Here is a 57,671-nt window from a genome sequence, read left to right on the forward strand (position 1 = left end):
TCATCCAGAGCCAGATGCAGCAGCTTGCGGAGTTCGACGACGACGCACTCTTGGGCGGGTGTCAGTGTGGTTTGCAGATGATGCGCGGTGTGTGATTCATCGTGCACCGAGCTGCGCCGGCGTCATTGGCAATGGTGGGCTTGCTGACACCATAGCGGCGTGCAAGTTCGGCATCGGTGATGGCGGCCGGCGCGGCCTGGATTTCGGCACGAACAGCCGGAGTGGTACGGGCGCGCCCGTGCAGACGGAGATTCATTGGCCTGACCTGGAAATCGACGTGCTGAGCGCCCCCAAAACCGAACGTGCCAGATAGAGTCGCCAACTGCGGAAAGGCAAATTATGATCCGAGACCAGACATGCTCTTTCCAGGGTTTACCTGTCTGGCTCTATGACCAGCATTTGCCACAGCAGGCACTACACCTCCTTCAAGCGATAAAGCAGTGGCAGCAGCAAAGGCCTGAGTTATTCAAAAAGCGTGTAATCAATCGAGCAGGACTGGACAGGCGGCAAACCATGTCATGTCCTTGTCCAGCCGAATCAGCAGAGAGCACGCTGTCGCAGCGCATGATTGTAGGATCTCGAGTTGGTGGTGCGGTACTTTGGCGAGGCTGACTTGCTCATGCAGACAACGGATTGGACGGCGATGTGGCCAGATCAGGCAGGATGCATGCCGATTTGTGCAACAAAGCCCCCCGAACGCACTGGTTTTTACATTTCCGATTTTTGCGATAATGCTCGGCTGACCGCTCCCCGAATCCATCATGCAAACCATCCCGCTTTCCAGCATCCGCCGCAGCCAGCCCGCAGCCAGCCTGCAGCTCAGCGCCCTGCCACCGCTGGCGCTCTACATCCATTTCCCGTGGTGCGTGAAGAAATGCCCGTATTGCGATTTCAACTCGCACGCCCAGAAAGACGGCCTGCCCGAGGCCGAGTACATTGCCGCGCTGCTACGAGATCTGGAATCCTGCCTGCCGCAGATCTGGGGACGACCAGTGGTATCGATTTTCATGGGTGGCGGCACGCCCAGCCTGTTCTCTGCCGCCGCCATCAACACGCTGCTCGAAGGCATCCGCGCACGGGTCAGGCTGCTACCCGATGCCGAAGTCACGCTGGAAGCGAACCCCGGGACGTTTGAAGCCGAGAAATTCGCCGGCTACCGTGCAGCGGGGGTCAACCGCCTGTCCATCGGCATCCAGAGCTTTGACGACGCCAAACTCAAGGCACTCGGCCGTATCCACGGTCGCGACGAGGCGCTCGCAGCCATTCAGATCGCCAAACAGTATTTCGACAACTTCAATCTCGACATCATGTACGCGCTGCCGGAGCAGACACTGGAAGAAGCACTCGCCGACATCGATACGGCCATTGCCTGCGGCTCGACACACATCTCGGCCTATCACCTCACACTGGAGCCCAACACGCTGTTCCACCGCTACCCGCCGGCATTGCCCGACGACGATCTGGCCGCCGACATGCAGGACGCCATCGAGGCACGCCTTGCCATTGCCGGTTTCGAGCACTACGAAACCAGCGCCTTCGCCCGCCCGGGACGCCGCGCCTTTCACAACCTGAATTACTGGACCTTTGGTGATTATCTGGGGCTGGGTGCCGGCGCACACAGCAAGATCAGTTTTCCCGACAGAATCATCCGCCAGCTGCGCTACAAGCAGCCCGGGGAGTATCTGGCGCAAAGCCAAGCGGGCTCGACACTCCAGAGTGAAGAGGTCGTGGGTATCGAACAGCTGCCCTTCGAATTCATGCTCAACACGCTCAGGCTCACCGGCGGCTTCGACCTTGCCATTTTCGAGGAACGCACCGGCCAGCCACTGGCCTGCGTTCTGCCTGACATCGAGCGCGGCATCAAGGATGGCTTGCTGGAACGCAGCGGCAACTGGCTCAAGCCCAGCGACACCGGCCGGCGCTTTCTCAACACACTACTGGAACGCTTTCTGAAATAGCTTACAGATCAGCGGATTATGGAAATTCCCGTAGAAATTCGCCCTCCAGCCCGTATGAACGCTTGCATCCATACCAGTGTGCGGGTATAGTTCGGACCTCTTCGCCGGTGTAGCTCAGTTGGTAGAGCACCTGACTTGTAATCAGGGGGTCGCGAGTTCGATTCCTGCCGCCGGCACCAAATAAAATAAGGGCTTACGATCAAATGGTCGTGAGCCCTTGTTGCTTTTGCCCTTCAAAACACACCACGCCCCGACATACACCCCAACAGCGTTTTCTCCAAGCAAGGAGAGTGATGGCGCTGACCGGCAAAAAAACCGGCAACTCATACGGGCCTTCAAGCGACGAGGGGTCTTTCTCGACGTGCGTTAGAGTAGTCATGGTGTTTCCGGTCAATGCTGCAGCGACCGTTTACGCAAAATTCTACACACGCCCCCATCCGGCCTGATCACCAATGAAAGCCCGCCTACAGCGGACAGACTCCACTCCTTTTCGCGCGGCAGCGCGCGATCACACTCCAGATGGGCCAGATCGCCCGTGACTTTCTTGGGCACAGGGCCCCCGTTTCCGGTTTGAGTCCCTGCAGTTTAGCGGGGACTCAAGAGGGGACTCAAAAAAGGTGCTTGGATTGGACTGGTTAGAACTAGAAGGTAACAAAAAAGCCCGTAAACGCTAGGTTTGCGGGCTTCTTTAGTACCAGTGAGGACTGGTTAAAACTCTCAAGTGGTGCGTCAGTGAGACTCGAAAATCGACTTATATTACTAACAATTACAGGCATTAACCACTCATCGGATTTTAAAATACCCAACCACATACCCTTAAGATGATCATCCTTTTGCCTATGCCGCGTACAAGTCAAACAGCATCGAGTCCTGACCACCAGTTCACGGACACTGGCTCATGGTCGAGCAGTCCTTGCCCAAATCACAGCGCTGAACGGCGCAACGGCTGTTCGAGGGTTTGCAGGTCGAGGGGTATCTGGGCAGTTATGACTGCGTACGTCGCTTTATTAAACGCTGGAAGAGTGGCAACACCCGCCCGTCCGTGATGCAGGCCTTTGTGCCGCTGCGCTTTGCGCCGGGCGAGGTTTGCCAGTTTGACTGGAGCCAGGAGCAGGTCGACATCGACGGCGTCTCTCAGAAGGTCAAGGTGGCGCACTTCCGCCTGGTGTATAGCCGGCAGATGTTTGTGGTGGCCTATCCGCGCGAAACCCAGGAGATGCTGTTTGATGCGCATAACCGGGCATTTGCCTTCTTCGGCGGTGTGCCGCAACGGATGGTCTACGACAACCTCAAGGCCGTTGTGCAAACCATACTGACCGGCAAGGAGCGTCAGTTCAATCCCCGCTTTATGGCGTTAGCCAACCATTATCTGTTCGAGCCGGTGGCATGTACGCCAGCGTCAGGCTGGGAGAAGGGGCAGGTGGAGAATCAGGTGGGCAACATCCGGGAATGGCTGTTCAACCCCAGGCCGCGCTTTGCCAGTCTGGCCGAGCTCAATGACTGGCTGGCACTGTGTTGCCGGGAACTGGCCAGTCGGCAGCATCCCGCGGAGGATCGGCCGATTGCCGAGGTCTTTGCAGAAGAGCGAAGCACACTGCGCACCATTGCTGCGCCCTTTGATGGCTATCACAAAGAGATGTTGCGGGTGTCCAGCACCTGTCTGGTTCGCGTCGATTACAACCGCTACAGTGTGCCGGCCGAATTCGCGGGCAAAGCGGTCTCCGTGCGTCTGGCAGCGGATCGGCTGCGCATTGTGCACGACATGCACACCATCGCCGAACACCCCCGGCAGTTTGGCCGGAATCAACTGGTGTGCGATCCCTGGCACTATCTGCCAGTACTGACAAAGAAGCCGGGGGCGTTGCGTCATGGTGCGCCGTTTGTGGAATGGGATTTGCCCGCTCCGATCCGCCAGGTCAGAGACCGCTTGCTCACGCAGCCCAAAGGCGACCGTGCCTTTGTCGAGTTGCTGCAGCTGGCGCGGGAAGCGGGCCTGGAGCCACTGCAAGTGGCGTGCGAACTCAGTCTGGAAGCGGGTGTCATGACCGGCGCCATCGTCATGAATGAACTGCGCCGTTTGCTGGCGCCACCGCAGCCCGCCGTCATCAGCTTGCCCCAGCAATTGCGGCTACGCAGTGAACCGCTGGCCGATTGTGCGCGGTATGACGTGCTGCGCGGAGGCGCTCATGTCCTGCATTGACCGCATTGCCCAGCTCAAATCGTTGCAACTGTATGGCATGGCGGCGACCTGGGGTGAGTTGCACGCCGAGAAACCGCGACAGCCTCCGGCACCGGAAGCCTGGCTGGCGCGACTGATCGAAGCCGAACAGCAGGACCGGCAGACCCGCAGTCTGCGTTACCAGCTCAAAGCAGCGAAATTCCCGATCCATCGCGATTTGGCTGCCTTTGACTGGGCAGCCCCTTCGCCCACGCAAGCAGAAGCCACATGATCATGTGGCATACAAATCAATGACTTGAGCTTAAGTTAACGGGATTGAGATTGCCACCCAAAAGTGTAAGTGAGCCACCGGTGCAAAATTCGAGGCCAATCACCCTGAAACCAATCACTTTTGCACAGGCGGATTCAACGAGTAAGTGCAACAGACTGAAATCGGCATAGAGGGCGGGAAATGACGTACATTCCCGCGCTCTTATGACCGGCAAGTCAGGAGCACCGTAATGTCTTATCGCCATTTCACCGCCGCCGAACGATACCAGATTCAGGCCTTCATTCGCAGTGGACTCAATAATGCCGACATTGCCCGGCAGCTCGGCAAACCCGACGCCAGCAACCTCTCGCGCGAGATTCGCCGCAATGGCGGGCGTGACCGCTACGACGCCGAGCGTGCGGAGCGACGCTATCGTCGGCATCTGCAGGACAAGGGGCGCCCGCGCCAGCGCTGGCATCAGGTGTTCGATGAAGCCGCTGTCCCGTTGCTCGAAGAAGGCTGGAGCCCCGAGCAAATCAGCGGCGTGTTCCGCGACAGCGAATGCAGCGTCAGTCATGAATGGCTCTATCAGCGCATTGCCGACGACAAGCGCCGGGGCGGTCAGCTCTACCGCTTGTTGCGCTGCCAGAAGCAGCGGCGCAAACGCTATGGCTCACCCGAACGGCGCGGGCAAATCAAGAACCGGCGCAGCATCAGCGAACGGCCGGCTGAAGTGGAAACCCGCGAGGAACTCGGACACTGGGAAGCGGACACCATGATTGGGGCTGGCCAGCAAGGGGCTCTGATCACCCTGGTTGAGCGCAAAACCGGGCTGACCCGGATCGCCCACGTTCCAAGCAAAGAGGCGGTCGGCGTCACCAAAGCCATCTGCCGCATGCTTGCGCCGCTGAAGGGCCAGGTGAAGAGCATCACCTTCGACAATGGCAAGGAATTCGCCGGCCACGCGACGATCGCCCGCCGGTTGAAGGCGGATTGCTATTTCGCCGACCCGTACTCGTCGTGGCAGCGTGGGAGCAACGAAAATACCAACGGCTTGATCCGGCAATACTTCCCGAAGAAAACCAGCTTCGCCACAGTCAAGCCACGCCAGATTGCCGAGGTGGAAAGGAAGCTGAATAATCGCCCCAGGAAACGGCTCGGTTTCAAATCGCCGAACTACGCATTTGAACAGGCCAAGTCACTGAATTGAAAACCACTTAACTGTTGCACTTACTTTTTGAATCCGCGCAGTGATGAAGTATTGCACTGCATGTTTCCCTGGTATTTTCGCAATCGCAAATCGCTGGCTATCCTCTATTTCATGCATGCAGGCAATTTAAAATAACGATCTCAATTCGAAAATGTGAAATAAGGCACCGTCATGACTGCATTGGTGTACGCAATCCCATAGCGCGAAAGGAATTGCAATTTTATACGAATATCGCCAGCAAATCGTGTGTGGCCAAATATCAGAACAAGTCACCACACGATGCGGATGTGCGTGATTGCGGCAATGCAGCGCTGACCAGATTGATGCCTTCTGCAAATCCGAGCATGGCTCGGGCAATGTCTGTGTTCTGGCAATCCAGCCAGCAGTCATAGTCCGGTTCGGGAATGACCACCAGGCTTCGCTTCTCATCCCCGGGCTTGTGCATCCGGCTTAGCAACGGGAATAGCTGAGCAGCCCGCCTTCTTCTTCCCAAGTACGCCACAGCCCCGCAACGGCAAAGGGCTCGCCATCCTCACGCTGGATCAGGTGCCGCACGGCCTTGCCGGTTTCGTAGCAGGGTTCGAAAAAGCCCTGCATGGGTACGAGACACAGCTGGTTGCGTTGCCAGGCCCCCTTGTAGCTGCGCAGTTCGCCAATGGTTTCGGCACGAGCATTCATGGTGCTATAGCGAGTACCCGGCGGCAGATAGCGTTTCGGCAAAAAATCATAGTTGGCGAGCACACACTGCCGCGCCAGATCGCCACCGATCAGGATGGGGGCTGCATAATCCTGCCACACTTCTTCACGCCAGTCCTCAGCAGGGGGCACGGCGTGGAAGCGTTCCAGCACGGTTGGTTTCAGTATGGGCAGGTAGTTGACGCACATCGGCTGCAATCGACCAATAGAACATTCGTTCCATATTCGCCAGTATCAATCAGCGTCAAGGAAACGGCGATGATTGCCTTTCTGCATGGGCCGTTTGCGGTCAGTGCATCACCGGTGGCTCTGTCCTGTCCGGTGATGGGCGTGGCCGTGCCGGCCGGATTTCCCTCGCCGGCCGAGGACTGGGCCGAAGACCGGCTGGATCTGAACCGGCGCTTCATTGCACATCCGGAATCGACGTTCTTCTTCCGGGTGAGCGGCGACTCCATGGTGAGCCCTGACCCTTGTCGCACCATTGCCGATGGTGCCACGCTGGTGGTGGATTGCCGCCGCGAGGCGCGGCATGACGATATTGTGGTGGCGGTCATCGATAACGATTTCACCGTAAAGCGCCTGTATGCACGCGGACAGCGTCTGGCCTTGATTGCCGAGAATCCGGCGTTTCCGCCGATTGTGCTGTGCGAGGAGCAGGAGCTAAGCATCTGGGGTGTCGTTGTGGCCTGGTTCATGGAACCACGATGATTGCCCTCATCGACGTCAACAACCTCTACCGTCGCAGCAATACATCATCCTGCGCGGGTGTAAACCCAAATTGACAGAGGCGCGGATATCATTTGTACGAATACCAACATCATTGGTACATTCACTTTGATAAGCATACGCAAGCCATCCCATCGCACGTATCCACAAGCCGTAGCAAAACAGGGGCAGAGGGCCTCGCGATGAGCGCCCTCTTACCACACTGGGCCAGTATTCCGCTCTGGACGCAAACCCTTATCGTCCTGCTGATGATCCTGCTGCTGGTGTTTGCCGGACACATTCTGCTTTCGCTGCTGGGCAACACCTTGCTGCTGCTCCGTCCTCAGCCCGCAGTCAGCCGCCGCGCTGGGCTCTGGCTTGTCCTAGGCGGCATTGCCGGGTGGGCGCTGCTGGTGCTGGCGGTTTATCTGCAAGAGCAATTGGCCGACTGGCTAGGCAGCAATACGGTCATCTTTTCGCTCGGCTTGGCGGCACTCAGTACCTACACACTGGCCGACGGCTTGGGCCAGCTACTCTGGCGGCGCGAGCGGGTTGGCGTCGTTGCCCTGATCTGGCTGATGCTCGCCGGCATCGTCTGGCTGATCTGCACCTGAAGGAGCCTCGCACCCATGAACCCCACCCCCCAACAAGTGACGCAGCAACTGCTGGACTGGCCCGAGCCCGATTTGCGCACGCTGCTCCGGCAACTGGAACACACCACGCTGCGGGATGCGCTGTGGCTGCTGCGCAGCCTGCCGCTACTGCAAACCATCGTCGCGCAGCTCAGCCCCGCCGCCGCACGCCTTCTGCTCGACGATCTGGAACAGACCTGGTGGGGCTGCAACCCGCTGCGCACGAGTGCAGCGCAACAGCGACAAGGCGAACAGGCGCTCACTCAGCTTTACGCCGTCATGCAAAAGTTGCCCGCAGGAGCCGCCCATGACTGAACACCGCCAAGAGGATTACCTCGACACCCTCTGCCTCGCCGGCGAACTGCTCGTGTTTATGCAGCGGCGCGGCAGCATGGCGCTGGAGGGTGAACTGGACGACTGGCCGCACGGCGAACTGGCCAGCCGCTACCCGGTTGCCAGCCAGCCGCAACTCGCCGGACTAGTTTGCGATTTGCTGCGGCTGCTCGCCAGTGGCGAACGCGACCCGGCCGAGCTGCAGCATTACGCCCATGCCGCCATCCACAGCTACCGCGACGAAAACAGCGCCGCCCTGCTGTACGCCTTCTGGCTAGTACTGCGCGCCGGGCTCGCCGGACGGCCCGCCGCAGCCGCCATCGAATGGGGACGCGCCGCCATTCCACACGCCAGCAAGCCCAGCCACGCCGAATTGCAACACGCCTGGCGGCAGCGGATTTACCCCGATGGCAACCCGCTCGCCCCGGAACGGCTAGCGGCCTTTATCCATTCGCTGGAGTAAGCATGCGGCCTATTTGCTGCACCGCGGACGCATCACCATTCTGGTGTTAATGTGCACCGGGGCCAGTTAAGAAGTTTGGAAGCCCCCCCCGGAAAGCCGCAGTCAGAAATACTGACCTGCTCTTTGCTCTCCCCCGGCAGATAACTGGTGTAGCGAGTACATCCGCAATACCAGGAGCATCACCATGCAACTCTTCCGAACAATTAAAAACTGGCTCGGCAAGGATACGACCTTGCCGATGCTTAGTATCGCAAGCCTGCATGCAGACCAGCTAGCGCTGGATAACGAGTCGCGCCGTTTGCGGCTGGAAGTGGATCAGCTGGAGGCAGAAAAAAAAGCCTTGATCAATGAATATGAGCAGGCCAGTCTAAACGGCCATATCGGCCACGCCCGGTTTCTGGCTCAAGAATACGAAGCACTGAAAAGCAAAATGACGGGCTTGAATTTGCGTCACCAATTGTTGTGCAAGCAGATGCGCATGATCCAAGGCTTGATCAAACTGAAGGAAACCAGCGCTCGTCAGCATGATCGCAATAGCGTGCTGGCCATGGATTTAGCGCAATTGCTACAGCGGGTTGAGTGTGAAATCAGCCGTGGCGAGCTGAATCTAGAACAAGTGGACAATTTGCTGAATACCATGGCCGACGCCGATGCACGTGCCTGCCTGGTTCGTGATGCGTCTTTGCTGGACGCCGTAGAAGAGCTGGATGCAGCAGTACAGGCTAGAGCCGAATTGCGAGGCGAAAGCAATGAAGCCTTGGCTGGGGCGCTAGCAAAGCTGGAAGCGGAGCTAGGCTCCATCCGACAGGGACAAGTTGTGCAAGAAGGGGTACAGCCATGATGCCAGCCAACCATGGCGGGATGAGCCCAACTGAAATCGTGGTTCGCGTACAGGCCAGTACCCAGGCACTGAGTCGCGGCGATATTGAAGCGGCACGCATAAACCTGTTGCTGGCTTCGCATGGGCTTTACCAATTGGCAAGCGATTCCGACAGGGGCCTGCGCTCACGCCGAGTGGCGCTTGCACATCAACTTTACGCACAAGCGAACCAATTACCGCAGCCGGCCATTTCAGCACCTTCCCGATTACTGAACGCGGGGGAGTCACCCACTCCCAGCCCGGCCCTACCCCCGGTTGCGCGCTTGGCAGATGTTGCCGGCTGCGAAGAAGTAAAACGCATTTTCCGGTCAAAGTATATGTACCCGATGCGGAATCCGGATAAAGCGGCACTCTACAAACAGAACGGCGCAGGCGGCGTATTGCTGTATGGCCCGCCGGGAACCGGCAAGACTTTTCTCGCGCGGGCTCTGGCAGGGGAACTGGGTATACCGGTGTTTGTGCTCAAGCCATCCGATGTATTGTCCAAATGGTTGGGCGATGGTGAAAAACAACTGGCGACATTGTTTGCCGAGGCGCAACGCCACCCTGCAGCACTGATTTTTGTGGATGAGCTGGATGCACTGGCGAAATCACGCGATGACAGCGAAGGCAATTCAGCAGTACAGCGCATTCTGACTCAGCTTCTGACTGAGCTGGATGGCTTTGCCCTGCGCAAGAACAAGCTGCTCTTTATCGGAGCCACTAATCGTCCCTGGGACATTGATACGGCGCTGCTGCGTGCCGGACGCTTTGATGCACTGGCGTACGTCGGCCTCCCCGAATCATCGGTGCGCGAGCAATTGTTGCGCCATGCACTGGAAGGCATTCCGCAGGGTAAAGACCTGGACTTTGCCTATTTGGCACACTCAACAGAGGGATATTCCGGAGCAGAAATCTGCGCCATTGCCGCTCAGGCAGCACAAGATGCGTTTCTGGATGCCATTGAGCACGGCGGCAATCGCCCCGTCTGCAAAGCCGATATGTTGCATGCCATCGGGCGAATTCATCGTGCCGCAACGCCCGAGATTCTGGAACGCTATGCCCGCTTTGGCGGAAAACCGCCGAAATTCCCGGTTGAGGACAAGCGCGAATCGGAGCCACGTGCATGCCCTGACCTGGCTCGATCTATGGTTGTCTCGCCCACAATACCCGCAACGCTTCCTTGGGATGAAGGCAAAACCTTTATCCCGGCGACACCACAAAGTTACGAGCCACTACAAGTGATCTGCGCTCGCGATCTGGTGGCGGATATTGAAACTCTACCGTTCATTTGCTACGCCTTGCAGCATGTAGGCATCAACCCGGTACGCAAGCTCACCCTCCACAACAAGGGCAAGGAAGAGAGCCAGAATCTTCTGGTAGAAGTGGCGCTGGTTCCTGACGATTTTGGTGCGGCATGGACATGCAACATCCCGGAACTGAAAAATGGCAGCACTTGGGAATGCAACAACATCAGCCTGCCCCTGCGGCTGGATCGCTTGCAGCAAGTAGCTGAAAAAGAGCGGGCGCATATACGCATAACCGTTCGCGATAAAGAAGAAGTGCTGTTTGCAAAAACCGAGGAAATCCCGGTACTGGCCTATAACGAATGGCTGTTTTTACCTGAGTTCATGCAACTCACGGCCGCGTTTGTTCAGCCCAATTCACCGGCTTTGCTGCCTGTACTGGAAAAAGCCGCCACCGTGCAGGAAAAAATGTCTGGCAGTCGAGCCTTCCCCGGATACCAAAGAAACGATCCTGCTCAGGTCTGGCAGATGCTGGCGGCCATTCATGAAACGCTGTCCTCTCATTACCCGATCGATTACATCAATCCACCGCCCAGTTTTGAAAAAACCGGGCAGAAAGTACGACTGGTCGCCGACACCCTGGCTAGCCAGCGTGGAACCTGCATTGATCTGGCGATCCTGCAGGCTGCCCTTTGGGAGCATATCGGCCTGCATCCCTGCATTGTGCTGGTTCCCGGCCATGCGTTTATGGCGTGCTGGATGAGTGAAGTTGGTGAAAGTGAACCCGTTGTTCGGATTTCCGAACAAACGGCTGGCGCAAAAAAACTGCTGAAGGCATTGCAGGATGGTTCGCTGCAAGCGATCAATTCTGTCGAAATCACTTCGGGGCAATCCATCGAGATTGCTCAGAAAAATGCCCGGGATTACCTGAACCAGGCCCTGGAAAAAGGCGGAGATGTGTACATCATCGACATTCATGCCGCCCGCAACAGCATCACGCCGCTACCATGAGCGCCATGACCATGACACCGACAAAAACGATTCAGACCGCGGTATACAGCATGGCCAGCCCACTGGCCGGGCGGGAAGTTGAAAACCAGGATAACTATCTGCTGGTCAACGCCGCTGGCCAGTATGAATGTCTGCACGATGAAGTGCACACAACCGGCCAGCTAACCTGCTGGCCAACGGGGCACCACCGTCTGGCGGTGCTGGATGGCTTGGGCGGTCACGGCGGCGGGCGGCAGATTGCCGAGCGCATTGTGCAGGAGCTATTGCAAATGCCAGCTTTTTTTGATCTGGCACTCATGCGCGCCGAACTGCGCAATCTGCATGCCCGCATCTGCGCCGAACTCAAACATGCCGAGGTGTCCCCCGGCTCCACCTTGCTGATACTGGAAATCCCGGCGCACGGCCCGGCGCTACTGTTCCATGTAGGAGACTCCCGCTTATTGGCCTTGCGCCCGGAAGGGCTCGAACTGCTCACCATCGACCATTGCCCGCCAACGGCTGCAGCATTGCGCGGCGAACTGGACGAGCACGCTTGGCTAACGCAGGTGCTGGAAGAAGATCGCTGTGAAATCAGCCAGGCTTTCGGCCTGGGCAACACCCTTGGCAGCAACACCCTGCAAAGCGAACTGTATGAACTGACCCGCGACAACGTGCCTGCATTTCTTGCCGGGCTGGCCGATTGCCGCCCTATTGCGCTGGAGCCCGCAGTCACCTATTTGCTGGCTACGGATGGCTTGTGGGCCTATGAATCCCCATTGCCCATGCTGCTGGAATTGCCGGGTATCGCCACGCAGCACGCAAATAATCTGACGGAAATGCTTGATACCATCGCAGAACAGCACCGGATTAAATCCCGGCAGCAAGCACGAACCGACAACACCACCCTGCTGGCCTTCGCATTGCTCTGAAGTCTGCAGCAAATGCACTACATCCGGGACTAGATCCAGCCGCCTCTCCTGCAAAGCAGGAAGCATCTGGTAAGATTTGCGCAATTCAATGGATTTGGATCAGGCTGCACAATGGCGCGCTACGGTTTCTTTATCGGCATCAACCCTTACCAGGATCCGAACATTGGTGTACTGAAATGTGCAGAAAACGATGCGCGTGAATTAACCGGGGTATTCCAGCACAAGCTTGGATTTCAGACCACCTACATCGAAGAGCGCGATGCGCCAGGCATTCTGGAGAAACTGCAAGGCATTGAAAGAAAACTGCAGGCAGGCGATACCTTCCTGTTTTATTTTTCAGGCCACGGTATCCAGCATGCGGACGAGCAGTATTTCCTGCTGCCCAAGGCCAGACTGACCCATCTGGATGCCGGGCTGACTACCGATACCCTGCCGTGGAAAGCACTGAACCTGTACACCGAAAATGAACACTGGCGCGACGTACACCGCATATTCATATTTGATGCCTGCCGCGCCGCATTGGGCACACAAAAATCGGGCGGTGCATTACCCAGCTTCAAGGGCGAAGCCATTCTGCGCAAGCCAGTGCTGGCATCCAGCCAAACCAAAGCAGCGAACGCCCAGCACTACCCGCTGACCATCATCAACTCCTGCAGCGACGGCCAATGTGCGCTTGAACTGATTGATGCCGAAACCGGCATAGGCAAAGGCTCATTCACCGCAGCCCTGCTGGATGAAATGGAAAAGGCGATCAAAACGGGTAGGCCCTTCGAGATCAGCCCGCAAAGCATGGACCGCATCGGCTACCGTATTCGCCAGCGCACCGAAGCCTTTGGTCTGGGCGATCATGTGCAAAGCCCGATGCTTGGCGGCCAACACCCAGTTGCGCTATACGCGCCCCCTACCCAAGCGGCCACCCAACCGCAAACCGATACGATCCAGCAACTACTGCAAGAATTTGACGACCAGCTCGCCCAGGGCTTTCTGGATACCCCGCCTGGCTATAACGCCCTCGAAACATTGAATGATCTCAAGCGTATGGGGCTGTCTGGCAGCCAGCGCCTGGAGCTGGGTCAGAAACTGCACGCGGCACAGCATGCCGCGAAAGAGCAAGCCAATGCTGCGGAACAACAAGCCGAACTCGCTGCTGCGGATGCAGCACTGGCGCAAATTGCCAGAATCGATGATGAGATAACCAAGCAACAGGAAAACGTGGCAAAAGAACAAGCGCGCGAGGACACCGAAGCAGCGCAACAAAAAGCCCAAGCACTGGAACAACAGCGGGCCGCCGCCGAGGAACAGGCCGCTCGAGCAGAGGCCGCCAGGCAGAACAGCGAAGCCGATACGCAAAAAGCACAGGGGTTGTCTGAGCAGGGTAAGCCTGCAAAAGGCGCGCCATTCGCACTAAAAGCTGCAGGCCTTGTCGCGGCAGTACTGGCAACTTTTATTCTCTGGCCCAAACCGAAACCGGTACCACAGAAAGCTGCTGCGATTGTTGATTCTGGATCGAAAGCAGGCACCAGCGAAACCTTCACCGTCAACGGAGTCGGCTTCAAGATGGTCGCTATTCCGGCAGGTAACTTTTCGATGGGGTCACGCTATGACGAAGTAGGGAGTGGTAATGATGAATTGCCACGCCGGCGTGTGAGCATCCAGCCCTTTCAGTTGGGCCAAACCGAAGTCACCCAAGAGCTCTGGCAGGCGGTGATGGGCATCAATCCCAGCAACTTTGAAGACTGCGGTGCAAGCTGTCCGGTGGAAAATGTTAGCTGGGAGACGATTCAGAGCTTTATCAGAACACTGAATCGATACACTGGCCAGACCTTCCGTTTGCCGAGCGAAGAGGAATGGGAATATGCAGCCCGCGCCGGTTGCAGCACCTCCTTCAACGTTGGAGGCCAATGCCGGGATAAGATCGAGACCAGTGAAGCAAATTTCGATGGGGGTTCGTCCTATAACGGCAGTGCCAAGGGCGAATACCGTGGCAAAACCCTGCCGGTGGCCAGCTTTGCGGCCAATAGTTTTGGTTTGTATGATATGCACGGTAATGTGTACGAATGGGTGCAGGATTGCTATGCGTTTAGCTACACCAACGCCCCAGGTGATGGCAGTGCGGTAAAAACTACGCCTTGTGATTATCGAGTGTTACGCGGCGGCTCTTGGAGCGTACATCCGCAATATCTACGCGCGGCGAGTCGCAATAGCAAATCTGCCTCCGACGCGTGGATCAGTGGAGGTTTTCGCCTAGCCAGGACGCTACCATAGTGCCGCGCAGTCAACTAACCCTTTGGTTCTTTACCCGGCACAAACCCTGCATTTCTGTAATTTACACCCACGTATACCTACGCAAGCATTCCATTTAAATGGTTACCTGCACATACCCATACCGCAAGCAACAGGGCGGAGCACATTCATTCAGGGTGTGCATGGCAAGCCGTGCGAAGCAACCGTCGCGAACGGCAAGGGCCGGAATGCGGCGATCCGCATCCAGCCATGCCCTCCGAAACCACTCAAGTCAACAGCCCTGCTTCATCCCCTGCCATATTGTTTGCCCTGCTGCTGGCTTTTCTTCGGGTTGTTCTTTTTCGCCACGATCATCTTGTTTTCAGCTCGCCCCTTCTGCGGCGGCGCTGACCGTTTGGCGACGGGTTCACTGGTCTGTTCATGCTGAATGCGGGCGGCCAGCTCAGGATCAAGGTGCAGCGCCAGCAGCTGCCCTCGCGCCAGCTTCTTGCGCCCCGACAGGCCGGGGTTCCAGCGGGCAATGTCCTGCGCCGGTTTGTTGACACGGTGGGCGAAGGTAGCAAGTGTTTCACCTTTGCGGGCGGCAATCAGGATTTTGACCAGATCAGGGGTAAACGCCACCGAAGCCACGGAAACGGTGTATTCGTCCACCGATGGCTTCGGCGTGCTGACGGGGATGAACAGGGCGCTGCCCACGGTGGGCTTCATGCCCGGAGGGATATTGTTGGCGGCGCGCAGTTGCTGCGGCTGAATGCCATGCTGGGCGGCAATATGCTCCACCCGCTGCGTGGCCTTTAGCCGGATGACAGTCCAGCTGGCTGTGGCATCACGATCGCTTGCAAGCCGGCGGGCAAATTCATGGGCCTGATCGGTGGGCAGCAGCAATTTCGGCGTGGCCGCGCGCATCAACAGGGGTTTACGCACGGAAGGGTTCAGGGCAAAGAACTCCTTGGCGCTGATCCCTGCCATGCTGATGGCCTTGTCCACGTCCATATCGTGCGGCACGGGCACTTCGGCCAGATAGGGCTCATTCGGAATGGCTGGCAATTTCACGCCGTAGGCTTGCGGGTTCTTGATGATTTTCACCAACGCCAGCAGCTGTGGCACGTAGTTGCGCGTTTCCTGCGGCATTTTCAGCCCGAGGTAATCATCCGGCAAGCCAGCCGCGCGGTTTCTGGCTTGCGCCCGGGCTACCGCATTTTCGCCCCAGTTGTAGGCTGCCAGCGAGAGATGCCAGTCGCCAAATTGCTGATTGAGCCGCCCCAGATAATCCAGCGCACCCCGTGTGCTGGCAATGAGATTGTTGCGATCATCGGTCAGCAGGCTGATTTTCATGTTGAAATGCTTGCCGGTGGCGGGCATGAACTGCCAGGCCCCTGCCGCACCGACTGGCGAGCGGGCTTGCGGATTCATGCCGCTTTCCACATAGGGCAATAAGGCCAGCTCGGCGGGCATATTGCGTTTCTCCAGTGCATCGACGAAGTAATACAGATAGCACCGGGCGCGTTCGTTGCGCTCCAGATAACGGGTGGCGGCGAAATGGCGAGCGTATTGCTCGACGGCCGGGGAATCCAGCTCAGCCATGGTGAAGCTGCGCCGCATGCGCTCCCAGATGTCTTGTGCGGCAGGCTGCGGCATGGTGATGGCAGCATCAGCGAGTGGCTGCCCCACTGGCGGGGATGCCGCTGGCATGGGTGTGGCGGATTCAATCTTGGGTGCGACAGTTTGCATGGACTGGCAGCCGGTCAAAGCCAGCAGTATCAGCATCATCAGGATTCGGGGTTGCATGCTTTTGCTCCGGTTTGGTAACCGGCCCAATCAAGCCCTGGGCCGATGGGACAACTCAGTGTCATGCGTCATAGCGAAGCAGGTAATGCCCCACGACCAGATGGTGGCCGGCTGGGATTAGCGCCGGAGCAGCGTCTTCGGCATGACTCAGGGTTGCGACAAACTGCAGGTCGCCATCGAGATGAGCAAGCTGCTGATTGGGGCGCAAGGTCAGCTTCAAGCCATCCGCAGTCAACTGGTAATCGAAAGCATCGCGCGAGATGCCCATGCGATCCCCGTCTTCTTGCGTTTCATGGTCAAGAAACCCTGCGCCAGCCATGACCCGCAGATGCTTCAAGGCAGGATGGTGACGACCGAATGAATGGGTGACTTCGCCACCGATGCGACCAATCACCGGTCTGGGAATCAGACAAAATGCCAGGTGGCGATCCTGCAAGGGTGCGGGTACGGCATCCAGACGGATACCGCTCGTGCCTTGCAAGGGCAACTGCTCACCCAGATTCAGCGGTCGGCAACCGGCTGGCGTAGCCACACGCAGCTGGTCAGATTCATCCACATGGATACTCAGCACTGCAGTGGCAGCCTTGCCATACACTGGAGCAATCTGTGCTGCCGAGTCAAACCCGAACCCAAGCCCACGTATATTGGCCTCACCAAACGCGGAAACCTTTTGCAGGGCAATACCCACCAGGGTAAGCGCACTCGACTGCGTAATTTTCCCGGTGAAAACATAGGTTTTCATGTCATCTGGCTGCGGCGGGGCGGATTGCGGCATATAAGTACGGTCTGCGGAAATGGAAGCTGCCACTTTCTCGCCGGCAATCACCGGTTCCTTGCGTCCAGCCCGCAAGATGATCGGCCGCGCTGTTTGGGCTGCCGGGGTTTGTTTTTCCCCTTCGATGGCCGGGCTATCCTGTGCCACCGGATCCTGCACGATGGATTTCGATTTGGGCTGCACAAACGGAATCAGGCGAGTGGTCCGCAGAAAATAGCGGAGAGGTCCGGATTCAATCAGGTAATAGCCCAGCGCGTCATCGCGCGTGATCTTCAGGCTGCCGCATGGCTCGGCGGTAATGTCGAGCAGGGCTTTGTCCGGTGCATGGTTCATCATGATGCCGACGTGCGCCGCAAAGGGCCAATCGGCAGCCACTGCAGATGCATATTCGGCATTGCCTCCCAGCAGCATCAGGCGCTGTTCTTGCTGGATTTCGCTGACGTGTGTCCAGATCACACCGTCAGTTGAACATTCAACTTTCCATACCGCTACGTCTTCCGCTGCCGGGACATAGATGGTATGGCCAAACCGGACACGCACCGATTGTGCTGGCAGATCCTGTCCAGGCCGGACTGAAAATCGCACGGAAGCCCCCATCGGCACGTGCTTGGCAAACGAGTCTTGCAGCATGGCGACCAGTGCTTCACACAGGCTTTCGCTGCGCTGTCCACGACTAACCCGGCGATCATGTTCGACTTCGATGGCGGGCAGTTCAAGCTCGACATGGGTAAATACATGCTTGTCACGTTCTCGATAACCATGTGCCGATAGCAAGTCTTCCAGATGGGTATGCAGCGAGAATGCAATCGGGCTCTTCCAGATTTGCGAGCCATCGAATACATCATTGATGCCGTCGATACGATAAGTCTGAACATAGCCACGGCTGTCGACAGTGACATCGCTGGCAGTCAGCTTCTGGATAATGGATTTGAGCGCTTTCATGATCACTTCTCCGATTGTGAGGTGTTTGCAAGCAGACAATGCAGGGGGCATAGAAAAAGCAGAATCAGGCTGCCAGCCGAGGAGAGGAAGGGCATAGGCTGCCCCATCACGGGGAGCGCCCCGAGGTTGGTTCCCCAGCTCACGACAAAGTGAGCCAGCAGAAAACCGGCAAAGCCCCAGATCAGAAAATAGCGCAGCCGACCAGCCCAGACCACATCGTGGCTGCCTCGAGCTCGCTGCAGACACCCCCAACTCTGACCCAGCAAACTCGCCAGCAAGAGTGCTTGCAATCCGGCAAGTAATGCACCGCCGACTGCCCCAAAACGCGCGAGAAAGAAAGCCGGAGTGAAATCGTTCTGCACTTCCGGTATCCGCCAGGGTTGCACATCGCTATTTCCGAGCAAGCCCCCCGATTCGGCCAATTTGATAGCCCTGCGAAATTGCTCGCCCGTGTGCTGGTGCAATGATGGCGCAAGCCAGGTTTGAATTCGGTCTGGATACAGACTGAAAAACTGCAGGTCGGCCATGCCGGTTTGCACGGCATAGAGGCCAACGGAAGCCAGAGCCAACAGAGCGAAGGCCATCAGCAAGCTGGTTTTATTACCGCAAGCAAAATACCAGCCCAGCAGCAGTATCCATAGCCATACTGCTATCAGCACTATGGGTGAGTTATCGTGGACCAGAATCAGGGCGGTCAGCATCAGCGCTAGCATCATGGCTACGGGTGCCATAAAGCGAAGCCAAAGACTGAAAGCAGAGAGATGAGTAGCAGCATGCTGCCAGCCCAGTCGCAATGCCAGAAAATGGGCGGTGAGTAAAACCAGAGTCAATTTGGCAGCTTCGATGGGCTGAAAGCCAAATACACCCGCCTCATTACCCTTGATGACCTGCAAGATCAAGCCAGCAAGCGCCAGCAGCGCCAGCAAGCCCAATAGCCAATCGGCTTGGGAGCTGCGCAGGCGTGGCAATTGCCCCTTATCCGCCAGCCGGGCTACCGCGTATTGCAGCGAAAACCAGATCAGGCAGCATGCCGCCATGCTGCCAAAAAACCGTGCGCCCCCCCACTCGGGAGAAGCCATACCCAGCGCCAACTGGCTAGCCAGACCGCAAGCGGCCAGCACGGCAGCAAGACTCATGGTCAGCAGCCATAGGAAAGATCGGGCAGGCAGCAGCACAACCCACAGCATGCCAACGCTTGCCATGAGCAGGAACCAGCCCTCACCCAACCTTGGGCCCAGCAACCATGCCAGTAATCCCAAGCCAATTTGCAGCAGTGCCGCGGCCAGAATCAAGGCATTGGCAGGGCTGATGGCGCGGCGTAAAAAATGAACCAAGGCTGCCAGCAAAGCAATCACCAAGCCTGACAAAACCACGGCTAGCACGGGGTAAGTGAGCCCTTGCCAAAAATACCCGACAGCCAACCCCGTCAGCAGCGTCGCTGCGGGAATAAGCAGCGCTAGTACCCGCGAGCGGCTCCACAACCAGGCCACCAGGGCGATGAGCAGTACCAGCGCCAATAGGCCTAGACCTGCACACAGAAATGCGGGGGCTCTTTCGGCAATCCGCCAGATATCCAGCGGGGCCATCTGCCACTGGACACCAGACAACGACGGGGGGTGGGCTTCCTGGTAAAGCTGCATGCGCAAGTGCGGCTGCAGGCTCAGCGTGTCCTGCTGCAGATGAATACCGTAATGGGTGCGCCCCACCACCATCTGACTGACTTCCGCCAGATTGATGGATTGTTCGTAGAGCGTTTGCCCGGGCTTGCAGCTTGCGCCTTCCGACACCAGGCAGATACTGCGCGCAGGCAGCGCGATTGCTCGCAATTCATAGTGCCCCTGCGCATTCAGCCTGATGCGTGCAGCATTGCTGGGCAAGCTGGCATTCGCGACCCGGTTGCCACAACCAACCAGTCCGCCGATTTCCAAGGGCTGGCTAACACCCGACAACAGTTTGAGCTGACGTTTGGACCAACTCATCCAGGACTCGCCCGGGCAGGCCGCCTGCTGCTCATCGCCGCGCCAGAGGCGCTGGCCGTCGTAAAGCCAGCGCGTATTTGCCGCATCGCGCAGCTGCAGTATTTTCTCGGCAGATTCCACCGCAAAAGCGATTCCGGCCACCGTGAATGTTTGCCCTGCGGCCAGTGTTTTGCCCTGCAGCAAAACATCCTGCCCGGCCAGCCGGACTTCCACACCACGCGAATCACTGACATTGCCCAGCCACCACTGACCATCTGTCGAGCGGGTAATTGCAATGTGGCGGCGGTCGGCATGGCGTGCAGCCAGTTCGGCCTCCCCCAGTACAATCCGGCTGCCGGGCTGCAGAGTCACATCAATTTGCGACGGGTAGTACTTTCCGGGTTGGCTTAGTAGTTGCTGCCACATCCAGTAGCCGAGACCAGCCAGAACCGCCAGTAGCAGCAATCGCAATACCAGGCGGGAATACCAGGGGATGAGTGACAGCATGGATGGCTCCTGATTGGTGGGGGATACCTTTCAAAAGCCGGGGGAGTTGAAAAACTGCAGAACGGTTCAAAACGGGATGCCGACCAGAATTTCCCGGGCATCCTGCGGCCGGTTTTCCGGGTGTTCGGCAAGGAGTTGCTCTAGTAATTGCAGCAGGCGTCGCCCTTTCTCGGTGCAGCGATATTCGCCCAGACCAGACAGAAAAATCTCCCGATCCATATCGGTTAATGAACCGATCACACGCCCTTTGCTGTTCCATGCAGCCAGCTCCTGTCCCTCGTCATGCAGCGCCTGACACTGTTGCGAAAACCAGGTTTTTTGCCCCTGACTGATCATGAAGAACAGCAATAAGCCCAGGGCATAAAAATCGGCCCGCTGATCAGTCTGGTAAAGGTACGAGCCACGGGTCTGTTGCGCGGGAAAGAACTGCTCTGGTGCTTCCCAGCCGATAGTCCCGGCATGCTCATGCAATTCGGGCCCTGTCCTGCTTGTACCGAAATCCGCAATCTTCAGACGCTGCCCAGCTGCGGATGGTGGTGTAAGCAGAATATTCTGCGGTTTCAGATCAAGATGACGCACGCCTTCGCGATGCACGACCCGCACACCTTCGACAAGATGCCTGAACCATTCGACATGCGTTTTCAATGCAAACATTTCTTGATTGCTGGTAATGCGTCGGTACAAGCAGGAATGCAATTGTTCCAACACCATTACCGGCATCTCTTCGAAAAAACCATGCCGGTATAAGCGAATGACGTGACCAGCTCGTATCCGCTCCAGAAAACTGATTTCCTTGCTGAGTTCTTCCGGCCAGCGCTCTTGCACCCCAGGCGAGTAGCGTGCCATCTGCTGTTGATGCACCAGCTTGAGCGCCACCCTGGTATCGGTCTGCAGCCAGTGCGCTGACCATACTTCGCCGAAGGTGGATTCACCGATGATTGTCTCGAGCTTGAACGTTGCTCCTGCGCCCAGATGGATGGTTTTATCCTTGCTCGCCATGACGATTCCTTTGTTCTGCTGATGCCTTCTTGATGCCGGGGGCACGCTGTTTTTTGCATTACCCCGGCAATGCAAGAGCAGGACAGTCAGAGGAGTACCAATATGCCGCTACCCAATCAACACCGTTTTGCGAATCTCAACCTGCTGGTCTGGTGTGTGGTGCTTGGCTTGGGCGGCATGGCCGCATGGAAAATCTATCAGCGCACCCTGGATGGGATTGCACTGGAAACGCCCGATCAGGGGCTAAGCTACTTACAGCCATGGATGCCCGGAGAACAACTGGTAGTGCCGGACAAAGAGGGAATCTGGTTACTGCAGCAAAACACTGCACGGGTACTGGTCAATCTGGCCGACAAAGATGGCAAAACGGAACAGATCAAATTGTGCGATCAGAAGGATGCAGGCGCTCGCGATCCAGCACAGCTGGTGCCTATCCGCATCGGGGATGATTTCGCCAGCTTGCAAGCAGCACCGCAAGCCAAACCCGCAAAAATACGCCATCCGGTAGTGCTGACCACCGAGGCAAGCCGTGGCATGCCGGTATTAAAGATTGAAGGACGGGTTAGCGATGATTTCCGCACCGGTTTGCAGTTGCATGCTGAAGGTGCCGCTGGCGATTGGCAAATGCTTGGCGATGGCGGAGCCCGCGCGCAAGGCGTGATACTTAATCAAGCGGCATGGCTTGTGTGGAACCCTCCCGGCGCAACACATCCCAGCGGAAGTTATACGCACGCTATTCGCCTGATCCGGCGCCAAAGCACGCCCTATGAAACGGGGCGCGACGATCAGCCCTGTCGCGAAGGCGTGCTGGAGCTGGCTCTGTTCGAAGCTCGCCCACGCGATCCGATCAAGCGCATGGCCCCACTGATCATTTTCCCGCAACAAGGCGGCGCTTACCCGGCCAGAATGCGCCCCGGCACATACAACATTCCGGCATTGCCCGTATCCGCCATGGAAGATCAAGCCCTGTTCGAGTCTCTGCAAACACAGGGCTTACTACGGCTGGATAGCAATAATCTGATTGAAGTTGCCCCCGTTGATTTACCCGCAGCCCAGGATGCTGGCGTCAAACCGGAAAACTGGCGCAATACCAGGCTGGATAAAGCAGCCCGGCAACTGCTGGACAGGTTGTACTCCAAGCAGGATGGCGCCTATGTACTGAGCCAGATCCGCCACTACAACCAGGAGAGAATGTGGAGTGCCATCCGCATCAGCCAATCCCTGCAGCAAACCCAGGGCGCTGACTGGCTTGATCTGGTGAGTGCTGAAGTTGACGGTATTGCAGTGTCAGTCAACAACACCATGCCTGATGTTTCTGCACGCCTCTTTGATCACTTGCCACAGGGTTGGAGCCCCTGGATACGCGTTCAGAATTGGCCACAAACAGCCAGCGCTAACAGCACGATCCAGTTGCGTTTGCTCGTAACCGCCGGAACAGAATTTGATGTACTCAGCCTAGGAGAGGTCAAGCACGTTGAAGGTGCAACGATTCTGGAACGCGTTGCCGACTGCCGAGGTTCCGGCTGTCCTGCCAGCGATATGCTCAACCGCCTGCGACTGCTCGCACAGGCAGCAGAAGTCCGAATGACTCTGCGCCCGGAAACCCGCTTTAACACACTGAACTCGGCAACGGCAGACAACCGAAATATCCGCTTGCACCAGGGCAAGCTCATTTGGGTGCCCAATGAGGCCGCACAGGGTAAAGCGCCAACTCCGGCGGCGGTAAGCATTCAGGCCAGGGATGGCACGCCGTTGTATGAAAATGGCAAGAGCACCCAAGCCGCCATCGGAATGGGGCTGACCAGCCTGACCGGACTATCGGAGCGCCACAATAATGCCGTTGCAGGCATATTGAGCCGCTTGGGTGAGCATGGTGCTGGTCAGGCACAGGCAAAATTGACGATCGATCCACAATGGCAAAAATGGTCGCAGCAAATTCTGGCCTGCGTTGGTGATCAGGGCCATCAATGGCTGGCAGACAAACAGCAATGCAGTAATGAGCTGCTCAATCCCAAAACCGCGAAACAGGTAGGTCGCCGTACCGGGCTGGTACTGATGGATGCCGATAGCGGTGCTATTCTGGCGCTGGCAGGCAGTCCGATTCTGCCCGATGGTGTCAATCCCGATGATCTGACGGCGTTTGATCGCTACAACCCCGGCAGCAGCCCCTTGCGCATCCAGCCTTTGCAGCACGATAGCCGGTCAGATCAAACGGTGGGCTCGACCTTCAAGCTGGTTGATGCGCTGGCACTGGAAGAGCTCGCAACAACTTCAAAAACCCTGAATGCCCAACTGGATGGCGCCAGCGCAGGACAAATGGCGGCAATCGCACAACGCGGCGGGTATGCTTTTGACGCAAAAGCGCCTTGCTATCCACTGGGCTGCGGTGCCAAATCGATACGCAATGACAAAGACCATCTGCCCATCAGCTATATGCAGGATGGCAAATTCGGCCTGCGCCAGGCTTTGTCTGCTTCGATCAACACCTGGTTTGCCTGGCAGGTTGAGCAATCCGACAAAGCACTGGGAAATCGGGCGACGGGTGGCTATGAAAACATCCGGAGTCTGGGGCAAACCGCTTTGCAGCAAGAGCGCCCAGTGATCGGCATGGCACATCGTCTGGGGTTTGAGAGCGCGCTGCAGCTGGATGGTGGCCTGCTCCCGGCTGATTTTTCCTGGCAGGGATATGATGTTTTGCAGGCGATGCCATCCACTTTCGACCCGATCGATGAACGCTATCATCTGCAACGCCTGGCAACTGGTGCCCGCATGCAGGTAACCCCGCTGCAAATGGCCATGGTTGCCGCATCCATCGCCTCCGGAAAAGTCACCAGGCCTTATCTGTTGGCCGAGCTCAATGGCAAAGCAGCACAAGTCAGCCGGGGTGTACCACTGACCATGCCGCTGCATCGCATCCGGGCTGGCATGAACGATGTGGTCACTCAAGGCACCGCACAGGGCGCATTCAATACCCCGTTGCTGCAACCGCTGCGTGCTGGCCTGTTTGCCAAAACCGGCACGCCTGCGCCACAAGGGTTGCGCGATGACAAATCCAGCTTCAATAACGCATGGTTTGTCGGCTACATCAACCCCGATACGCTACCGGGTGAACACCGCCGCCTGGCCTTTGCCATCTTTATTACCCGAACGCATGCAGGTGGCGGCACCCATGCCGCCCCCGTGCTGGCCAGCCTGCTAGAAACACGGCTGCAACATGCAGCAACGCAGCACTGACAGCATGCTAGGGCCCGACATAAAATCAGCCCATATGTATTTCTGCAGATATGGGCTGAACATGCAAAGCGAATTGCGTTTGTTTCTGGATAAAGGCGCGCCACTAAGCGGTAAGCCGCATCAGCAAAACCTGCGCTGCTGGATTCTCAATAATTCGGCCAGCAGTATTGAGATCCTTAAACTGGAGCTGAAGGCGGTCAGCCCCGGCATTGACTTTAATCCTTATAACCCGCCCGCCCGCCCAATCGCCCCGGATACCCCAACCCCCCTCCTGCCCAGTTTCAGGGTGGCGGATGGTGCCGAATACAGCTTCCGTATCCATCTTACAGCCCGGATCGGCGCGAGCAAAAAAAGCTTCATGACCGATGATATTCAGCTCAACCTGCGCGAGGGCAAACTGGAAATCAATATTGGCTATCAGGGCTTGGTTGATGGCGTTGAATGCGCAGGCGATATGCACATCAAGACAGGAGGCAGCGCCAGAAACCAGCACGGTGTTGGTGGAGAAAGCATGTTTAGCGGAGGAATAAAGTCGCATGGTGGCGACGTAATCATTGATGCGGCAAGTGCTGCAGCGGTGAAAAATCTGAAAATCAGCCACCAGTGGCACAGGCCCGCCGAGTTCAAAGAGGAAAACCTGCATGAAGAAAAGCTGCATCCATGCGATAGCCTGAAAGGCATTCATCCCGTCGACTTCAAGTTGCTGGACGAAACCTGGCAAGGAAAATCCTTTATGCTGGATTTTGTGGATGAAGACGGTCACTCCTGGAATAAAAAGCCTGCCGTGGGCGACATATACCGGATACGCATCCGCTCACGCGGAGACGGTTACCTGACCCTGATTGGTCAGGGCAGCAGCAAGACGTTTTTTATCCTGGCCCCGAACAACACCAGCCCGGCCGAATCCTTCCTGCTGAAAGCCGGACAGACCTATTACTACCCCAGCCAGCACTTTCTCTCCTTTGAGGGCATGGTTGATCACAGAGGGGAGCCGATCGTCCGGTTTGATTTTGGTGATCCGGGTTTAGAGATCGTGCTGGCCACACTGACCAGCGGCCCGGTTTATGGGCAGAACAGCATCTTCTTCCAGAATGAACTGTGTGACCTGGATGAAGCAGCGGTCACCGCCTTGCTGGAGACGATCAACAAGCAAGAGGAAGCCGCTCTTGCCGTGGCCAGTATTGAAGTGCAGAAGAAGTCATTTCGTTTCTAATTGATTGCCGCATCGCATCGCTGGAATTCATTCCGGCGGCACTGGCGCGTCTGGCGGCAAGACGCGCTAATGCCTGTGTCAGGGGCGTGGATATCGGCTTGCCGTTCTTGACGAGGAGCGGCACAAGGCGATCAACCCGTCCAATCCCGCCGTGGTTTAGCGAAGTTTTGACATGCCCCCGGCATGAACAGTGTATACCGCCGCCCCGCACCCGGCAGGGCGTATTCACTGGAGGAAGCCATCATGCCCCGGTTTGTCGTTTCACTCGCCGCATTCGCCCTACTGACGGCGTGCGCCGCCCCAAAATACGAAACCTGCCCCGCCAGCGAGCCTGGCCAGCCCGCCAAGCCAACGTTGCACAAACAACCAGAGTCTTTGAACCAATTCGCCGCCTCAAGCACAGGCAGCATCGGAGCCCGACAAACCTGAAATGCACGAGAACGCGCAAGATAACTCAGCGGGTATGGCAATGCAGACCTTGAATAAAAAGGGCTAGCGAGCAATACCCACAAAAATCAGAGCATCAGATGGCTGGCGTCAACCGCGCCAGTCCGGCCCCTGAGTGGGCCTTCCCGCCTGCGCGCCGGGGTCAATCGTGAGTGCGAAACAAGGTTGCCAGTCCGGCATCCTGCAAACCCGCCCCGCAAGGGGCGGATTTGTTTTCACCGCGCGCCGACCAGCAATCAGCCCCATGGCCCTGATTGCAGTGCGCGATCACACCGGGGTAAGACGGCGGTGGGGTGGTATGCCCCCCCGCCCATTTAACAATCCTCTCCTTCTTGATTACGATGCGCTGTTTTTTACCAAGAATATAAGGGAAAAAACCAAAAGGTAAGCTGCCTGCGCTGCGCTATGGCAGCGTCCTGGCTAGGCGAAAACCGTTATAGTAGCTTCTGACGTCCGGCGTTTTGTAGTTACGATTCGCCGCACGCAGAAGCCGAGGACCGTCGCACAAAGAACCGCCGCGAATAACACGGAACTGACACGAAACCGTCTCCACCGCTCCACCATCACTGCGTGCGTCGGCATAGCTAGGCACATAGCAATCCTGCACCCATTCCCACAGATTGCCGTGCATGTCATACAAACCAAAGCCGTTGGCGGCAAAGCTCGCCACCGGCAAAACTTTGTAACGGCTTGCACCCTTGGCGCTGCCATTGTAGGTGTTACCTGTATCGAAGTTGGCTTCGCTGGCTTCGATCTTGTTACGTCCTTGGCCATCGACATTGAAAGGGGTATTGCAACCGGCGCGGGCGGCGTATTCCCATTCCGCCTCGCTGGGCAGGCGGAAGGTTTGGCCAGTAAGTTGATTCAGTTTTTTGATAAAACCTTGAGCATCATCCCAGCTGACCGAATCCACCGGGACATTCGTACCACTGTTCGTGTAATAAGAATAACTGTGGTTGTTGCCCATGACCGCCTGCCATAGCCCTTGCGTCACTTGGATTTGCCCGAGCTGGAAGGACTTGATATTCACCCGGCGCTGTGGGCCTTCATCTTTCTTGCGGCCATGCTCGCTTTCGGGTGACCCCATCATAAAGCTACCCGCCGGAATGGCGACCATCCTAAAGCTAACCCCATTGACGGTGAAGGTTTCGCATGCCCCCGGCGCTGCGGTATGCCCCGCTTTCGCTGCCGAGTTTGCCTCGGCACGCTGTTGTTCATCCCGGATTTGTCGATCCAGTGCGCTGATCTGCGCCAGCGCCTCTACGCGGTTGTTCTCCCAATGGTCAGCATAACGTTTCAATGCGGCCCGCTTATAGGTTGACGAGTTCGTTGCCGCTACCTCAGCCAGCGTCCATTGCCAGGCCTGCGCATCGGCGCTGGTTCGCGCTTGCTGCGCTTCATCAGCCTTGATCTGATCCAGCGCACTGATCTGCGCCAGCGCCTCTACGCGGTTGTTCTCCCAATGGTCAGCATAACGTTTCAATGCGGCCCGCTTATAGGTTGACGAGTTCGTTGCCGCTACCTCAGCCAGCGTCCATTGCCAGGCCTGCGCATCGGCGCTGGCTCGCGCTTGCTGCGCTTCATCAGCCTTGATCTGATCCAGCGCACTGATCTGCGCCAGCGCCTCAAGTCGATTGATCTCCCACTGCTCCGCATAACTGGCCAAGGCAGCGCGCTTTTCTGCTGGCGAACTCGCAGCCGCTACCGCAGCCAGTGTCTTTTGCCAGGCCTGCGTATCAGGGATGATTCGCGCTTGCTGTGCTTCGTATTGCTGGCGCTGCCTAGCCAGTTCATCAGCCAGTGTTTTGAGTTGCTGGGCCGCTTCGTCGAAATGCGCGCAATGCGGGTCGGCGACGTAGGCGCGTAGCAGGCGGATTTTTTCTTCCGGGTCACTTTGCAGGCCCAGATCAAGTTGCAGCAGTTTCCATTGGTGCTCGCCCGCCTGTCTGACAGCCTCCTGCTCACCGGGTGCGGAGGGCTGGTACAGCAGCACGGGCTGGCCGGTGAAACGCGGGCTTTGCTCGCGCAGGCCGTAGCCCGATTCCTGCATTCTTTGCCGGATGCGCTGCCCCACCCGCCCCAGAAAGGCAGGGTTGATTTCCAGCGCTTGCGCCTGTGTTAGCTGCTGGCGCATTTCCGCCAGCAGCGCCGTGGTAAACAGGCCACGACCGGCATCGGGATCTTCAATCGCGCATTGCCCATCACTGCAGGCGTTGATTACCGTTAACGCGCTATCGACCGGGCTGGAGCCGGCAGACGGCACGGGGCGCTTTTCTACCCAGCCGGTAGCAAAACCGGGCAAGTTGCCGCCAGATTTCAATTTCAGAACAGGCTGGCCCGGCTCGGCCCGGCAGGCATCAAAAATGAAGACGCGGGTTACCCCCTGCCAGCGCGGTTTTGCCGTGCGTAACAGCAGGGTTTCGTAAGGCAGGGTGTCGGAAAACTCGCCCTGATTCAGATCGGCCAACTCGGCACGGGGCAGCAGAAAATACTGCTGATTATTGCGCTGGATGCCATGCCCTCCGAAATAGAATACAAAGGTGTCGCCCGGCTGCAGCTTGTTTTCCAGTTGCTGCAGGCGCTCCAGAATGGCCGGGCGGTCACGCTAGCGCAGCAGTAATACGGCGTTGTAGCCCAGCTGGTTCTGAAACAGATCGGCCATATCGCGGGCGTCGTCCTCGGCTCCCTGCAATTCGCCAACCGAACGGGTGTAGTGGTCAATCCCCAGAAATAAACCGTGCCGCGCCATCGTCGCCCCTGATTACCCTGATATAGCCAGCCGATCGGCATTGCCAGTCGGCACGGCATGTTTTTTTTGCGAGAAAAAACCTGCATTACTTGAGCGGCAAGTTTAGCGGAAATGGCATTTGCATGTCATCGGGGCGGTGAGCATCAAGCCGTTTCGAGCGCCAGCAGGTGCATGACTTGCTGCGACAGTAAATCCGGTGCCACTGAAAGCTGGATTTCAAAATCAAATGGCCCGCCATAGTGGCAAGGCATGCCTATGGTCGGCACACCGCAGGCCCGTATCAGTTTCAACATGGCCATGCCGCCCAGCAGACCTGCCTGTGATTCAATCTCTATGCCGGGGCCGGTATTAGAGGGAAAAAACCAGTCCGACAATGCGCCTTCCCAACGCCAGATGAGTGAGTCGAATTCCGGGTAGACCACACAGCCCACCTCCGGATCTTGCAGTACCTTCCGGCACCAGGCCATGGCCTGTTCCTGAGGCATTTTGCGATAGCTGCTGACGGCATACTCGATACCTTCAGCGTGCAGGCAATCGGCCAGCCCGCTTTCCAGCAGCCGCTCCCCTGCCGAGGCAGGAAACACAAAAAGCAACTGCCGCCCTTGCAGATAGTCGGCCAAGGTCTTGGCTGAGTGATCTGAATCCATTTTTTGTCCCCCCGGCATTTCAAAAGTGCAAGAAGCTGTAGACCGCCCTGCAAAGCCATTATCCGACGGAGACATACCATGCGACAGACCCTGCGCCCCATTTTTCCCGGCAAGCCGGAGCGTGTTTGCCAGCCTGTTCCGGCTGACCACAATCACACCCAAATCCGGCGAAAAGTCCGGAGGGCTGATGGTGCTTAACGAACCGATCTTTTTCCACAGATGCAAAAAGGAAATGAGCCATGGAAGACCTCATCCTGAGCAAACACGCCTTGCGGAGAATGAAGCAGCGTGGAATCAAGCCGATTGTTATCGACTTGCTATTACGTTTCGGCTCGATCACATTCGATCACCTTGGGGCCGAAATTTACTGCTTCGATAAAAAGAGCAGAGAAAGAATCAAGAAGCACCTTTGCTCGGCTGAATTAGCCAGGCTGCCCAGCAGTGCAATGAACATCTACGTAGTGGTTCGCGACATGCTAATCGTCACGGTGGCTTATCGCAGCAAGCGCTTCAGGTATTTTCAATAGCGGACACAACATCAGGAAAGGAAAACTAATGAAAGCCATCCTTTGCAACCTCCTCGTCATCGCGGGGCTCTCTGCTTGCAGCACCTCGGCCAGCACGCAGCAAACGGCCACGCCCACGATCAGCCAGAGCAGCGAGCATGCCCAGGCGCTGCTGGCCTTTACCCGCAGCTGTGCCCGGCTAACCGACCCGGCCTGGAAAGACATTTGCGCCCAGGCCAGCAACACCCCGCCGGCACAGGCCGGGCAGTTTTTCGCCAGCCAGTTTCGGGTCGTCAAACTTGCTGCCCAAACCGGTGAGGAGTCCGGGCTGCTGACAGCGTACTACGAACCCATCATTCGCGTGAGCAAAACGCCGACCGGCAAACTCAATTACCCGCTCTACGCCCGCCCGGACAATCTGCCGGCTCAGGCTGTCTATGCCGATCGAAAAACCATCGAAACGTCAGCACCGCCGGAGCTGAAAGACAAAGTCATTGCCTATGGCGAGCGCATGGACGCCTATCTATTGGGGGTGCAGGGCAGTGGCCGGATTCAATGGCCAGACGGTCAGATAACCAAGCTAATCAACGATGGGATGAATAACCAGCCGTATAAGTCAATTGGCAAGATTCTGATCGAGGCCGGTGCGCTGACGCAGGAAACCGTCAGCGTGCCCACCATCCGGGCTTGGGTGGCAGCACATCCGGATAAAGCCGACTGGCTACTGCACCAAAATCCGCGCATAGTGTTTTTCAAGCCTGATGATGGCAGTAGAGGCTCGTCCGATGGACCGCCCGGCGCGATGGGTATCAAGGCTGGCTTGACGCCGGGGTATTCGATTGCCGTCGATCCGTTGCGAATTCCATTGGGCACGCCGGTACAGATCAGCAGCAGCTGGCCCGATGGTCGCCCGCTGCAAAGGCTGGTGATTGCGCAGGACAAAGGCGCAGCGATCAAAGGCAGCATTCGCGCCGACCTGTTTCTGGGCGTGGGTGCCGAGGCCGAGCAACTGGCTGGCATAATGAAGCAAGCGCTCACGCTGGAGGTGCTGTGGCCAATCAATGTGCCGCTGCCCGCCAGCCTGCAGCCAGCCTCCTCCGCCGTGGCGCCGCAATCATGAAAAAACGGCTATGGCTTGCCCTGCTTGCGCTCGCCAGCCTGCCAGTGCAGGCCGGCGGCTGGAAAAGCTCGCTACTTGTAGAGCGCGGCGGCATTCAGCACCGCTTTGCCGACCCCTGCTGCCGTTACCGGCAGGAACCATCGCGGCATGGCTATAGCCTGATCCGCGAGGAAGGCGACGACGGCGGCGCGGTATACCTGATCACCCCGCAAGGGGTGAAACATACCCTGGGCAACGAGCGTATTGTGTTTTCGCCAGACCGGCAATGGGCCTTCAGTGAAGCCAGTTTTATCGAAGGCTATCGCTGGCAACTGCACGATCTGAGCGCCGCACAAGATCGCCCGCTGGCCATGCCGGTAGCGTGGGCTGATCTGGAAGGGCAAAAATTCAATGGCAAGCTGGTGCGCTTGCTGGCTGCCCGCTGGCAAGGGGCGCGCCAGTTAAAACTGGACTGGGATTGCGCAGGCCTTGGCACAATGTCCACATCCTTGCGCCTCACCCCGCAAGGCCAGACCAGCGGCCCGCGCCCCTGCTCGCAACTGCAACCCGAACCGCAATAAATGGAGAGCACACCATGATTTCCCCTCTCGCCATCGAACTGCCCTACAGCACATTCCAGCAACTGGCTTGCGAGGTGCTGGGCAGCGCAGCCTGCCGGCAGGACTGGAACGGCCACAAACCCGCCTTGGCCAATGCAGCAGGGTATAACCGCAGACTCCTTTTAATCTGGGGGCTTCACGACAATACCCAAGGCATTGCCCATGCCCGCGCCTACGTGCCAGAAGCCATCCTGACCGAAATCCTGGCCAAACTGGGCGGTGACCTGCCCAGCGGCAAACCCGCCGCCTACGCCCGCGAAAGCGACAATGGCGAACTGGCGGATAGCCTGCTGCTGATCTGGGAATAAAGCAGATCGATTGCCCCTTTGCCAAAAATCGGCGGGGGCTGCGCCCCCGCGAGCTGGCACAACCCTTCGCGCTCTGCTTAACGTCTGCCGGAAGATGGGCAAAGGGTAAAAGGGTAAGCTGCCTGCGCTACGCTATGTCAGCGTCCTGGCTAGGCGAAAACCGACAAAGTTGAAACGGTCACCCGGCGAGTTGCCGTCACGATACGCCGCACGCAGATACCGCGGAACGTTGACCCAAGAACCGCCGCGCAAAACACGAGACCGACACGAGCCTGTCTCCACTGCTCCACCATCACTGCGTACGCCGGCATAGCTATCCACATAGCAATCCTGTACCCATTCCCACACATTGCCGTGCAGATCATACAAACCAAAGCCATTGGCGGCAAAGCTGGCCACCGGCACGATTTTCTGGCGGCTTTTGCCCTCGGCGCTGCCGTTGTAGGTGAAATATCCATTGAAATTGGCTTCGCTGGCTTCGATCTTGTCCCGGCATTGGCCACCGATATTGAACGGGGTCGTGCAGCCTGCGCGGGCGGCGTATTCCCATTCAGCTTCACTGGGCAGACGGAAGCTCTGACCAGTCTTTTTATTCAATTTTTTGATAAAACCCTGAATCTGATTCCAGCTGACCTGATCCACCGGGCAGTTTCTACCGCAGTCTTCGTACCCGCTGGGGTTGCTGCCCATCACCGCCTGCCAGAGCCCTTGCGTCACTTCGGTTTGTCCCATCTGGAAAGCTTGTATCGTCACCCGTCGCTGTGGGCCTTCATTCGTGCGGCGCTCCGGCTCACTGTCGGGGGAACCCATCATGAAGCTGCCCGCCGGAATGGCGACCATCTTGGGATCAAATTTTTCCAGCGCATGCATCAGGCCGATATTGCCTTCCTCAATCAAGTCCAGCAAAGTCATGCCGCGATTGATGTAGTGCTTGGCAATATTGACCACCAGCCGGAGATTGTGCTGGATCATTTTCTGCCGTGCAGCAAAATCCCCCTGCACAACCCTGCGGGACAATTCACGCTCTTCATCAGGCTTGAGCAGTGGACTCTGACCGATTTCATTCAGATAGATCTGCGTAACATCCGCTGTTGACTCAGTCGCATAGACCTCGACTTCTTCTGCTGCTGCCTGCTCCAGATCAAGACCGCTATCGCCCTCTTCGTCGGCATCGAGGCTTTGTTGCACAAATCGGCACGTATCCTGCTTGATCTGACCACATCGCCACCCAATCCGTCGTCAGTATGAGCAAGCCAGCCCCGCCAAAGTACCGCAGCACCAACTGGGAATCCTACAATCATGCGCTGCGCCAGCGTGGCTCTCTGCTGATCTGGCTGGACAAGGACATGGCATGGTTTGCCACCCCAGCCGGCAAACGGGGTCGCGCCGAACGATTCAGCAATGCAGCGATTCAGTTCTGCCTGATGGTCAAAAATCTTTTCAATCTGGCGCTTCGCCAAACCACGGGCATGGTCGCCAGCCTGTTGAAACTGGCCGGATTGGACTGGCCAGTGCCTGATTACAGTACCTTGTCGCGCCGGCAGAAAACCTTGCAGGTGCTGATTCCCTATCGGAAAAATCGCACGGGCCTGCATCTGCTGGTGGATAGCACCGGCATCAAGATGCTCGGCGAAGGTGAGTGGAAAACCAAGAAGCATGGTGCCGAATATCGCCGGCAATGGCGCAAGGTGCATCTAGGCATCGATGCGGAAACGCTGGAAATCCGTGCCATGGAAGTCACCTCGAACAGCATTGGTGATGCGCCCGTCTTGCCTGATCTGCTGGCGCAAATTCCGAGCGATGAGATGCTGGTTTCGGTTGTTGGCGACGGTGCCTATGACACCAAGGGCTGCCATGCCGCGATTGCCAGCCGCGAGGCCGAAGCCATCATTCCTGTGCGCAAGAATGGTAAACATTGGAAAGAAAACACCGCAGGGGCAGCAGCCCGCAATGAAGCATTACGAACGACGAAGCGTCTCGGCCGGGGCATCTGGAAGAAATGGAGTGGCTACCATCGGCGTAGCCTGGTTGAAACCAAGATGCGGTGCTTCAAACTGCTGGGCGAACGCGTGATGTCGCGCGACTTTGATCGTCAGGTTGCTGAGCTGCAAATTCGGGCGGCACTACTGAACCGCTTCACGCAGCTCGGGATACCGGAAACGGTTCGCGTAGGGTAACTCCGTCTGGGGTTGGGGACGCTTGACTCGGATTTGATTTATGCAACAAAGCCCGGCATCGATGATGTCATCATCGGTGATTTCTTCTGCTTCGAGAATTTCGATTTGTTCACTCATGATCACTCTACGCTTATATATTTTGTTGGATCAACCGGTTTGCCAAATTTACGTATTTCAAAATGCAATTTGATCTCTTCGGCATCTGAATTCCCCATCTCCGCGATTTTTTCTCCCTTTTTGACGATATCTCCTTCTTTAACAAGCAGTTTACTGTTATGCGCGTACGTCGACAGATAGCCATTTCCGTGCTGAACAATCACAGCCTTTCCATATCCTTTCATCCCGCTTCCAGCATAAACAACATTACCACCTGCTGACGCAACTACAGACTGCCCCATTTTTCCAGCGATATCAACGCCTTTACGCTGTTCGGTAAATCCGGTAGTCACCTTACCTGCGGTAGGCCACCCCCAATCGACACTCCCAGCCTCGGCAGCAACGGTCGTCGACGCAACCTTCGGTGACGCGGCTACAGCGCTGCCCGAATTCTGTACGACAGGTGTGGGCTTGCTCACGACAGGCGCATTGACGGCCCTGGCTTGCGCCAGTTCTTTTTCCAACCTGGCGTTTTCTGCACGCAGGCGCTCGGCTTCAGCCCGGGCGGCATCCGCCTCCGCTTCCGCTTTCACCGCGTTGGCATTCGCTTTCTTAGCCTTCTGCGCCTCAGCCTGCCGTGCCACCTCGGCACGGCGGGCGACTTCCTTGCTGCATTTCAGGTCGCGCTCTTTCGGCGACAGCGATTCCGGCAATGTTTGCGCAAAATCCGCCGGACATTCCGCCGCCCATAAAGGCACACTCAAGCTCAGCAGAAGAAACAGCCCATGCCCGCAATTTGTTAACCAGTTCATCACACCGCGCCCCCCACAAATACCAACGAAGGGTATATAGCCACAGCCAAATAATATAAATGGCCGTAGCCACATACCCATAAAAAAATTATCACCAAAGCTAGGCGGTCATATCACCATCACAACCCAGCCTGAAGGCTCACCAGTTTTTGAGTGTCGATTTGGCGTTCTCATCACCGGCTTCGGCAGCTTTGCGAATCCAGCTCAAGGCCAGTGATTCGTCTCTCGGAACCCCCTCTCCCCGGCGATACATCTGCCCCAGATTATTCATGGCTCCTGCAACGCCCTGCTCAGCAGCCTTGCGATACCATTCAGCAGCAACCCTGTCATCCTCAGATACTCCTCGCCCTTGTTGATACACCCAGCCCAAGGCAAATTGTCCTTCTGGATAGCCTTGCTCAGCAGACTTGCGGTACCAGAGCGCGGCCAGATTGTCATTTTTGTCGATCCCTTTGCCATTCACATACATCAAGCCAAGCCTGTACTGCCCTCTGGCATACCCTTGCTCTGCGGCCTTTCGGTACCAGTTCACCGCCTCTCCGTCATCCTTGGTCACTCCAAGGCCTTTCTCATACCTCAAGCCAAGGTTAGTCTGCCCATACGCATCGCCCTGCTCGGCGGCCTTCCGAAACCAACTCACCGCCTGCACATCGTCTTTAGCAACACCCTGGCCATTCGCATACATGGCACCCAGCGCAGCCTGTGCAAGTGCATTGCCCTGCTCGGCTGCCTTGCGGAACCAGCTCAAAGCTTGCGCCTCGTCTTTCGCTACGCCGCGGCCATCTCGATACATGATGCCCAGCATATGCTGCCCTTGTGCATCTCCCTGCTCCGCCGCCTTGCGGAACCAGCTCACCGCCTGCGCCTCGTCTTTCGCTACGCCAGTGCCATCTCGATACATAGCGCCCAGCGAGGCCTGTGCCAATGTACTGCCCTGCTCGGCAGCCTTGCGGAACAAGCTCAAAGCTTGCGCCTCGTCTTTCGCTACGCCGCGGCCATCTCGATACATGATGCCGAGACTAGCCAGCCCTTTGGCCCCCCCCTGTTCAGCGACCTTGCGGTACCAGTTCACCGCCTCTTTCTCATCCTTGCCCACACCCCGGCCATACTGGTACATCACGCCAAGCATATGCTGCCCTTGTGCATCTCCCTGCTCCGCCGCCTTGCGATACCAGCTCACTGCCTGTACATCATCCTTGGCAACGCCTTGGCCATTCGCATACATGCCCCCCAGCGAGGCCTGTGCCAATGCACTGCCCTGCTCTGCCGCCTTGCGGAACCAGTGCAAAGCTTGCGCGTCGTCTTTCGCAATTCCGGTTCCGTCTCTATACATAAAGCCGAGACTAGCCTGCCCATCCGCATACCCTTGCTCGGCCGCCTTGCGATACCAGCTCACCGCCTCTTTCTCATCCTTGGCGACACCACGGCCATTTGCATACATCCAGCCAAGGCCATACATCCCAGAGGGCTCGCCTTGTGCGACAGACAGCTTCAGCAACACAAAGGCTCGGTCATTATCTCTTGCAACGCCTTCACCTCGGACATACATGCCTGCAAGCCTTACCTGTCCTTTGGCATTCCCCTGATCTGCGGCCTTGCGGAACCAGTGCACCGCCTGTGCCGGGTCTTTGCCAACGCCTCGACCCTCTCTGTACATCATGCCCAGATCAGCTTGCGCCGATGCATCGCCCTGATCGGCCGCCTTGCGCGCGCGGGCGAAGTCCTGTTCGGGTGTCAGCTTGCTATTGCTGGCCGAGGGCTGATAGCGATCACTCGCGAGTTGATTCAACTGCTGTTTCAGCCGGCGGTTTTCTTCCTGCAACTGGGCATTTTCATCCTGATAATCGTCCGCTCGCGCCTCTGCACGTGCGGCCTTCCGGCTGGCCTGCTTTGCTTTATTTGCCTCCTGCTGCCGCGCCAGCTCGGCGCGGCGGGCGACTTCCTTGCTGCACTGCAGGTCGCGATCTTTCTGCGACATACTTTCCGGCAAGGTTTTTGCAAAGTCTGCCGGGCATTCGACGGCGTGAAGCGCAGCGGAGAGGCCAAACGCGGCGACGGTTATCAGGTATTTCATGGTTTTATCCTGTTGGGAAAATCATACGTTCAGGGCTGGTCGCGGGTGACGCGGAAGCCGACAGTGGCCATGCGCTGGCCGGTTTCGCCGCGATCGCGGTTGGCAAGGCGTAGTACCTGCTCGGTGCTGCTCCAGCCACCACCGCGAATGATGCGCTTGCTGCAGTCGCCGCCGGTTTGCGGTTGACCCGTTGCCGCGGCGTGCTGATAGTCGGGCGTATCACAATCGGCTACCCATTCGGCCACATTGCCTTGCATGTCATAAAGACCCCAGGCATTAGGCGGAAACTGCCCGACTTTTGCGGCTTTATCTGCGGCAAACTGCGCCTGCGCCGTGCTAATCGTGGCACCAGTTTGATAGGGGGTCGTGGTGCCGGCACGGGCTGCGTACTCCCATTCCGCTTCGCTGGGCAGGCGATAAGTTTTACCGGCTTTCCTGCTCAGCCAGCCCAGGTAATCCTTAGTATCATCAAAGCTGATATTGATGACCGGATGCTGATCACGCCCCATGCCTTCGTCGTCCGGCTGGTGCCGGCATGCACCGTCTGCGACACAGGCATCCCACTCGGCGAAGGTCACTTCGCGAGTGGCAATGGCAAAACCGCTGGCAAAGCTGACCGTAGTTTGCGGGCCTTCATCGTTGCCTCTGCCGACTTCTTCGGCAGGGCTGCCCATCTGGAATGTACCACTCGGCATTGCAACCAGCTCCGGGCATCCTGCTTCACAATCGCGGAAGGGAAGTGGCTGAGCGGCCTCTACGACTGCGCTTGCCGATTCCAGTGCCTCCATCGCTTGCCCATCTGGTTTGGGTGACGACTTGAACAGGAAAAACAACCCCAGCACGCCGGCGGCAGGGAGCACTAGCCAGTAGCTTTTCTTGGTACGGAGTTTAGCCTTCCGGGCTTTTGCCTCCGCAACTTCCGGGGCATCAGGAAATTGCCGCGCGAAGGCGTCCAGCTCAGTCATGGTGGCCGTTGCAACGATTTCCTGCCAATGACGCGCCGCCAACTCTCTCTGCTGCAATAGTGCGGCTGCTTCCGAGGCATGCAGACCCTCAGGATAGTGCTCAAGGTAACGTTGATAGGCTGATGCCGTATTTTGCCCCCTGGCCGTGTCCCAGCTGCTGTTTTCGGCACGTTCACGTTCTTCAAACAGCGCTAGTCGTCCGATTGCCGCGCCTCGGTAGAGCCCTTGCGGATGCTGGGCCAAATAGCTTCGATAGGCCGCTTCTCCACCATCTGTACTGGCAAGCTGCCAGGCCTTTTCGTCAGCCTGCTGCTGCTCGAATGTCAGCAGCTTTGCTTGCGCTTCGGCAACGTGTTGCCCTTCCGTGCACTCCTTCAGGTAACACTGATAGGCATCTGGATTATTGCCGGTGCACGCTTGCCGCCAGGCTTCTTCGTCAGCTGCAGCTCGGGCGGCTGCGGTCTCCTGCTCTTGCCGAATTTCCTGCTCGAATGAGGCAATCCGGCTCAGCGCTTCATCCCTGTGATTGTGCCATTGATTGGCATAGTGTTTGCAAGCATCGCGTTTTTCGGCCAGCGAAGCAGTTGACGCCAGCAGTGTCTCGACAGATTGCCACGCAGCAGCATCTGCTCTTGCTCGTTCCTGTGCTTTTTCCTCGGCCATTTGCGCTTGCTGAATCTGCCGATCCAGTTGGGCGATATGCATCAGCGCTTCGTCGCGGTGAATCAACCACGAAGTCGCATAGTGTTGATACGCGGAGCGCTGCTCATGCAAACCGCTCATCGTTGCAATTGCTTTCTGGGTTTTCAGCCAGGCCGCTTCATCGGCACTAACCTGGGCCTTATGCTCTGCAGCAGCCTGCGCAATGGCCCGCTCCAGCCTTGCTATATCTGCTAAAGCTTCATCACGACGTTCCTGCCACTGATCAGCGTAGCTCTGATAACAGCGTTTTTGGGCTTCCAGATCGGCGGTCGCAGCAACACCACTCAATGTGGTCTGCCATGCTGCAGCATCAGCCGCCATGCGCGCCGCTTCTTCTTCAGCCTGTCTGATTACCACATCGAGTTTGGCGATTTCTGCGAGGGCCTGTTCGCGGTGAAGCTGCCATTCCTGTGCATAGGCTTGGTAGGCCGCCCTTTTGCCCTGCCTTTCTGCACCAGCAACGGCATTCAAGGTCGCCTGCCACGCAGCTTCATCTGCCTGTGTTTGTGCGGCGAGCTTCTCCGCCTTTTGTATCGCAGCATCCAGCTTGCTGATTTCGGTTAATGCCGTGATGCGATGCGCCTGCCATTGATCGGCGTAGGCCTGATACACCTCACGCTGCGCATACATATCCTCGGTCGCGTCTACGGATGCCAGCGCCACTTGCCAGGCGGCAGCATCAGCGGCGGCGATGGCCGCCTGACGAATCGCCTCATCAAGGCGCGCGACCTCTGCCAATGCCTGCTGGCGCTGGTTTTCCCATTTGTCGACATACTGCTTGTATGCCGTGCGCTGCGCCTGCAGATCCGTCGTTGCCGCCACCACCTGCTGGGTATCCTGCCATGCGTTTGCATCGGCCTGCCGGCGTGCTTCTGCTTCGGCGGCCAGCGCAATGGCTTGCTCGAGTCTGGCGATCTCCGCCAATGCTTCGCGCTGATGGTTTTGCCATTGCTCGGCATAGCGCTGATAGACGGCCCGCTGTTCGGCCAGACCCTGGCTTGCCACCAGCTCAGCTTGCGCTGCTTGCCATGCCGCTTCATCTTCGGCGTAGCGTTTGCGCTCTGCCTCTGCCTGTCGAATGGCTTCTGTTAGTTCATCGACACGGGCTTTGGCTGCGACGCGGTGTTTGAACCAGGTGTCGATATAGCGCTGGAAGAGCGCCCGCTTGGCTTCCAGATCATCAAGGCTGTCCGCTTCATTCTGTATATCCAGCCATGCCTGATCATCTTCCGCATTGCGGCTGGCCTGTTCTGCATCTTTGGCATTCCGTGCTTCGGCAATTGCGGCCCGAGCTTCACCAGCGTGGGCGCATTCTTCACATGTTGATAGATAGTTCGCAAATGCTTCAGGCGTACCCAACAAGCGTGCAGCTTCGATGCGTTGTTCATCGCGTTGCAAACGTCCCTGTTTTTTCTGCTCGTCCAATGCCAACTGCAGTCTGCCAGACAGTTCGCGGCGGGCTGTCACATCGTACTGCTGGCTTGCCAATTGCGTGAGGGTATCGCGGCAGCATTCACCGACTGGCCGCTCAAGTTGGCCTGCTGCGAGCTGGGCTTCGAATTCATCCAGCAGACGGCGGATTTGATGGTTCTGGCTAGCCTCGGGGCCATACAGGCGCACTTGCGGCCCAACCAGCAGAGGGGCCTGGCTGGTTTCGCGCTGACGGTATTTACGGGCCAATTGCTGCATGCGCTTGCCCAGCGTTTGCGAAAACTCATCATCCAGAATCACCGATTGGCTGCCAGCCGCCCGTGCCTTCAGTTCTTCTAGCAAGGCCGCCGTAAACAGTCCGTGCCCTTCTTCGTAGTTTTCCAGCTCTTCCGCTTTTTGCTGATCCTGGCAGGAGTTCAGCACCACCAATGGCGCGACAGCCTCTGCCTGTGCTGAAGCAGCCAGCTTGGGATCGCGGAAAATGACCTCCCCTGCAAAATGCACATCACTATGGCCATCACGATTTTCGGCTTCCTCGCGGGGCAAAGGGGAACGGCAGGCATCAAAGATAAAGACCCGCTGCACGCCTTTCCATGCCTCGGTTTCGGCTTTGATTGCCTTGTACGACAGCACATCGGCTCCCGCAGTCACCCCTCTTTCCAGTTGACGACGGGATACAGACGGGAGCAGGAAGATTTGGTCCGATTCCGTCGCTTTGCCGTGCCCGGCAAAGAACAGGACGAACAGATCACCTTCGCTCAGCTCACCCTCGATCCTACGCAGTTCGCGCATGACGCTGCGGCCAGCATTCAGCTCCTTTTCGGTTAGCACTACCGGCGTAGAAAACGCCAACCGATGTTCAAACACGGCAGCCAATTGACGGGCATCGCGCGCAGCACAGCGCAGTGGGGTAATGCCTTGGTCATCGTATTGATCAATGCCAACAAACAGAGCTAATCGTTTCATGATGCTTTTTGGTTTAGTTCAGGGATTTCCCACAACCACTGCAAAAGCGGCCGCTCTGCTCGCAATTGCGACCACATCCTGGGCATTGTTTGAATACGATGGGCTGCGACGAAGCCAACGGTGCCGGGGCGGTGGCAGTAGCTGTGGCAGTCGCATATTGCGGGAATGGTTGTGCTGTGGCTTGAACAACAATCTGGGGCGACTGTTGAGCTTGAGCAGTACCCAGCGCAGTTTCAGTGTTTTTATTCAAGGCATGTTTAGCCAACTCAAGAAGGTTGGCTGCTTCTTGTTCTTTAGATCTGTCGCTACGTGCAATGGTATCTTCATAGACCCTTATGGTTCTTTCATTTGCTGCCGTTAGAGCACTCACTGCATCCTCGAGCGGCTTATTATCCACATTAACAGTAACCTGTGGTTGCGCTTCATTCACCGGTCGGGCATTCAAAATACGGGTGGCGACCTCGGCTTGCTCTTTATCCAGACTGCTCAAGGCATTCATTTTGGCTAGCCCGGATAAAGCCTCGATGATCAGAGGATCAGTTTGCTGCGCGAGCAATACATATGGAGGCAAAGACCCGATCGTGCGCAAGTATTCCAGCTTTTGTTCTTCCATCTGCAAGGTGTGAGCACGCTCATCGGCTAGCTCTATTCGCTTGCGCGCAAATTCTGCATCCAACTGCTCCTGCTTCGCTTTATTTGCTGCGGCTTCCAGCTGCAGTTGCTTTTCCGCCTCCTCCAAGCGCAGCTTGTGTTCAAGCCCCATCAGGGCTTCCAGCCCTTGCATCCGAGCATCCGCTGTCTTCGTAGCGATATCGATAACGCTATTTTCATCGGCCTGCTTGGCGGCACGTTTAAGTGTCGCCAATTTATCCTCCAGCAAAGCATCTTCCCAAGTTTGCACGCGAGATGCTTCGCACCTGCGGGCTTCGCGAGACAGGTAAATATCGTCGAGCGCTACTTGATGGTGTGCCTCAATGATTTCCTGTTCACGCAGAGCGGCGGCTTGCTTTTGCGCATTGGCTAATTGTTTCGCTTCTTCCTGCTCGGCAGCATCTGCGATCAGGCCGGCTTGCTCGAGTGTATTTTGAATGCGGATTTTTTCCAGCGCATGGGCAATCCGCTCAGCTTCAAGCCTGGTTGCTTCCAGCCCTTGTGCGGCACGCAAATCGACTTCGGTTCGCCGGGTGATTTGTGCGAGTTCGCGAGTATGCTGCCAGCTAGCTTCTTCATCCTCCTCCTGCCAGTCCTGCTTGAGCAGATCACGTTCTCGCTGATGCCGTTTGCTGTTATAGGTAGATTCCAGAACTTCGATCTGATCGCGTCCGGCAAGATCAATCGCTTCTTTGCGCGTTTTGGCATTGCTGATTTTTTCATACAGGTCGAGTTCACGCAGGCGGATTACCTGCGCCAACTCGGCTTCTTCCTGGGTCAGCTCACCACAACGGTAGCGCCGACGCATCGCCTCTTCTTCCTCATGAATCTTTTGCCATTCCTGCTCGTTATACAGTTGATTGAGCTGGGCTTGGTGCGTGGCTTTTACTCGGGCTTGGTCGTATTGCAGCCAGAGCGTTCCTGCTTCTTGCTGGTTTTCCAGATACTTTTCATGACGCAAGGAGAGCGTATCGGCACGATCAAATGCCAGCCCCATATCATTAAACCGAGCCGACAACTCGGTAAGCAGGCGGGTGTCAATTTCCGCACGCAGGTCGCCCTGCTTCATGATTTCTTCCAGGCGGCGTGTACCGATGGCTTCAGCAAAAACTTGCCGCACGGAACCGGAAAGCAAATCAACCAATTGCTCCGCAGTGACCGCCCCGGCTCGCAACATGAAATGATTGCGGAAAGCGTCAACGTTGCCCACGCGAATATAGATCGAGGTTTGCACCGCAACCCTGAGAAATTCGGCAGAAAGAATGTCATCGAAGCGGAAGGGTAATTCCAGCGCACCTTGCCGGGTAATCAGAATTTCGGAATGCTTGCCCCTGAATAGGGTATTGATGCGGGTGAAGAAATTCTCCAGCGTGTACTCGCCTTCCGGTACTTCGCTGACCTTGTTATCTTGCAAAATCCAGGCACGCATACCGGATGGGACTTCCAACTTGCGCGAGAAAATTCCTTCCAAATCTTTGGCTTTGAAAAACACCGCCAGTTCGTCTGGTGCGGCTTCCCAGCGGTTATCCTGCAAAATGGCAAGGCGGTTCAGCGCGGTAGTGATGCCACATTTTTCGCATACATCTGCATCGCTGTTGTTACGAGCGCCGCAGCGCGGGCACTTCACCCCGAAAATTTTACCGAACATGCTCACTTCTCCGTTGATCAAGCTGGGCTAAAGCCAGGCAATTATGAATGCTACATAGTCATTTTTAATAAACATTATTCCGGATCAAATCCGGAATAATGTTTTAATCTGCAACTCAGGATTTACCACTAGCAGCGTCTTCATCCAGGCGGCGCAGCCAGATACTATTCACCCATCCGTTCTGCCCTGCTGTGGTTTTAATGCGCCACCAGTCACCTTCGCGGGCACCATCAAATTGAACTAATTCCCCCTGTGGCAAGGTCGCCAAGCGCGCAGAATCTACCCCGGCTTTTTCACGCAAATTCAGACGCTGATGCACACGGTATTTACCTTCCGGCAATGGTTGCATAACAGGTAAAGGAGTGGAACTGGCGATCTGCTGTTGCTGTACAGGAGCCAGATCAAAGAATTTGCGCTGCTGCAAGGCCACTTCCAGCTCACGCGGAGTAGAAACGGAAAGCCATTCTGCCTGGGCTTGCCCGGCTGGGTGCAAGCCGACTAGTGCGCCATACACCAACTTTTGCCCGCCAGCCAGATGAAACAGCGCCAGCAAACCCATACCCAGCAGCCAGGTGGGCACAGCCAGTGCGAGCAAGTTGATCAAGGATGGGCTATTCCACCATTGACGCGGCGTAAAGCGGTAGCACAGACCTACCGTGATCAAAAAAGCCAGCACAAACAGCCCCCAACCGTAGCCTCGTTCGACTTCTGCCCAAGGCGCCCAGTGCGGCAGCGGCCAGGCTTCGGTGCATATGCCAACCTGATCGCTCAAGCGTGCCAGTCGCACCACATAGTCCAGAATTTCCGGTGCAGTTGATTGCGGATCAACCCCCAAGGTCACCGTATTGGCAGCCCCCGGCTCCATGGCTGCACAGGCAGGGAGATCGATATCTGCGGCAGCCGATGCGAGATGAGTCAAAATCGCAAGGGCACTTGCGGCGATAATTCGATGTATTGTTTTCATTGTTTCTCCCCACATCAAACTTTGGCATCAAGCCATGCTGATACTGGCCTTTCAGGACTGGATTCAAGGCACTATGTTCTGAACAGTAAGCTAGCTATGGAATATCAATTACCCGCGCCACACGAAACCCCACCGTATACGCCCGGTGATCCTGTGGAAAACGCTCGCGACTGGCGCTGCGCAACTGCCGGGGTGAATCCATCCAGCTACCACCACGCATTACGCGACTAAGATTATGCGAGGTGACCTGTGCGGCACCATCAGTCGGCGTGTCGTTGTAATGGCTTTGGTAAGTGTCTTCCACCCATTCCCATACATTGCCGTGCATATCAAACAGCCCGAAAGCATTGGCAAGCTTCAGGCCAACCGGCTGGGTCTGGTTTTTGCCATTGCCCTTGAACCAGGCATGCATGGGCAGATCGCGGTGATCCAGATCATCGCCCCACGGAAAGCGACGTTCACCTTGGCCTGCACGCGCGGCATATTCCCATTCCGACTCGGAAAGCAGGCGATAGGTATGGCCAGTAGCACGGGATAACCAGCGGACATAATCCTGCGCATCTCGCCAGCTCACATTGATCACCGGCCGATCGCCACGCCCCCAACTAGCATCACCCGGTGTGTGACTACTGCCCCCTGCTGCCACGCAGGCATCCCATTGGGCAAAAGTAATTGGGGTCTTACTCACTGCCAATGTGTGGATGCGCACCAAATGACGCGGCCCTTCCGCCGACCAACGATCCTGCTCGCTTTCTGGCGAGCCCATCCAGAATTCCCCAGCAGGCAGCACGACCATATCCGGGCCTTCAGGCAGATCGCGGAAGCTATCACCGGGGCTTGGTTGAGCCGCGGATGGCATCTCCTCGACGGCATGGGCAGCGAGGTTGACATTTGTGTATTGCTTGCCTGTAAACTGAGCAATTCGTGCCAGTGCTTCATCGCTATGCACACCGGGGATGCCTGGATTTTGCACATAAGCACGATAGCCCTCCACGGTCTGGTCCAGGCAAGCCAGCTTCCATAAACGTTCGTCCAGCGCATAATCCCCGGCAGCCCGTGCTTCAGCGCCCCCTGTGCCAGCAAGGTAGTGCGTATCCAGCAAGGGCCGAGTGCAAAACTCGCGGACTTCCGCCAGATAGTCGTCGTAGGAATTCATCATCCTTGCTCGCCTAACACTTGCTTCAATTTTTCGCTGACGAAGCGCGCACGATCATTGATATAGCTGAGGTGCTCATCTTCAATATGCCGGACTACTTCGTCGGCTTGCTGAATGAAATCCATCATCACTGGGTGCAATTGTTGCAACATTTCATTGAGATAACGCTCATTGGCCAAATCCTGCACGCTGGAATAGTACTGTTTACCAGCGTATTTGATTTCCTCCTGCAAGTTCGTCAAATAGTCCCGTGTTGTAATACACCAGGCCAGCTGATCAGCCAAATTTGCACTGGATTGCATATTCATTTAATTACCCTCAACATTTTAATTAGCAAAAAAACCCAGGCAATTATTCCCGCCCCCCGTCGTTCCTAAGCTCTTCCACGTGCCCCTCGTGTCGATCAATAACCTGAATGCTGTGAGAAATACATTTGTTCAATTCATCAATCAGACGCGAAAAGCGCTGATACTTCACATCCAGTCGATCTGTATACTCAGCCATGAAGCCGTTGCTATCCAGCCACTTGATTTGTTTGTTGTAGTTGTTACGAGCGCCTTCAACATGGCCATGCAGGCTGTTGAGCTGGCTGCGCATATGATCAAGTAGCTGAAGCTGCCGCTGGTAACTATCTTGTTGTGACATCTAGGGACTCCTTAGGCTGATCTGTTGGTGATATTTCAGAGGTCGCTACTCGATAGCGTGCAAGCAAAGCTAGCTCTTCCTCATGCTGTCTACTGTCGGCTCGCTCGGTTTGGCCCATCCAATCTGGCAGCACTACCGAGGGAGGTGGCATAGTAACCGGAGCGTCCTGATCTTCAGCCGCGCTAACTGTGATGATCGGCTTTATAATTTGGTCTGGTTTTCGCTTGGCCAATATGGCGGCAATTCGAGATGGAATATCTGCCGGTGGGTCGCAACGGGTAAGTATATTGTCTCGCTTTATACCTGACTCTGCGTTGTAGATGAGGTGATATTTCTTGAGACGTAGTGGCTCTTCATTGCCAAACGTAAAAATATTATGGCAATCACTGAGCAAGCTCAGACGGAATGACAAGCGCAGCTTGATCTGCGACATCAACTCTTTGTCTACTTCACAGCCACTGAGTGTTTGCGTAGCCAAAATAATATGAACCCCAAAAGCGAGGCCCTGCTTGACCACATGCACGAGTTGTTTGGAGAACTTGTTGTTTCCTGCTCGCCCCCCGCTGGACAATAATCGATGCACTTCATCAATGATTAGAATCTGACGAGGAATTTTTTTATCCGGGAACCTTGCATTGTATGCGTCAATGTTCTTTAGCTTGTGCTCACGAAATAGTCGGGCACGCTCAGAAATTGTTCCCACAAACTCTTCCAGCAGCAAACTGGCTGCATTCAAATCGGTATTATCCAGATAAATCCGTGCACAATTCGGGTGGCTTTCAAAGAACTGAAATTCCACCCCGTCCTTATAGTCCATAAGATAAAGCTGCACTTCATCTGGCAAATACTTTTCGCCAATCTGGAGGATCAAATTATTGAGCAGCGTGGTTTTCCCCGTCCCACTCATCCCAAGTAAAAATGCATGATTGCAGTCCGATCGCTTTCCGAGGCTGAAATGCACAGTATTTCGGCCATCCGCGGTTCTACCGATTGGCACCGAAAGGAAATCCGCTACATTTTCGTTATCAGACTCTGCTCGTTTCACGATGTTATCGATTAGCGGCTCTAGCTCTGCAGGGCTATCTTCAATAGAGAGTTGATACTCTTTGCATAGAGCAAGCAGATCGCAGGTTTGATCTGCAGCCGGCTGGAGAGACATACTAGTCTCGCTCTCGACTCCACACAAGCGCACTTCCGGGAACCGTGGCATTGCGTAAGCCAACAATCCTTGTTTAATCGCAGAAATTTCAGCTTGGTCTTCTAGCTGGCAATTCATAATCAGAAAGTAAAAACCTGCGGCCGATGCTTCCGGCAGAATTTTCTTTAAACGTGCGATTGATGCGCCATCAAATGGAAAGTCATCCGCATTGATAACAATCAGCGAGTATTTTTCGATACAATCACTTGATGTATTGTATTGAGACAGGGAGCAAATCGGGCCACCGATAATATTGTGGTGTCGGTAATATGCAGTTTTTTCCAGCTCATTCAGAAACTGCATAGACTCAGCGGCACTGTGGTAAATGCGGTAAAGCTGCAAATGCTCCAAGCGGGAAATATGATGAAACCGCTTGCGAATACCAAAATCTAGCACATGGACATCAATCGCTCCGTGCGGCAGGTCTGCCATTATGGAAACAACAGCCCGTTCGACCAACGCAGTAGCATCTGCCTCCCGTTCTTCTGGATATGTCACAAGCAATCCACCGCCTTGCGTAGGTAACTTGCCCGGATAAGACTCGCCAGTTTTCGGGTGTTTCAAGGCGCAGACATGAATACCACCCGGAAATGCATTGTTAGGATACTTTGTCATAGTCTGCTCTTCGTTTTCACAGCTATTGGTCATTACCTGCCCTCTGCATGGGGTTAACGCTTTCCCGAATAATTTTGCAGCATGCCACTCACAAAACTTGCCCGTTCATTGACATAACCCAGGTGTTCGCCTTCAATATGCCGAATTACCTCATCAGCTTTCAAAATAAATTCCGTCATCACCACTTTAATTTGTTGCAACATTTCATCCAGATAGCGCTCATCGGCCAAAGCTTGAACATCGTTGTAATACTGTTTTCCAGTAAATTTGATTGTTTCCTGCAATTCGCTTAAATAAACACGAATTTTAAGACACCACTCCAGTTGCTCTGCCATGCTTTGAGCTGATGCTATGTCGATCCCGCTCAGGTCTATAACTTTTTCGACTCCTCTGCGCGTACGCTGAACGATATCGTCAAGACTTGGCTCCTGCAGCAAGGGGGATGGGCATCCGGGCGGTTGGCCAGAGGGCGCTCCTTCCCCCTGATAGTTTTCACCTGGTCGTAAAGCATGATGCTCTACTTTGTCGTCCATATTGCCACGGCGACTACCCGGATCGTCATCATCGGGTGAGTTGATGCCCATATTTATCAAACCTCTCAACATTAACTCAGATAGAAAACGTATTTATGCAAAACCACGCAGGCCAGCGACATGGTTTTACAGACGCCCATCAAAAATCACAAAGAGATTGCATTATGGCAATAATTTTTCCATCAAAATGCCACTCGCACCATTTCCAAGCAATTCTCCTAGAAAAGATGGGGGCATATTTTGTCCCCACGCCACAGGAAGCAAAACTCGATCGCCTTTTCTGGCACTATTGCGAATTAACTCACACTTACGCTCACACCCCTCCACATCACCAACGATTCCTTTATCTGGATCACTGATACAGCCCGATGCAATCAACCGACCTGTTGCGGGCCATTCGCGACCGCGGGCGATGCGGTCAGCCAAAACCAAGGCAAGCTCGCAGGATCGGCCCTGAAAGCCCCGAGCAAAGCGGATTTTGGTGTGCCATATACCAGCAGGCTGTGGATCTAGCTTTCTGGTTTTCTGCAGCAACGTAACGAAGGATTGGTTTATATCGCCGTCCAAGCGCGATAAGCCCTGCACCAAAAATTCGTCGTTTCCGTCTTGCTTAAGATTGGGTGACACAGAGACCTCCACTGCGACCAACCGATCCATGCTTGCATCACCGCCCAACACTGGGAACCAGACTTGCGAACGACGAAAAAAGGTATTGGGATGCCCATCCAGCCCAGCCAGAAAATCTATAACGGTAACAATCGCCTGTGGGTGGGCAGCAGTGATAGCGCCGTGCAGTACTATTGCTGCGTCATCAGCGGGCGGGGGAAGAACAATCTGCACATCACCCAAATCAGCCATGTTAGCCAGTTGCGCTAAGCAGGCATGATGCATATCTGCCTGCAGAGGCAACAGCCTTCCGGGGTGCAGCAATGAAAGCAGCCCTAGAGCAATGACTCGTGGGGCTTCTGGGTTGAATATTCCGCGGACGGCACGGTCAGCGATGATACTGGCTAATGACCAGACAGGAGGAATTTCGGCTCCGTTATCTGCCAAATGTATGCGTACTCGCCAACGTGGGTCATGGTCTGTTTCCGTGCTACGTGCCGCCCGCAAATTTTCTTGCAACGCTGTGCGTTGCGGCCCGTTTGGCAACTTAAGTTCAGCCAATGTCTCTCCTCCCTGTGTTGGGAAGGACTCTGCAGTAACCAACAAGAATCCACCGAGGGGTAGCGGGGCTTCACAAGTGAATCTGGCAGGCTGACGGGATATGTGAATCATTCGCTCATCCACCAAGGGTGCTTACGCGCTGCAATCGCATGCTCGACTTTTGAGACAGCAATATCGAGCAATTCCAGATTAGCGAGGCTCGCCAATTCACCTTTTGGTAAACCATCTAGCAAGCCCCACACCTGATCTAGTCCATCCGTGGCATGACGAGACTCTTGCGCCATTTGCAGAACCCTGTCAGTCGGAACGGAGATCGAATAAAACGGATGGGATAATTCGGGTAAGCGTCCTGTGGTGGCTGCAAGATGGGTTAAGCGATCCAGAATCGCACGCTGGGCGCGAATGGCTTCAGATTCTTTAGCCCAAGGCAATTCGCGCAAGCGGCTAGCCTGACGAGGCAACTCCAAAAACAGACGATGTACAAAGCGAGCATCTTGCTCTCGCGCTTGAGCTACGGGGGCCCTAAGTGATTCGCCTTCTGGTGAACTCACTTTATCGTACGGCAAAGGTTGCCGTTCCGGCACCGGTGACACATCTGGCGCAGTCTGTTTTGCCGCATTTAATGCTGCGGCTTGGAAAAGATCACAGCGTTGAATCAGATTGCAGCGCAAACCGGCGGATTGAATCAAGGCAGAGGAAAAAGCCAAAGTGATGTCTTGTAGTTCACTCCGCTGCACACATGGCGGCAATTGCAATAGGATGTGCCCAGCTAGCAAGGAAATCAGATCATCAAGAGTAACTGCCGCTAGCGCCAGATCATCCAGCCAGTACGCCAAGCTATCACTCAATAATCCATTTGAAGTTGCAGCTTCCAACTCTAGCAATACTCCTAACTCCGGGCATGCCGGGTTCGGAGCGAAGCGCAGGGTATAAGGACCTGGATGCACCCACCAGAGTTTGCCATTAAGAAGAGCCTTTGCCTGCTGACCGGCCCCATAGCGTTGGGTAAGCATTCCTTTAAGGCTAAGGCCGTGACATGCCTGCGGCACTATGCCGCTGGTAACTCGGGCAGCCAAAACGGTTCTACCCAAAGCAGCAATCTGCTCTGGATTGGCAACGACAATCTGATTCATATCAGCAGGGGCGCACACGGAAGCGGCCACCCTTCTCCATGAAATACGGGTATGGTGCGCTAGCCAACGGCCACGGAGCTTCCAGCTCACCGTCGTCATCCAGCCAGCCCTGAACAATCAACTGCCCCTCACCATCCAGCAGAGCCCAAGGATTACGCAATGCGTACGGTGCGATCGGGGATGACATATCCAATTGCAGCACCATTCGATAGCCCTCTAAAGCATCTAGAAAAGCCAGGCGCCACCAGCCATCTTCCGTACTCAAGGCTCGGGCCGCTTCGCCACTATCGGCGGCCATCAGCAAACCTTCGCTATCTCGCCAAAATGCGTCATTACTGGCAGAAGGAATGGCCTTTTTACTTCCAATTTCGGCGGCTAGAACTTGAAAGCGACGCAATGTGATGGGTGACTCCAGTAATGCGCTCCACTCCGTTCGATTCAAGGGGTGTCGGTTTTCAATTGCCGCCAACAAGGTTTCATCACTCAGCACGAGGTAATCGCCTGGTTTAGATCGATTCAGCAAGCCTTTGGTAACGATTGCGCGCGACAGTATTTCTATGGGACTCTTCATTGCCTTTCTCCATGGCATGCAGTCAATCTTACCTGTACCGCCGCCTTGATCAATTCTTCATATGCTGCATCAACACGCTGATTGAATTTGTACTCAGTGATGACGGCACTTTCAATTTTGCTTAATTCTCCTGCCAAACGTTTAATACTCCATTTGCGCAGATCTGTGTCTTTATCCCAACTTTCCAGCAAGTTTCTGAGTAGATGATCAAATCGCCCCCCCGCCAAGCGCAGCAACAAAGCCAACTGTACTGGCCACGGGAAGGCGTTAAGGCCCGCTGAATACTGCCGGGAATCAGATTCATCCTCCTCGTACATATCTTGCGGGGGGGGCGCAAAAAAGTCGCTAAGTAACTGGTTCGAATCTTTTTGCACATAATCATCAGCAGATTCGTCATCATCTTGGCCATAGTCAGCGGCTTGGCTAACTTCATCCGAGTGTGCGCACGTATCTTGATCCAATATTCCAATAAAACAGTCTGCATCTGGCGCTGGTAAAACACGCGATTCATGAGCATCGTCTTCCACTACGTGCTCACCTATACGGCGCAAACTCACCAAAAAATCTGCCTCGCCAGGATTAATCTGGCCAGCAAAGGTGCCGGTGCAAGGATCGAGATCACGCAAGCACTGAGCGATATTTTCCAAACTGCAGGTGAATTTTTTAGACTGGGTATGAAACGGCCCGACCGCTGGTTGGCCTTTTTCATCGACAGGGTAGAAGCGTGGGAAAGCCTCGCTCCAGCGCAATAGCCATTCAGCCCTGCAAGGCGCCCCCTGACGCACGCGCACCGCCTCGATCGGCTCTGCGGTTAGTTCCCGGCCTAAAATATAACCGACCAATTCGGGATGAGCCTGCCAGTTCTCCAGAATATGACATACCGTCCGCGCATGTGTTTCTACCTTGCGCAGACAATCAATTCGGTTGGCACTCATAGCATCATGGGTACAGAGCATAAAATTGCGGGCATCCACTGCATCGCGCAACTCCACCCATATATCGGCAATGGTTTTACCCAGTTTTCGTTGAACGAGTGGAGCTGACCAATCACCTGAATAAACTGTCAGCTTCGCTATCTTGTCCCGCAAACGCAGCAGATAGCCTCCAGGCACATTCTTAGGATCGGATGCAGTAAATAACTCATCTGCGAGATCGCTTGCTAACTCCAGGACACCATCACCTTGCCAGTTCCGGGTATCAATCCGGGTCAAACGGGCCTCGTCCGCCCAGATATATTGGAGCAGCGTAAGACGCAGTTCACCACAATGAGTGTCCAAGCCATTCTCACTTAGGATAGCAGGCACCCCGATTCTGCTAAGTGCGGCCAACATGGCTCTGCGCAACAGTTGCTTGACATCGCCCCAAGCGTGATCTTGATAACGCATTCCGGGAAGAATCATTCTTGGCCCTCTAAATGGAAAAAACTCGCGCAACAAGCTCACGCGGATTCAAAAAGTGAGTGCAACAGTCAAGTGGTTTCTAATTCAGTGACCTGGCCTGTTCGAACACTAAGTTCAGTGATTTGAAGCCAAGTCGCTTTCTTAACCGATTATTCCGTTTCCTTACCACATCGGCAATCTGGCGTGGCTTGACTGTGGTGAAGCTGGTTTTCTTCGGGAAGTATTGCCGGATCAAGCCGTTGGTATTTTCGTTGCTCCCGCGTTGCCACCACGAGTACGCATCGGCGATGTAGCAATCCGCCTTCACCGCCGGGCGTTCGTCGCGTGGCTGGCGAATTCCTTGCCATTGTCGAAGGTGATGCTCTTCACCTGATCCTTCAGCGGCGCCAGCATGCGGCAGATGGCTTTGGTGACGCCGGCGGCCTCTTTGTTTGGTACGGGTCAGCCCGGTTTTGCGCTCAACCAAGGTGACCAGTGCGCCTTGCTGGCCAGCCTCAATCATGGCATCCGCTTCCTAGTGTCCGATTTCCTTACGGATTTCCACTTTGGCTTGGCGGTCGCTGATGCTGCGCCGCTCGGCCGACCGGTTTCACACGCGCACGCCAGCTTGCAAACGCGGTTCGGTTTGTTACGATGATTCGTACCGAGCAAGTCGGCAGGCCGTCAAGCTCATCGATGGCCGCTACGGTGCTGATCAGTTAACCCAGCGGGTGATCGACCAGCATACCGGTTCGCCCGCCATTGGGCGGGTGTACGCTCACAGTGGTGATGCCCCAACCGACAACAACCCTACATGGAATACGTCATCCGGCCGATCACACTGGGGAAGAGAAACTGGCTTTTTGCCGGCAGCGAAGCCTGTGGCCGTCGCGCAGCCACGATCCAGAGCTTGCTTGGCACTGCGAAGCTGAACAACATAGAGGAACCGAGATAGCTGACAGAAATGCTGAGAAAGTTACCAACTTGGCCGACACCCGGATCTACGAATTGCTGCCACTACGGCGCTAACAGCGGCAGCTGCTTTGATATGATCAAATATGGGGCCGGCAAGGCGCTAACTGTTTTAGGAAGGTGACGGCGAACTTTACCAGGGAGTCACGCCCCGGTAGACACTTCGATCCAAGTCGATCAAGCAGCTGCACCCACCGGAAACAGAACCACATTTGAAGGCAAGCAATCCGACTCAAGATAATCTGCCCACCATTGCATCATCCGAACACGCTCATGTAGAAATTCTGCTTTGTGAATGTAGGCTGCACGCACCGCATTACGCTCTGCATGACCCATTTGCCGCTCAATTGCATCTCGGTTCCACAATCCAGACTCAACGAGTGCGGAACAGAACAACGCCCGGAAACCGTGTAAGGTCAGATCTTCCTTGGTGTCATACCCCATACACCGAAGTGCACTGTTCACGCCCCCCTCACTCAATGGTTTATCTGCTGTGCTGCTAGCAAATACAAACCGGCGATGACCATTAATCCGGCGAAGTTCAGCCAAGACAGCAAGAGTTTGACGACTTAATGGAACCAGCCGCGTATCTTTCATCTTTTCTGCTCGCTCACTGTGCTTGACACCCTCAACTGCTTGTCGTTCTGGAGGAATAGTCCACATTGCTGCGTCGACATCAAATTCATCCCAGTGTGCAAAACGGAATTCGGATGATCTAACGCCGGTAAGCAATGCAAACTGCATGCTCAGCCTAGTAATAAGCCCCTTATAACATCGAATCTTCTGCACCAACTCGGGTAAACGCTTAAGGGGCAAAGCCGCGTGATTGCTTCGCTGCAATGGTGGAAGAGTTCTTTGCAAGCCTTCAGCAGGATTATCAGACCTCAACCGCAAGATCCGAGCATGATCAAAAATGGAACGCAGGTATTGGCATACCCGCAAGGTAACATCACGCCCATGTGGCAGCACTCGCAGATGAAGAGTGTCCTTCAGTTCGTGGAATGAAATTTCGGTAATCGGACGTTGCGCCAGAGCAGGGAAAAGATGCAACTCCATCCGCCTGAAAATTTTGTGCGCATGATCAGGAGACCAGGATTTTTCACCGGAAGCAGATCGGCGTGATGAATGCGCCCCATTCAATTTGTGCCAGTCATTAGCAATCGCTTCGAATGTACTCATAGCCCTGGCTTGAGCCGCACGCTTTTCGTTTCTACGCTCGGATACAGGGTCGATACCCTTGGCGACTAATCGGCGAGCTTCTTCACGCAAGCGTCTGGCCTCTGCCAGGCCGATCGCTGGATATTCCCCAAGTGCCAGCATCGACTCTTTCCCGTCCAGCTTGCGAAATTTAAGCCGCCAGTGCTTGCTGCCATTGGGTTTGACTGCGAGGATCAGGCCTCCACCATCAGTTAAGCGATACTCGGCTTCCTGGGGTTTGGCCCGTCGACATTCTGCATCAGACAAGGGCTTGGTGATCCGTGCCATCTTGGCTCCTGAATAAGGGTACGAGGCTAATCTGTACCCTTATTTATACCCTTATTTTCGCGAGACTTGGGGCGATCTACTGCAACTCCGTGAGACAACAAGGCGAAAAAAAAGCCCGCAAATCAATGATTTTGCGGGCTTTTTGATACTCTCAGACACATGCTGAGATTTACATATGGTGCCGTCAGTGAGACTCGAACTCACACAGCCGAAGGCCACTACCCCCTCAAGATAGCGTGTCTACCAATTTCACCATGACGGCGGCATCCAGTTACTTGGCTGTGCCAAGCAGAGAGGCCGCGACTATAACGGTTTGTTATTTTCCTGTCCAGCCCTTGCGTGCAAATTTATGCGTTTTCCTGCCATTTTTTGCCCTGCCAGCTATCACGCTTCACCAGTGTCTCGGTCAAGAGTGGCGCCAGCTGGGACAGGCGCACCGACCAGTCGGGCGCCAGGCGCAAGGCTGGCGGCACTTCACTGCCGACACGCTGGATGGCGATATCGGGACGCAGGAGCTCAAGAAAGTCGGCCAGCAACTCCAGATATTCGTGCCCACCCAGCAGCGGAATGCTGCCGGGCGCCTTGCGCCACTCATTGGCCAGCTGGGTGCCCTTCACGATCTGCAACTGGTGCAGCTTGAGGGAATTCAGTGGCAGTGCGGAGAGCCTGGCGGCGCCGGCCAGCATCTCGTCGCGGCTTTCGCCGGGCAGGCCGAAAATGAGATGGCCGCTCACCGTCAGGCCGCGCGCGGCCGCTCGCCGGATGGCATCCGTGGTACAGGCAAAGTCATGGCCGCGATTCACGCGCGCCAGTGCAGCATCCGTGGTGGATTCGATGCCGAACTCGAGTTCGATGATGTATTCCTGCGCGAGTTCGGCCAGATAATCGAGCAGCTCGTCCGGCACGCAGTCAGGCCGGGTGCCGATGACCAGTCCACTGATGTCGGGATGCACCAGCGCCTGCCGGTAGGCGGCCTTCAATTGCTCGATTTCACCGTAGGTATTGCTGTAGGCCTGGAAATACGCCAGCCAGCGCTGCGTTTCCGGATAACGGCGCTTGAGAAAACCCATACCTGTATTGATCTGCAGCTCAATATCATTGCCGGTCTCACGCAGATACCCAGGAATGAAGCCCTGGTTATTGCAGAAGCTGCAACCGCCACGCCCCTTGCTGCCATCCCGATTCGGGCAGGTGAAGCCGGCGGCGACCGAAATTTTCTGCACGCGACCACCATGACGGGCACGGATCAGATCATGCCAGGACAGATAACGGCGGGCGGCAAGGGCTTCGGGCAGGGAAGTGCTGGACATGATGATTGGCAGGCTGAATGGAATCGCCTCATGCTAAGCGGAACATGCATGCAACACTCTGCGCCACATCAGACAACCCGGAGACTTGACCGGGATTAACATGTCCGTCACGCCGTGCGCCTATGCTGCTGCACCGAATTGTGCCGCCGGGATGATCTGCAACTGAGTAATGGCTTCCCCGCGAATCCAGTGCCATGCTGTAAAGTAGCCCTGTACCGTATCCATTCAATACCGGAGAACACCGATGTCCCCCACTACCCTTTATCAGATTACCGCCCGCGCCAGCGCCCGCCTGCCCGAAAGCCTGCGCAACAGCGACAACATCCGCCAGGCACTCAGCCAGGTGAACGAGCGCTTCCCCAACGGCTTGCAACTCGATGCAGCCGATCTGGCTGTTCTGACCGAAGCATCGCGCTCGCTCTCGCGCCGCATCATGCCGGGCAGCACGGTCGATGTATCCCTGCAATTCCCGGTGCTGTGCGACATTTCCAGCGAATTGTTCCGCATGGTCCGCAGCATCCGTCAGGACATCAA

46 protein-coding genes, 2 tRNA genes and 4 pseudogenes (1 of these 52 running past the window's edge) are annotated in these 57,671 nt (G+C 56.1%); 24 read left to right on the top strand and 28 right to left on the bottom strand.

Annotated features, from left to right (window positions below; all coding sequences use genetic code 11):
• Positions 1-256, bottom strand: a pseudogene (locus H559_RS22800) (IS481 family transposase); the annotation flags it as partial.
• A 505-nt stretch (positions 257-761) separates the two neighbouring features.
• Here H559_RS22800 and hemW point away from each other — a divergent pair.
• The 6 genes and pseudogenes from hemW to H559_RS0113195 all read left to right on the top strand — a co-directional run bounded on the left by hemW (position 762) and on the right by H559_RS0113195 (position 5,597).
• Positions 762-1,958, top strand: a complete 1,197-nt coding sequence (gene hemW / locus H559_RS0113175; RefSeq protein WP_081413063.1) for a radical SAM family heme chaperone HemW — start codon at positions 762-764, stop codon at positions 1,956-1,958.
• A 103-nt stretch (positions 1,959-2,061) separates the two neighbouring features.
• Positions 2,062-2,137, top strand: a tRNA-Thr gene (locus H559_RS0113180).
• Between the two features lie 755 nt (positions 2,138-2,892).
• A pseudogene (gene istA / locus H559_RS23485) lies at positions 2,893-3,552 on the top strand (IS21 family transposase); the annotation flags it as partial.
• A 9-nt stretch (positions 3,553-3,561) separates the two neighbouring features.
• A complete protein-coding gene (locus tag H559_RS23490; protein WP_444541995.1) occupies positions 3,562-4,158 on the top strand; it encodes a Mu transposase domain-containing protein in 597 nt (198 codons plus the stop codon).
• Complete coding sequence (locus tag H559_RS0113190; RefSeq protein ID WP_028453056.1) at positions 4,145-4,408, top strand: ATP-binding protein; 264 nt, start codon at positions 4,145-4,147, stop codon at positions 4,406-4,408. The genes H559_RS23490 and H559_RS0113190 overlap by 14 nt, the downstream gene beginning before the upstream one ends.
• A gap of 229 nt (positions 4,409-4,637) precedes the next feature.
• Positions 4,638-5,597, top strand: coding sequence for an IS30 family transposase (locus tag H559_RS0113195; protein ID WP_028453057.1), 960 nt, complete (start codon positions 4,638-4,640; stop codon positions 5,595-5,597).
• A 450-nt stretch (positions 5,598-6,047) separates the two neighbouring features.
• Here the strand turns inward: H559_RS0113195 and H559_RS20415 are convergent, their stop codons facing one another.
• The gene (locus H559_RS20415; RefSeq protein WP_051279450.1) at positions 6,048-6,482 is read right to left on the bottom strand and encodes an SOS response-associated peptidase family protein; all 435 of its coding nucleotides are present in this window, start codon (positions 6,480-6,482) and stop codon (positions 6,048-6,050) included.
• 69 nt (positions 6,483-6,551) lie between these two features.
• Here H559_RS20415 and H559_RS0113205 point away from each other — a divergent pair, with 69 nt between their 5' ends.
• The 8 genes from H559_RS0113205 to H559_RS21865 all read left to right on the top strand — a co-directional run bounded on the left by H559_RS0113205 (position 6,552) and on the right by H559_RS21865 (position 14,716).
• Positions 6,552-7,001 (top strand): LexA family protein, encoded by a 450-nt coding sequence (locus H559_RS0113205; protein WP_155845422.1) that lies wholly within the window; start codon positions 6,552-6,554, stop codon positions 6,999-7,001.
• Positions 7,002-7,201: 200 nt separating this feature from the next.
• Positions 7,202-7,612: a hypothetical protein gene (locus H559_RS0113210; protein ID WP_028453058.1), complete on the top strand. Its 411-nt coding sequence runs from the start codon at positions 7,202-7,204 to the stop codon at positions 7,610-7,612.
• Between the two features lie 15 nt (positions 7,613-7,627).
• Positions 7,628-7,945 carry a hypothetical protein gene (locus H559_RS0113215; RefSeq protein WP_028453059.1) on the top strand — a complete coding sequence of 106 codons (318 nt, stop codon included), beginning with the start codon at positions 7,628-7,630 and terminating at the stop codon, positions 7,943-7,945.
• On the top strand, positions 7,938-8,426 hold the full coding sequence (locus H559_RS0113220; protein WP_028453060.1) for a MotA/TolQ/ExbB proton channel family protein: 489 nt from the start codon (positions 7,938-7,940) through the stop codon (positions 8,424-8,426). Before H559_RS0113215 ends, H559_RS0113220 begins: the two co-directional genes overlap by 8 nt.
• 184 nt (positions 8,427-8,610) lie before the next feature.
• Positions 8,611-9,267, top strand: a complete 657-nt coding sequence (locus H559_RS0113225) for a hypothetical protein (protein WP_028453061.1) — start codon at positions 8,611-8,613, stop codon at positions 9,265-9,267.
• Positions 9,264-11,543 (top strand): ATP-binding protein, encoded by a 2,280-nt coding sequence (locus H559_RS21860; RefSeq protein WP_081413064.1) that lies wholly within the window; start codon positions 9,264-9,266, stop codon positions 11,541-11,543. Before H559_RS0113225 ends, H559_RS21860 begins: the two co-directional genes overlap by 4 nt.
• A gap of 50 nt (positions 11,544-11,593) precedes the next feature.
• Positions 11,594-12,451 (top strand): PP2C family serine/threonine-protein phosphatase, encoded by an 858-nt coding sequence (locus tag H559_RS20425; RefSeq protein ID WP_155845432.1) that lies wholly within the window; start codon positions 11,594-11,596, stop codon positions 12,449-12,451.
• 111 nt (positions 12,452-12,562) lie between these two features.
• The gene (locus H559_RS21865) at positions 12,563-14,716 is read left to right on the top strand and encodes an SUMF1/EgtB/PvdO family nonheme iron enzyme (protein WP_051279455.1); all 2,154 of its coding nucleotides are present in this window, start codon (positions 12,563-12,565) and stop codon (positions 14,714-14,716) included.
• Between the two features lie 264 nt (positions 14,717-14,980).
• Here H559_RS21865 and H559_RS0113245 read toward each other — a convergent pair whose 3' ends face one another.
• The 3 genes from H559_RS0113245 to H559_RS0113255 all read right to left on the bottom strand — a co-directional run bounded on the left by H559_RS0113245 (position 14,981) and on the right by H559_RS0113255 (position 20,026).
• The gene (locus H559_RS0113245) at positions 14,981-16,483 is read right to left on the bottom strand and encodes a transglycosylase SLT domain-containing protein (protein WP_028453062.1); all 1,503 of its coding nucleotides are present in this window, start codon (positions 16,481-16,483) and stop codon (positions 14,981-14,983) included.
• Positions 16,484-16,544: 61 nt separating this feature from the next.
• Positions 16,545-18,200, bottom strand: a complete 1,656-nt coding sequence (locus H559_RS0113250; RefSeq protein WP_028453063.1) for a hypothetical protein — start codon at positions 18,198-18,200, stop codon at positions 16,545-16,547.
• 2 nt (positions 18,201-18,202) lie between these two features.
• A complete protein-coding gene (locus H559_RS0113255) occupies positions 18,203-20,026 on the bottom strand; it encodes an FtsW/RodA/SpoVE family cell cycle protein (RefSeq protein ID WP_162143330.1) in 1,824 nt (607 codons plus the stop codon).
• 6 nt (positions 20,027-20,032) lie between these two features.
• Between H559_RS0113255 and H559_RS22940 the strand changes: the two genes are divergently transcribed.
• On the top strand, positions 20,033-20,569 hold the full coding sequence (locus tag H559_RS22940; protein ID WP_162143331.1) for a hypothetical protein: 537 nt from the start codon (positions 20,033-20,035) through the stop codon (positions 20,567-20,569).
• A 162-nt stretch (positions 20,570-20,731) separates the two neighbouring features.
• On the opposite strand, the gene H559_RS0113260 is transcribed toward H559_RS22940, so the two are convergent.
• Complete coding sequence (locus tag H559_RS0113260; RefSeq protein ID WP_028453065.1) at positions 20,732-21,664, bottom strand: protein kinase family protein; 933 nt, start codon at positions 21,662-21,664, stop codon at positions 20,732-20,734.
• Positions 21,665-21,766: 102 nt separating this feature from the next.
• Here H559_RS0113260 and H559_RS0113265 point away from each other — a divergent pair, with 102 nt between their 5' ends.
• Both H559_RS0113265 and H559_RS0113270 read left to right on the top strand, forming a co-directional pair.
• Entirely contained in the window at positions 21,767-24,898 is a 3,132-nt protein-coding gene (locus H559_RS0113265; protein WP_028453066.1) for a penicillin-binding transpeptidase domain-containing protein, read from the top strand.
• The gene (locus H559_RS0113270) at positions 24,879-26,111 is read left to right on the top strand and encodes a DUF4384 domain-containing protein (protein WP_155845433.1); all 1,233 of its coding nucleotides are present in this window, start codon (positions 24,879-24,881) and stop codon (positions 26,109-26,111) included. Before H559_RS0113265 ends, H559_RS0113270 begins: the two co-directional genes overlap by 20 nt.
• Positions 26,112-26,961: 850 nt before the next feature.
• Here the strand turns inward: H559_RS0113270 and H559_RS21870 are convergent.
• The 3 genes and pseudogenes from H559_RS21870 to H559_RS0113290 all read right to left on the bottom strand — a co-directional run bounded on the left by H559_RS21870 (position 26,962) and on the right by H559_RS0113290 (position 30,179).
• Positions 26,962-28,608 carry an SUMF1/EgtB/PvdO family nonheme iron enzyme gene (locus tag H559_RS21870; protein WP_162143332.1) on the bottom strand — a complete coding sequence of 549 codons (1,647 nt, stop codon included), beginning with the start codon at positions 28,606-28,608 and terminating at the stop codon, positions 26,962-26,964.
• 72 nt (positions 28,609-28,680) lie between these two features.
• Positions 28,681-29,307 (bottom strand): annotated as a pseudogene (locus H559_RS22945) (caspase family protein); the annotation flags it as partial.
• Between the two features lie 143 nt (positions 29,308-29,450).
• Positions 29,451-30,179 carry a hypothetical protein gene (locus tag H559_RS0113290; protein ID WP_155845435.1) on the bottom strand — a complete coding sequence of 243 codons (729 nt, stop codon included), beginning with the start codon at positions 30,177-30,179 and terminating at the stop codon, positions 29,451-29,453.
• 14 nt (positions 30,180-30,193) lie between these two features.
• Between H559_RS0113290 and H559_RS0113295 the strand changes: the two genes are divergently transcribed.
• The 4 genes from H559_RS0113295 to H559_RS0113310 are packed head-to-tail and all read left to right on the top strand — an operon-like array spanning position 30,194 to position 32,487.
• Positions 30,194-30,481: a DUF4258 domain-containing protein gene (locus tag H559_RS0113295; RefSeq protein WP_028453069.1), complete on the top strand. Its 288-nt coding sequence runs from the start codon at positions 30,194-30,196 to the stop codon at positions 30,479-30,481.
• A gap of 28 nt (positions 30,482-30,509) precedes the next feature.
• The gene (gene mltA, locus H559_RS20440) at positions 30,510-31,580 is read left to right on the top strand and encodes a murein transglycosylase A (protein WP_051279460.1); all 1,071 of its coding nucleotides are present in this window, start codon (positions 30,510-30,512) and stop codon (positions 31,578-31,580) included.
• Positions 31,577-32,140: a hypothetical protein gene (locus tag H559_RS0113305; protein ID WP_028453070.1), complete on the top strand. Its 564-nt coding sequence runs from the start codon at positions 31,577-31,579 to the stop codon at positions 32,138-32,140. Before mltA ends, H559_RS0113305 begins: the two co-directional genes overlap by 4 nt.
• Positions 32,141-32,154: 14 nt before the next feature.
• Complete coding sequence (locus tag H559_RS0113310) at positions 32,155-32,487, top strand: hypothetical protein (protein WP_028453071.1); 333 nt, start codon at positions 32,155-32,157, stop codon at positions 32,485-32,487.
• A gap of 132 nt (positions 32,488-32,619) precedes the next feature.
• Here H559_RS0113310 and H559_RS20445 read toward each other — a convergent pair whose 3' ends face one another.
• Positions 32,620-33,675: an SUMF1/EgtB/PvdO family nonheme iron enzyme gene (locus H559_RS20445; protein ID WP_051279462.1), complete on the bottom strand. Its 1,056-nt coding sequence runs from the start codon at positions 33,673-33,675 to the stop codon at positions 32,620-32,622.
• A 56-nt stretch (positions 33,676-33,731) separates the two neighbouring features.
• Between H559_RS20445 and H559_RS0113320 the strand changes: the two genes are divergently transcribed.
• Positions 33,732-34,664, top strand: a complete 933-nt coding sequence (locus H559_RS0113320; protein ID WP_028453072.1) for an IS5 family transposase — start codon at positions 33,732-33,734, stop codon at positions 34,662-34,664.
• A 119-nt stretch (positions 34,665-34,783) separates the two neighbouring features.
• Here H559_RS0113320 and H559_RS21875 read toward each other — a convergent pair whose 3' ends face one another.
• The 15 genes from H559_RS21875 to H559_RS22810 form a co-directional block, all read right to left on the bottom strand.
• Positions 34,784-35,572 (bottom strand): M23 family metallopeptidase, encoded by a 789-nt coding sequence (locus tag H559_RS21875; RefSeq protein ID WP_051279464.1) that lies wholly within the window; start codon positions 35,570-35,572, stop codon positions 34,784-34,786.
• Positions 35,573-35,711: 139 nt separating this feature from the next.
• Entirely contained in the window at positions 35,712-37,394 is a 1,683-nt protein-coding gene (locus H559_RS20455) for a tetratricopeptide repeat protein (protein WP_162143333.1), read from the bottom strand.
• A 281-nt stretch (positions 37,395-37,675) separates the two neighbouring features.
• Complete coding sequence (locus tag H559_RS21880) at positions 37,676-41,710, bottom strand: SUMF1/EgtB/PvdO family nonheme iron enzyme (RefSeq protein ID WP_051279468.1); 4,035 nt, start codon at positions 41,708-41,710, stop codon at positions 37,676-37,678.
• A 13-nt stretch (positions 41,711-41,723) separates the two neighbouring features.
• Positions 41,724-44,009, bottom strand: coding sequence for a hypothetical protein (locus H559_RS0113345; RefSeq protein WP_028453073.1), 2,286 nt, complete (start codon positions 44,007-44,009; stop codon positions 41,724-41,726).
• Between the two features lie 115 nt (positions 44,010-44,124).
• Positions 44,125-44,973: an SH3 domain-containing protein gene (locus H559_RS0113350; RefSeq protein ID WP_162143334.1), complete on the bottom strand. Its 849-nt coding sequence runs from the start codon at positions 44,971-44,973 to the stop codon at positions 44,125-44,127.
• 94 nt (positions 44,974-45,067) lie between these two features.
• Positions 45,068-46,132 carry a formylglycine-generating enzyme family protein gene (locus tag H559_RS20465; RefSeq protein WP_081413068.1) on the bottom strand — a complete coding sequence of 355 codons (1,065 nt, stop codon included), beginning with the start codon at positions 46,130-46,132 and terminating at the stop codon, positions 45,068-45,070.
• Positions 46,129-46,437 (bottom strand): hypothetical protein, encoded by a 309-nt coding sequence (locus H559_RS0113360; protein WP_028453075.1) that lies wholly within the window; start codon positions 46,435-46,437, stop codon positions 46,129-46,131. Before H559_RS0113360 ends, H559_RS20465 begins: the two co-directional genes overlap by 4 nt.
• A gap of 43 nt (positions 46,438-46,480) precedes the next feature.
• On the bottom strand, positions 46,481-46,774 hold the full coding sequence (locus H559_RS0113365) for a hypothetical protein (protein ID WP_028453076.1): 294 nt from the start codon (positions 46,772-46,774) through the stop codon (positions 46,481-46,483).
• A complete protein-coding gene (locus H559_RS0113370) occupies positions 46,758-48,587 on the bottom strand; it encodes an FtsK/SpoIIIE domain-containing protein (RefSeq protein ID WP_162143335.1) in 1,830 nt (609 codons plus the stop codon). Before H559_RS0113370 ends, H559_RS0113365 begins: the two co-directional genes overlap by 17 nt.
• Before the next feature lie 53 nt (positions 48,588-48,640).
• Positions 48,641-49,171: a hypothetical protein gene (locus H559_RS20470; RefSeq protein ID WP_155845436.1), complete on the bottom strand. Its 531-nt coding sequence runs from the start codon at positions 49,169-49,171 to the stop codon at positions 48,641-48,643.
• Positions 49,172-49,282: 111 nt separating this feature from the next.
• Positions 49,283-50,287 (bottom strand): hypothetical protein, encoded by a 1,005-nt coding sequence (locus tag H559_RS0113380; protein WP_155845437.1) that lies wholly within the window; start codon positions 50,285-50,287, stop codon positions 49,283-49,285.
• 107 nt (positions 50,288-50,394) lie between these two features.
• Positions 50,395-51,420, bottom strand: coding sequence for a hypothetical protein (locus tag H559_RS20475; RefSeq protein ID WP_034641407.1), 1,026 nt, complete (start codon positions 51,418-51,420; stop codon positions 50,395-50,397).
• Between the two features lies 1 nt (position 51,421).
• Positions 51,422-51,991 (bottom strand): hypothetical protein, encoded by a 570-nt coding sequence (locus H559_RS0113385; RefSeq protein WP_051279474.1) that lies wholly within the window; start codon positions 51,989-51,991, stop codon positions 51,422-51,424.
• Positions 51,988-53,391, bottom strand: a complete 1,404-nt coding sequence (locus H559_RS0113390) for a hypothetical protein (RefSeq protein WP_155845438.1) — start codon at positions 53,389-53,391, stop codon at positions 51,988-51,990. The genes H559_RS0113385 and H559_RS0113390 overlap by 4 nt, the downstream gene beginning before the upstream one ends.
• Positions 53,392-53,470: 79 nt before the next feature.
• Entirely contained in the window at positions 53,471-53,893 is a 423-nt protein-coding gene (locus tag H559_RS22810) for a hypothetical protein (protein WP_155845439.1), read from the bottom strand.
• 232 nt (positions 53,894-54,125) lie between these two features.
• Here H559_RS22810 and H559_RS23215 point away from each other — a divergent pair.
• Positions 54,126-54,399, top strand: a pseudogene (locus H559_RS23215) (transposase domain-containing protein); the annotation flags it as partial.
• Between the two features lie 120 nt (positions 54,400-54,519).
• Here the strand turns inward: H559_RS23215 and H559_RS22385 are convergent.
• The 3 genes from H559_RS22385 to mnmL all read right to left on the bottom strand — a co-directional run bounded on the left by H559_RS22385 (position 54,520) and on the right by mnmL (position 57,137).
• On the bottom strand, positions 54,520-55,827 hold the full coding sequence (locus H559_RS22385) for a tyrosine-type recombinase/integrase (RefSeq protein ID WP_081413069.1): 1,308 nt from the start codon (positions 55,825-55,827) through the stop codon (positions 54,520-54,522).
• 176 nt (positions 55,828-56,003) lie between these two features.
• Positions 56,004-56,089: transfer RNA gene (locus H559_RS0113420), tRNA-Leu, on the bottom strand.
• An 85-nt stretch (positions 56,090-56,174) separates the two neighbouring features.
• Positions 56,175-57,137: a tRNA modification radical SAM protein MnmL/YtqA gene (gene mnmL / locus H559_RS0113425; protein WP_051279478.1), complete on the bottom strand. Its 963-nt coding sequence runs from the start codon at positions 57,135-57,137 to the stop codon at positions 56,175-56,177.
• Between the two features lie 244 nt (positions 57,138-57,381).
• Between mnmL and H559_RS0113430 the strand changes: the two genes are divergently transcribed.
• Positions 57,382-57,671: the 5' portion of a hypothetical protein gene (locus tag H559_RS0113430; protein ID WP_028453085.1), read on the top strand. The gene runs 211 nt beyond the window's last position; the window shows 290 of its 501 coding nt (coding positions 1-290); the start codon lies at positions 57,382-57,384; the stop codon falls past the right edge of the window.

It is taken from the genome of Chitinilyticum aquatile DSM 21506, assembly GCF_000430805.1.
GTDB lineage: Bacteria > Pseudomonadota > Gammaproteobacteria > Burkholderiales > Chitinibacteraceae > Chitinilyticum > Chitinilyticum aquatile.

Excerpts from the sequence above, each read along its gene's own strand:
- hemW (WP_081413063.1), top strand. The coding sequence starts at position 762 with ATGCAAACCATCCCGCTTTCCAGCATCCGCCGCAGCCAGCCCGCAGCC.
- H559_RS0113190 (WP_028453056.1), top strand. The coding sequence starts at position 4,145 with ATGTCCTGCATTGACCGCATTGCCCAGCTCAAATCGTTGCAACTGTAT.
- H559_RS0113195 (WP_028453057.1), top strand. The coding sequence starts at position 4,638 with ATGTCTTATCGCCATTTCACCGCCGCCGAACGATACCAGATTCAGGCC.
- H559_RS20415 (WP_051279450.1), bottom strand. The coding sequence starts at position 6,482 with ATGTGCGTCAACTACCTGCCCATACTGAAACCAACCGTGCTGGAACGC.
- H559_RS0113205 (WP_155845422.1), top strand. The coding sequence starts at position 6,552 with ATGATTGCCTTTCTGCATGGGCCGTTTGCGGTCAGTGCATCACCGGTG.
- H559_RS0113210 (WP_028453058.1), top strand. The coding sequence starts at position 7,202 with ATGAGCGCCCTCTTACCACACTGGGCCAGTATTCCGCTCTGGACGCAA.
- H559_RS0113215 (WP_028453059.1), top strand. The coding sequence starts at position 7,628 with ATGAACCCCACCCCCCAACAAGTGACGCAGCAACTGCTGGACTGGCCC.
- H559_RS0113220 (WP_028453060.1), top strand. The coding sequence starts at position 7,938 with ATGACTGAACACCGCCAAGAGGATTACCTCGACACCCTCTGCCTCGCC.
- H559_RS0113225 (WP_028453061.1), top strand. The coding sequence starts at position 8,611 with ATGCAACTCTTCCGAACAATTAAAAACTGGCTCGGCAAGGATACGACC.
- H559_RS21860 (WP_081413064.1), top strand. The coding sequence starts at position 9,264 with ATGATGCCAGCCAACCATGGCGGGATGAGCCCAACTGAAATCGTGGTT.
- H559_RS20425 (WP_155845432.1), top strand. The coding sequence starts at position 11,594 with ATGGCCAGCCCACTGGCCGGGCGGGAAGTTGAAAACCAGGATAACTAT.
- H559_RS21865 (WP_051279455.1), top strand. The coding sequence starts at position 12,563 with ATGGCGCGCTACGGTTTCTTTATCGGCATCAACCCTTACCAGGATCCG.
- H559_RS0113245 (WP_028453062.1), bottom strand. The coding sequence starts at position 16,483 with ATGCAACCCCGAATCCTGATGATGCTGATACTGCTGGCTTTGACCGGC.
- H559_RS0113250 (WP_028453063.1), bottom strand. The coding sequence starts at position 18,200 with ATGAAAGCGCTCAAATCCATTATCCAGAAGCTGACTGCCAGCGATGTC.
- H559_RS0113260 (WP_028453065.1), bottom strand. The coding sequence starts at position 21,664 with ATGGCGAGCAAGGATAAAACCATCCATCTGGGCGCAGGAGCAACGTTC.
- H559_RS0113265 (WP_028453066.1), top strand. The coding sequence starts at position 21,767 with ATGCCGCTACCCAATCAACACCGTTTTGCGAATCTCAACCTGCTGGTC.
- H559_RS0113270 (WP_155845433.1), top strand. The coding sequence starts at position 24,879 with ATGCAGCAACGCAGCACTGACAGCATGCTAGGGCCCGACATAAAATCA.
- H559_RS21870 (WP_162143332.1), bottom strand. The coding sequence starts at position 28,608 with ATGCAGGAATCGGGCTACGGCCTGCGCGAGCAAAGCCCGCGTTTCACC.
- H559_RS0113295 (WP_028453069.1), top strand. The coding sequence starts at position 30,194 with ATGGAAGACCTCATCCTGAGCAAACACGCCTTGCGGAGAATGAAGCAG.
- mltA (WP_051279460.1), top strand. The coding sequence starts at position 30,510 with ATGAAAGCCATCCTTTGCAACCTCCTCGTCATCGCGGGGCTCTCTGCT.
- H559_RS0113305 (WP_028453070.1), top strand. The coding sequence starts at position 31,577 with ATGAAAAAACGGCTATGGCTTGCCCTGCTTGCGCTCGCCAGCCTGCCA.
- H559_RS0113310 (WP_028453071.1), top strand. The coding sequence starts at position 32,155 with ATGATTTCCCCTCTCGCCATCGAACTGCCCTACAGCACATTCCAGCAA.
- H559_RS0113320 (WP_028453072.1), top strand. The coding sequence starts at position 33,732 with ATGAGCAAGCCAGCCCCGCCAAAGTACCGCAGCACCAACTGGGAATCC.
- H559_RS21875 (WP_051279464.1), bottom strand. The coding sequence starts at position 35,572 with ATGAACTGGTTAACAAATTGCGGGCATGGGCTGTTTCTTCTGCTGAGC.
- H559_RS21880 (WP_051279468.1), bottom strand. The coding sequence starts at position 41,710 with ATGAAACGATTAGCTCTGTTTGTTGGCATTGATCAATACGATGACCAA.
- H559_RS0113345 (WP_028453073.1), bottom strand. The coding sequence starts at position 44,009 with ATGTTCGGTAAAATTTTCGGGGTGAAGTGCCCGCGCTGCGGCGCTCGT.
- H559_RS0113350 (WP_162143334.1), bottom strand. The coding sequence starts at position 44,973 with ATGAAAACAATACATCGAATTATCGCCGCAAGTGCCCTTGCGATTTTG.
- H559_RS20465 (WP_081413068.1), bottom strand. The coding sequence starts at position 46,132 with ATGATGAATTCCTACGACGACTATCTGGCGGAAGTCCGCGAGTTTTGC.
- H559_RS0113360 (WP_028453075.1), bottom strand. The coding sequence starts at position 46,437 with ATGAATATGCAATCCAGTGCAAATTTGGCTGATCAGCTGGCCTGGTGT.
- H559_RS0113365 (WP_028453076.1), bottom strand. The coding sequence starts at position 46,774 with ATGTCACAACAAGATAGTTACCAGCGGCAGCTTCAGCTACTTGATCAT.
- H559_RS0113370 (WP_162143335.1), bottom strand. The coding sequence starts at position 48,587 with ATGACAAAGTATCCTAACAATGCATTTCCGGGTGGTATTCATGTCTGC.
- H559_RS20470 (WP_155845436.1), bottom strand. The coding sequence starts at position 49,171 with ATGGGCATCAACTCACCCGATGATGACGATCCGGGTAGTCGCCGTGGC.
- H559_RS20475 (WP_034641407.1), bottom strand. The coding sequence starts at position 51,420 with ATGAATCAGATTGTCGTTGCCAATCCAGAGCAGATTGCTGCTTTGGGT.
- H559_RS0113385 (WP_051279474.1), bottom strand. The coding sequence starts at position 51,991 with ATGAAGAGTCCCATAGAAATACTGTCGCGCGCAATCGTTACCAAAGGC.
- H559_RS0113390 (WP_155845438.1), bottom strand. The coding sequence starts at position 53,391 with ATGATTCTTCCCGGAATGCGTTATCAAGATCACGCTTGGGGCGATGTC.
- H559_RS22810 (WP_155845439.1), bottom strand. The coding sequence starts at position 53,893 with ATGATTGAGGCTGGCCAGCAAGGCGCACTGGTCACCTTGGTTGAGCGC.
- H559_RS22385 (WP_081413069.1), bottom strand. The coding sequence starts at position 55,827 with ATGGCACGGATCACCAAGCCCTTGTCTGATGCAGAATGTCGACGGGCC.
- mnmL (WP_051279478.1), bottom strand. The coding sequence starts at position 57,137 with ATGTCCAGCACTTCCCTGCCCGAAGCCCTTGCCGCCCGCCGTTATCTG.